The following is a 56,300-nucleotide window of genomic DNA, read 5'->3' on the forward strand; positions in this document are numbered from 1 at the left end:
GGCTCTCCTTCGTCCACATCGGCGCCCCTTCAAATCGGACCGCCACCCTTGAATCACAAATGATTCCGATGATTCAAGATGTTCCCGGACAGACACTAAGGAGGCCGCCGCCTTACTTCCGGATTACGCGGCTTTGTTCGCGCAGGACCGCATTATATCGGTCGATCTGGCCCGCGAGTCTTGACCAGCTTTGAGCAATATTTCTCAGAACCACAGCCTCTTCTTCGCACTTCGACTTTTTGGTCATGCGAAGGCATTCCGCCGCCTGATATTGGCAGTGCTGCGCGCTGTCCCTGGTCATTCCTCGCGCCGGATTCTGATTTTGGCCTAGTACCCTTGAGGGGCCGGCCATTTCCAGCAAATGTTGTATACAGGCGGGGATATTCTCCCCTTCGTCTCTGCGCTGCTTCAACTCGGCAGCGATTTCGGTCGTGAGATTGTGCGACCATCCCTCGGCGGTGTTGAAGGCGACGATGCGCACCGGATGGTTGTACACGCCGTGCAAGAGGTCGCGGATTAGCATCTCGCGATACGTACCCTCACCATCATCGGTCTCGCGCCAGGCGCGGCCTACCCATATCCCGAAGGCGTCCAGTAGTACGAGATACATATCATGGTCTGCATCTTGCGGCACGATCGATGATGGCGAGCGGTGCGACCACGCCGCTTCGAAGCGGGCTTTCTCTGCGTTCCGATTCTCTTCAAATGTTTGGGACTGTGGACGTCGCCTCACGGCGCTCTCCTTCCAAGCTAGAGTGAGGCGGGAGCGCGTGATGGGCGATCTCATCACCGATACTGCCAGGGACCTACGCGGTGATGGCACTTAACGTCTGTCCGGATTGCAGGTTGCTATTCGATCGCGAACATTAATTAAGCGCCTAGAGAGTCCCGAGAACGTCGGCTAAGCCATGGCGCGTTCTCGGTTAATTGAAAGTAATGTCCGTTGAGGGGCACAAGCGGTACACTCAGATCGAGCGTATGATTTCTGCTTCGCGCGCAACCCGACGTCTGCGCGTTAATCAGCACACGCCCTAGTCGCGAACTTTCTGCGCGCGATAAAGGCTCGGCGTGGTGCCGACGGCCTTGCGGAAGGCGCGGTTGAAATTGGCCTGCGACGAAAATCCCGTGGCATAGGCGATATCGACCAGCGGGCGATCGCTGGTGGCGAGCAGCCGCTTCGCGAGATCGAGACGCTGACGGCTGACATATTCATGCGGCGCCGCACCTGTCGCCGCCTTGAAGCTGCGGGAGAAATGCGCAGGGCTCATGCACGCCACCGACGCCAGATCCTCGACCGTGAAAGCGCGCTCGACGGATGCATCGATGAACTCCGTCACGCGCGACAGACGTTTGGCGTCGAGCGGCCTTTGACCGGCATTGAGTTGCCGCAGCCTGACCGCCGTGGCCGAGTAGGTGTGCACCAGATGGGCGGACAACGCGCGCCCGAGGCTTTCGATCAGGAGCCGGCCGGTGGAGCTTTCCTGTTCGAGCTCCTTCAGGATCCGCTCGGCGACGTGCTCGATGAACATGTCCTGATCGATGGCCTCGTAGCGGATCGAGATGCCCGAGGGGTCGATGTCCAGGTCCCTGAGCATGGTGTCGTCGAACGGCTTGCCGGGAAGAAAGAGATGCAGGCATTCCTGCATCTGGTTCTCGACGCGGATGAAGTCTTCGCGGATACCGGCCGGGCAGAGCCACACGGTGCCCTTCCTGCCGAAGGTCCGCTGCCGCATTCCCGCGCCTTCCCGGTCGACGACCGAGTTGCCGCGCAGCAGGATCGCGATCTCGGTGTCGCGCGGCAATTGCGGCGGCAGATCGCCGGGCTCATGGCTCCATCGCTCGGCGAGGAGGTGCGACCATCGCCGGTCGTTGGACGTCTGAAGCATTCTGCCGGTAACATATTTATCGACAGAGTTGCCAAGCATACCCATCGTGTCTCTCCGTCAGATAACGCGATGTTTGGGTAAGAGGTATTGCCGGGTCCAGCAATTACCATGCCAGACATCCTGCTAGCCGTCCACGGGCCGAGAGCAGTCCGGGAAAACAACACCGCACATTTTGAAAAGCCAGGCCGCGCCCGCCGGCCGCATCCTTGGCACCATCTTGAATCGGGAAGCGGAGAGACCCATGGCCCGGACCACGGTAATTGGCGCATGCCCCCACGACTGCCCGGACACCTGCTCCATCCTGACCACTGTCGAGGATGGCAAGGCCATCGCCGTCCGCGGCAATCCCGATCATCCGTTCACGCGCGGACGGCTCTGCGTGAAGGTCAACAACTATGAGGAGCGCGTCTACAGCGACAAGCGCGTCCTCCATCCCCTGAAGCGGGTCGGCCCGAAAGGCTCCAGGCAGTTTCAACGGATCTCCTGGAATGAGGCCATCGAGACCATCGCATCGCGCTGGACATCCGTTATCGCCGAGCACGGCGCGCAGGCGATCCTGCCCTACAGCTATCTGGGCACGCAGGGCATCATCAACGGGCTGAACGTCGGAGATCCGCTCTTCAACAAGCTCGGCGCGACGGTTCTGGAGCGCACGTTCTGCGATTCCGCTTCATGCACGGCGTACATGATGACGATCGGGCACACACCGGGCGTGGATCCCGAAAGCTTCGTGCATTCGAAATACATCATCCTGTGGGCCTGCAATACGCTGAGCACGAACTCGCATCACTGGCCGTTCATCGAGCAGGCGAAGAAGGCCGGCGCCAAGCTCGTGGTCATCGATCCCGTCAAGACCCGCACGGCGCGCCTCGCCGACTGGCATATTCCGATCCGCCCCGGCACCGACGCTGCGCTCGCACTCGCGATGATCCACGTCATCATCAGGGAGAACCTGGTCGACCGCGACTACGTCGACAAGCACACCGTCGGATATGATGAGCTGGCGGAGCGGGTATCGGGCTACACCCCCGAATTCGCGTCGCAGGAAACCGGCATTCCCGTCGACGACATCGTCAAGCTGGCGAGGGAATTCGCGACCACGCCGCCGGCCGTCGTGCGCATCGGCGTCGCGGTCGAGCGGCACGCCGGCGGCGGCCAGACCGTGCGCGCGATCGCCTGCCTTCCGGGACTGATCGGCGCGTGGAAGCATGTCGGTGGCGGCCTGCTCCAGCTTCCGATCTGGGCATTCCCGGTCAGATGGGACGTGCTGATGCGTCCTGATCTGCAGCCCGAGAAGATGCGCGTGCTCAATTCCTGGCGCCTCGGAGCGGCACTGACGGGCGAGCTCGGCTTCGATCCGCCGATCAAGGCCCTGTTCGTCTACAACGCCAATCCGATGGCGATGGTGACCGAACAGGGCAAGCTCGAAAAGGGGCTCGAACGCGAAGACCTCTTCACCGTCGTCAGCGAGCACTTCCTGACCGACACCGCAAAATATGCCGACATCGTTCTGCCGGCGACCACACAGCTCGAGCAGAAGGACATCATGTTCTCCTGGGGACACCTCTATTTGTCCTACAACAATCAGGCGATCGAGCCGCTCGGCGAAGCCGTCTCCAACACCGAGCTGTTCCGCCGGCTCGCGCGCGCGATGGGCATGACGGATCCGGCCTTCTTCCGGAGCGACGACGAGATCATCGCGGCATCCCTGGACTGGAGCAGCCCGGTCCTTCAGGGCATCACGCTCGACGACGTCAAGGCCAAGGGCTATGCGCGCCTCAACATGCCGGCGCCGGCGGACTGGGCGCCGCATCGCGAGGGTAATTTTCCGACGGCGTCCGGCAAGTGCGAATTCAAGTCGACGATCGCCGGCGGCGGCAACTTCGTGGTGCCGCTGTTCCGCCAGGGCTACAATGGCGACCAGGACGGCGCGCTGGTCGATCCCCTGCCCCACTACATCCCGCCGAACGAGAACGCGCGCACGGCGCCGGCGCTCGCGACGCGCTATCCGCTCAGCCTGATCTCGCCGAAGAGCCACGCCTTCCTGAATTCGAACTACGGCAACTTGCCTGCGCAAACCGCCCAGGCCGGCGAGGAACAGGCTGTGCTTCTCAATCCGCACGACGCGGCACAGCGCGGGATCGTCGCGGGCGCGCCCATTCGCGTCTTCAACGATCGTGGCTCGTTCGAAGCCTTTGCGACCGTTTCACCTGACATCATGCCGGGCGTCGTGGTGGCGCCGTCCGGCTACTGGCAGCGCTCCAACCGCAAGGGCGCGACGGTTCACGCGCTGACGCCGCCCGCCTTCGCCGACCTCGGCCGTGCGCCGACATTCTCCGACATCCTCGTTCAGGTCAGCGGAGCCTGACGATGACATATGTGGTCACCGACAATTGCCGCGGATGTCGATACACCGAATGCGTCACCGTCTGCCCCGTGGAGTGCTTCCACGTCGACGACACCATGACCTATATCGATCCCGAGAATTGCATCGACTGCGGCGGCTGCGCGCCGGCCTGCCCGGTTGGCGCGATCGAGCCCGACTATCGCCTCGCCGCGGACAAGAAATTCTGGATCGACGTCAACCGCAAACGAGCGGCTGAAACTCCCGTGATCAGCGCGCGTCTGGCGCCTCTGCCGGGCGCCGATGAACGCCGGCAGGCGCTCGGCCGATGACGGGTTCGGGCGAACTCCGCGTCGCCGTCGTCGGCAGCGGACCGAGCGGCTTCTACACGGCGGAGGCCTTGTTGCGTTCGGGCGCGTCAGTGGCCGTCGACATGTTCGAACGGCTCCCCGTGCCGTATGGGCTGGTGCGCTTCGGCGTTGCGCCCGATCATCCGAAGCTCAAGCAGGTCACGGTAGCCTTCGACCGCATCGCCGGAATGCCCGGCTTTCGCTTCATCGGCGGCGTTGCGGTCGGAGATGACGTCACGGTCGACGAGCTGCGGCAGGCCTATGACGCCGTTGTGCTCGCGACAGGCGCCGAACTGAGCCGGACGCTCAATATCCCCGGCGAAGCACTGCCGGGCAGCCACAGCGCCGGCGATTTCGTTGCCTGGTACAACGGGCATCCCGAATTCCGCGATCTCCGGTTCGATTTTGATCATGAGACGGCGATCGTGATCGGCCATGGCAACGTCGCGCTCGACGTTGCGCGCATTCTCGCCAAGACGGCCGACGAGCTGCGCCAGACCGACATCGCGCGCCATGCGCTCGAGGCTTTGACGGACAGCCGGATTCGCACCGTCTACGTCGTCGGTCGCGGCGGGCCGGCGCAGGCCAAGTTCACCGCAAAGGAATTGCGTGACTTTCTCGAGCTGGGCGCATGCGACACTTCGGTCGAGGAGCGCGACGTTACGCGCGATGAATTCGAGCCGCGGAATTCCGACGATCCGGAAAGGATCGAAAAGCTGTCGCTGCTGCGCACGTTCTCGCAGGCGGCCACGACGAAGCCGCGGCGCTGTGTCTTTCGATTTGGTCTGTCACCCGCCGCGATCAACGGACGAGATCGCCTGGAGTCGATCTCGTTCAGGCACCGGTCGGGTGCGGTCGAGGAGATCGCATGCGGGCTCTCGTTCAGCAGCGTCGGCCGGAGGACGGCGCCCGTCGCCGGTGTTCCCTATGACACGCATCGCGGCGTGCATGCGAACATCGACGGACGCGTCGCGATCGGTCATTCCCTGGTCGAGGGCCTCTATGTCTGCGGATGGAGCAAGCGCGGACCGAACGGCACGATCGGCACCAATCGCGGCTGCGGGATTGCGACGGCTGAGGCTGTGCTGGCTGATCTTGCCGATCGGCGGCCGCGTTCGGACACGCCCGATGCATTGCTTGCGCGCCTCTCCAACCGCGTCGCGCGCATCGTGAGCTATCCGGATTGGACCGCTATCGACGCGGCCGAGAAACGCAGGGGAGCCCTGCTCGGCAAGCCCCGGGAGAAATTCGTCACAATCCCCGAGATGCTCGCCGCGATGAATGCGTGCCCCCGAACGGGCCACGCCACCGCCGCGCTGCGCTATTCCTGATCGACGAGATCGTCCTCGAGGATCGCCATCTGGAACTGGAACGAGCGATCATCATCCTCGTCGTCGACGAACAGCACGCCGATGAACTCCTCGCCGATATAGACCTCGGCGGAATCGTCCTTCTTCGGCCGCGGCACGACGCGAATCTTGGGATTGCCGAACACGCGCTTCAGATACGCGTCGAGCTTCCTCACTTCTTTGACGTCCACGGCAAGTCTCCAATCGAAATCCAACGGGGCGGGGTTTTAGGACGAGACGCGACGAACCGCCAGCACCAATTCCCGAGAATTTTGGGGACGATCGGGGCCGAAAACCGGCCCCGATTTAGATCGAACCGAGATCAAAGCCCCATGGCGTTGATCATCTGGTCCATGGTGCGCGACGGCTCGGCGCAACCGGCCTCGCCGACGATCTTGGCGGGAACGCCGGCAACGGTGACGTTGTGCGGCACGGGCTTGACCACGACCGAGCCGGCCGCGATGCGCGCGCAATGGCCGACCTCGATATTGCCGAGGATCTTGGCGCCGGCACCGATCATGACGCCGTGACGGATTTTTGGATGACGGTCCTCGTTCTCCTTGCCGGTGCCGCCGAGCGTGACGCCATGCAGGATCGAGACGTCGTCCTCGATCAGCGCAGTCTCGCCGCAGACGAAGCCGGTGGCATGGTCGAGGAAGATGCCGCGGCCGATGCGCGCGGCGGGATTGATGTCGGTCTGGAACACGGCGGAAGCGCGGCTCTGGAGATAATACGCAAAATCCTTGCGGCCCTTCAGCCAGAGCCAGTGCGCCAGGCGATGGGTCTGGATCGCGTGGAAGCCCTTGAAGTAGAGCAAGGGATCGATGAAGCGGGAGGTCGCGGGGTCGCGGTCGTAGACCGCGACGAGATCGGCGCGGAAGGCATTGCCGAGATCAGGCTCGTCGCGCAGTGCCTCGTCATAGGTCTGACGCACCAGATCGCCCGAGAGCGAGGCATGATCGAGCCGGTCGGCCAGCCGGTGCACGACCGAATCTTCCAGACGGCTGTGATGCAGCACGGTCGAATAGATGAAGGTCGCGAGCTCGGGCTCGCGGTGGACGATGTCTTCAGCCTCTGTGCGGACCCGATCCCAGATCGGATCGAGCGCGGCGAGCTTTCCTGCCGGATTGACCTGATGCATTGCCATGGCGTGCTCTCGAAATTCGCTCGTTTCGTTTGACCTATAGCACAGTCTAGCGTGCCCTGTCCTTGCAGGCTTGCCTGAGAGCGAACATCGAGTTGCCCGTCGACAGCCTTCAAGGCATTGAATCAAAAGGCTTTCTTCTGACACCCCCGTGCGACAAGGTCGGCTTAAAGTGGTCAGCGTTTTGCCAAATTCAAGCTCGGTCGCGTCAAACTATTGGTGAATTCCGTCCTAACCGTTATTGCGGACATGGTCGAAAGCCGACGGAGCCGATTTGAGCATTACCAACGACATTCTGCGCGCCCGCGCCACGGGGTCCGTCTGGCTTTGGCTCGCTGCCGTCGCCCTGCCCCTCCTTCTGATCGCGCCGGCATTCTGGAACGGCTATCCCCTGCTTCAATGGGACACCGGCGGCTACCTGGCGCGCTGGTACGAGGGCTACCTGGTCCCCAGCCGCTCGACGGTGTTCGGGCTTTATCTGCATATGGGCGAGAGCTCGAGCTTCTGGCTCAATCTCGCCGTCCAGTCGCTGGCGACGCTATGGCTGCTGCAACTGACGCTCCGCGTGCTTGGCCTGATGCAGACCTTCCGCTTCGTCGCGATCAGCCTGCTCCTGATCCTGTCCACCGCCCTGCCCTGGCTTGCCAGCATGCTGCTCACCGACATCTTCGCGGGGCTCTCGGTGCTGTCGCTGTTCATCCTGGTGATCGGCGGCTACCGGATCTCCGGCATCGAGCGAAGCTCGCTGTTCGCCTTCACCGCCTTTGCCGCAGCGACCCACAGCGCGACGCTCGGCGTCCTGTTCGGGCTTTGCGCCGCCGGCTGGTTGGTGCGGCCGCTGCTGGGCAAGCGCATTCCCCTTGCGGGGCTTGCGCACGGCAGCCTCACCATCGTCGCCGGCGGGGCGATGCTGGTCATGGCGAACCACGCGCTGTCGGGGCAATGGGCCTGGACGCCCGGCGGCTACGGCGTCGCTTTCGGCCGCATGATGCAGGACGGCATCGTGGCCCGCTATCTCAGAGATCACTGCCCGCGCGAGAGTTTCAAGCTCTGCCCCTACCGCAATGAATTGCCGGCGACCGCGGACGAGTTTTTGTGGGGCAACAGCATGTTCAACAGGCTCGGCCGCTTCGAGGGGATGAACGACGAGATGAGCTATATCGTCGTGCATTCGCTCGCCGACTATCCGGCGTGGCAGGCGGGTGCGGCACTGCGCGCCATGGGCCAGCAATTGCTGCATGTCGCGACCGGCGAAGGCACCAATGGCTGGATCCCCCACACCTACGGCATCATCGAGCGCTACATCCCTGCCCAGCTCGCACCGATGCGCGCGGCGCGGCAACAGCACTGGGATATCGATTTCGATGACGTCAACTGGCTGCACGTGCCGGTCGCGCTCGCCTCGATGCTGGCGCTCGTCGCCCTGCTCGGCCATGCGCTGGCGATCAGGCGGCTCGACGAACTGACGCTGCTCGGAGCGACCGTGACGCTGGCGCTGCTCGGCAACGCCTTCATCTGCGCCGTCATCTCCGGACCGCACGACCGCTACGGCGCGCGTATGGTGTGGCTTGCGACCTTCGTCGTGCTGACGGCGCTGGCGCGCGCCTTCGGCAGGGACGATCCGGCGGACGACGCCTCAGCCGCGGCGTGACAGGAAGTCGATCACGCCCGTCTTATAGACCTTGTCACCGACCGCGCGCATGTGATCGCGGTTCGGGATGTCCAGCACCTCCGAGCCGGGGATGATCTCGCCCAGCGCCGTGGCCGAGCCTGCGATGTCATCGGTGGAGCCGACGGCGATCAGCACGGGGACGTCGATGCGCGCCGCTTCTTCCTTCTTCATCAGCTCGCGGGTGCCGCGCAGGCAGGCGGCGAGCGCCTTGCGGTCGGAGCGCGTCTGATCGGCAAAGGCACGGAACGTGCGCCCGACGGGATCAGTGACGTCGTCGAGCGAGGGCGCCTCCAGCGCCTCGGCCACGCTCTCGCCGGGCCCCGTGCCCTCGATCAGGCCGCCGATGCCGATGCCGCCGAGAATCGCCGAGCGCAGGCGCTGCGGCTCGTTGAGCCCGAGCCAGGCAGTCATCCGCCCACCCATCGAATAGCCCATGATGTCGGCCTGCGGGATGCCGAGATGGTCCATCAGCGCGAGCACGTCGCCGGCCATTGTGGGAATGGAATATTGCGCGGGATCGTAGAGCTTTGCGCTCTCGCCATGGCCGCGATTGTCCAGCGCCAGCACGCGGCGGCCGTTCTTGCGCAATTCCGAGACCCAGGTCGGATAGACCCAGTTCACGTTCTTGCTCGAGGCAAAGCCGTGCACCAGGATGATCGGGTCGCCCTCGCCTTCGTCGAGATAGGCAATTTCGACGGCGCCGTTGTGAAAGCTCGGCATCAACTTAAGTCCGCGTCTGTTGGGGAGAGGATAATCTTAGGCGTTGGCGGCTGCGCCCGCCAGAGCTTCTGACGCTGCGAGCTGCGCCCGGCGCAACCGCCGCGCCCGCCTGCGGTCACACCAGGCCTGAGTCAGCCGCTCGGTCGTAGCCTTGATCGAGGACAGGACGCCGAACAGCGTCATCAGTGCACCGAACAGCCATAGTGCGAGATCGAACGCACCGGTTGCAAGCAGCAGCGCACCGCGGCCAAGCAGCTTCATGATCGCGCGGGTCTTGCCACCCTGGGCTTCCGCAAGCCGCGCCGCGCGCGCAACGTCCTTCGGCCCCTCGGCGACGCGCAGCGTATCGAGCGCGCCGCGCGTGCCCGCCTTTTCGGTGACGCGTGCAACGTCCTTGCCGAGCCTGACCAGGGCGCCGGCCTTCTCGACACGGAACGCGGCCTTGATGGCACTCACGGTCTCACCCGGCCGCAGCACCGAGCCGGTGGCGACCGCGTTCTGGAGCATCGGCGTATCCACCACCTCGCGCGCGGAGCGGCCGGCCCATTCGGCGAGTCCCTCGCCGAGCCGCCCGACCTTGCGGGCATCCTTCACCAGCGACAGTCCGGCGCGCGCCGGCGCCGCACCACCGACCGAGACATAGGTCGCCGCCGTCACCGCAAGACCGGCAGCGGCGAGCCCGAGCACGAGGCGGTCGGTCTCCTCGCCCATGGCCAGATGCTTGCCCTCGCGCACGACGTCCCTGACATCGCCGATTACGAAGAGGTCGCCGGCAACCGTCCCGGACAGGCTCGCGACGTCGTCGGCATTGCCGGTGACGAGGCCGGTGGCAAAACGCTTGGCGAAATGCGCGGTGGAATTCTCCTCCTTCACGGCGTCGCTGACCCGGCTCAGGAGGTCGTCAGGCAGCGCGATGCTGCGATCGCGCGCGAGCTCGACGAAGCTGTTGGCAAGATCGGCATCATGCGCGGCGAGCGCCGCTTCGATATTCTGCTGAACGAGCGCAGGGTTCTTGCCCAGGACCGAATCCAGCTTGAGCTCCGACAGCGCGGCCGGATCGTCCCTCGCTGCGAGAACTGCGCCCGCCTCGCGCGCATGCGGCACCACCTGCGCGAGCACGAGGCTGCATGCCACAAGGCCGGTTAGCGCGGTGCTGATTCGCAACCACTTCATGCTCAAAACCTGGACACTCGCCTGGGGATTCGCCTGCCGCAGGGATTTCTCCGTGCCCTCAGACATAGTATGCCAGAATTGCGACACAACGGCCCCGACGAAAGAAGGGCTTCTCTCTCGCGACAAGATTGTGTCGAATTTAGATGAGCAAATGAGCATGGGGCAGTTGCGGACCTTTTAGTTCCACCGGACTAGCAATCATCTGCACCCCCCAGTATGGTCCGCGGCGTTCAAAAGATGCCGCGTCAGTGTTGATTGTGTCTGCCGCCATTGCCACTCCAGGATGAGTTCCGATGTCCGACCATGTCGTCCCGCACTTCCACAACGATGCCGGTGTCCCCGTCATCGAAATCGGCTCGCAGGAGTTCATGTGCGTCGGCGCCAACCCTCCGTTCGACCATCCTCACGTCTTCCTTGATCTCGGCAACGACAACGAGATCATCTGTCCCTATTGCTCGACGCTGTACCGCTTCGCGGCCGACCTGAAGGCCGGCGAGGCGCGCCCGCCCGAATGCGTGCTGAAGGACAAGGTGGCCTGACCGACGGCATCCGCTAAGGGGTGGCCGTCTCCCGAACGATCATTGTTGCCGGTGCCGGAATCGGAGGATTGACGGCCGCACTTGCGCTTGCCGCCAAGGGCTTTCGCGTCGTCGTGCTCGAGAAGGCCGAGCGGCTCGAGGACGTCGGCGCCGGCCTGCAATTGTCGCCCAATGCGAGCCGCATCCTGGTCGAGCTCGGGCTGAAGGACCGCTTGGGCTCGCGCGCGGTGACGCCGGAGGCGGTCAGCATCATGAGCACGCGCGCCGGCGGCGAGCTGATGCGCCTGCCGCTCGGCGCAGCGGCCACTGAGCGCGCCGGCGCACCCTATTGGGTGGTGCACCGGGCCGATCTGCAGGCAGCGCTCGCCGCAGCGGTCGCGGACCATCCCGACGTCGATTTGCGGCTGGGTGGGACGTTCGAGGACGTCGCCGCGCACGCCAAGGGACTCTCCGTCGTCTATCGCAGCGGCACGTTGCGCCGGAGCGAAGTGGCAAGCGCGCTGATCGGTGCCGACGGCGTCTGGTCGACAGTACGCCAGCATCTGTTTCCGGACGTGCAGCCGCGCTTCTCCGGCCTGATCGCCTGGCGCGGAACGTTCGAGGCGACGCAACTGCCGAAGGAATATACGTCGCGGCGCGTGCAGCTCTGGATGGGGCCGAACGCCCACCTCGTCGCCTATCCGATCGCGAGCGGGCGCCAGATCAACGTGGTGGCGGTCGTGCCCGGCACCTGGAACAGGCCGGGCTGGAGCACGCCGGGCGATCTTTCCGAGGTGATGGACGCCTTCCCTGCGGCGCGCTGGCCGGGCCCGGCGCGGATGATGCTCACCGCGGTCGACAGCTGGCGCAAATGGGCGCTGTTCACGCTGCCCGACGGCGTCGGCTGGAGCAAGGGCGCGATCGCGCTCGCCGGCGATGCCGTGCACGCGATGCTGCCTTTCGCCGCGCAGGGCGCAGGAATGGCGATCGAGGACGCCGCCGTGCTCGCCGAGCACTTGAGTGGCAACGCCACCGAGAGCGCCGCCAGCATCGCGGCGGCGCTGGCGCGCTATGGACGAGCGCGCGAGGCGCGCGTCAGGCGCGTGCAGCGGACCGCGCGGCAGCAGGGCCGCATCTATCACCTTGCAGGCCCCTTCGCGCTGGCGCGCGATCTTGCGATCCGCGCGCTCGGGCCGGAGCGCATGCTGGCGCGGCAGGACTGGATCTATCGCTGGCGCGCGTGAGGCGCGACGCTGACTTCAGTGAACGGCGGTGCCGGATTTCGTGCCGGGTGCGGGCTTGGCCGCAGGCTTGGCGGCGGTCGGGGGCACAGGCGGCGCTGGCGGGGGCGTCGGCTCCATGTCGCTGTCGCGGCACTTGTTGCGCCGCCAGGCCTCTTCCACGAGCTTCTGCTGGCCCCGCGCGCTGATATAGTCATTGCGGTAGGCCAATTCGGCGACCACGGTCCCTCCGACCCCGGTTTGCGCTTTCGCCATCATCCGCTCGAGCTCGTCGATGCGATTGACGAGGCCCTTGCGCTCCGGCGCGAGCTGCTTGCAGTCCCAGAGCTCGTAACGGCCCGGATCGACGAAGGCCGGGCTGATGGTGTCGCTCACGGAGGCGCAGCCGGCGAGCGCAGCGCCCAGCCCGAGCAGCGCGACCAGCGCAAGCGCGGGACCGCGACGGTTGAGAATCGAAACAAACATGCCGGATTGGTAGTCCCCGTGGATTGAGATTGCCTAAAGCAGCGAGAGATGTCCGGATTGAGGCTTTGCCTCATATCCCGGATTGAGGCTTGGCCTCATATCCCGGATTGAGGCTTTGCCTTGTGCGGCCGGCTCGCTTAAGGAAGGGCACCCTTCGCCCCGTCCGGCCCCAAGCCAGGCGGCCAGCAAGGGCGGTTTAAGTGTTTGATCCCGTTGGATCAAGCGGGCATGGCGGAATTGGTAGACGCAAGGGACTTAAAATCCCTCGGTGCGCAAGCGCTGTGCCGGTTCGACCCCGGCTGCCCGCACCATCCCGCGACGAGGCACGTACCCACGCCCCCGCGGCACAACACACCCGAGCTTTGTGTAGTTCCTCTCAAGCCCGCAGGTCGCTGTGCGCAGGTCGTGCAAAGAAACCCACCTTGGCCGCGTTTCTGCCAATGAAAAGCGCGATAGGTTTTGCAAGTGCTCCTCGTCCCGGTAACCCGTTTGTCATTCCCCCGGAAAGTAGTGGAGTGAAGTGGAGTAATGTCAGGTGCAGGGTGTTGTTGTCCTTTTGATCCTTCTGGCAATGTCCTATGCGGCCGGATACTTCACGCGCGACCATATCTCGCGCAAGCGGCACGAACGGGCACGCAGGTGGAAGGGCTACATGGAACCGGAATTGCCGCGGCCGGCGAACGCGAATGAAATCGCAAATCATAAAGGAGCTGTTGCCGCCGAGCGTGGCGACCTCGGGCAAATGCTCGAGCGCTGGGAGAGCAGAGCAAGAGCGCGCAAATTCCGCGCCTCTTCCTGAGGCGAGCCCTCCTCCCCTCTCCCATCGCATCACCAAAATCCCTGTCTCCAGCTCCACTCCGCCTACCACCCATCCCAAAACGCGGCTTGTGCATCGCAACAGTCCCGCTATCTAAACCTCTGCAAATGCAGAGGTAGCTTCGTGTCCGACGTCAATGCCGACAGTTGGGTGTCCTCGGGACACCGTCCGATGGGGTTTCCGGAATTCGTTGTCGTGATCGCCGCCATCATGGCGCTCAATCCGCTGGCGATGGACATGATGCTGCCGGCGCTGCCCAATATCGGGGCGGCGTTTCACATTCCCGTCGCCAATCACCTTCAGCTCGTGTTGTCGACGTTCCTGATCGGGTTCGGCGCTGGGCAGTTCGTGATGGGGCCGCTGTCGGACCGGTTCGGGCGGCGACCGGTGCTGCTCGGCGGCATGACCGTCTATGCGATCGCGAGCGTGCTCGCGGTCGCGGCGCCCTCGTTCGAGACGTTGCTGCTGGCGCGCGCTCTGCAAGGGCTCGGCACCTCGGCGACGCGCGTGATCGCGACCTCGATCGTGCGCGACTGCTATGTCGGCCGGCGCATGGCGAGCGTGATGTCACTCGCGATGATGGTGTTCATCGCGGTGCCCGTGATCGCGCCGTCGTTTGGACAAGCAGTGCTGCTGGTGACGCAATGGCGCGGCATCTTCATCGCGCTGATGCTGTATGGACTTCTTGCGCTGGCCTGGACCGTGCTGCGGCTGCCTGAAACGTTACCTGAGAGCGAGCGCAAGTCGCTCGCCCCGCGCGACGTGCTCGACGCCTTCCGCCAGACCCTGACCAACCGGCAGACCATCGGCTACGCGGTCGCCGCAGGCTTCGTCATGGGCTCGCTGTTCGCCTTCGTGTTCTGCGCGCAGCAGGTGTTCACCGGCATCTACCATCTCGGCCATTATTTTCCGCTCGCCTTCGCGGCGATCGCGGCCGGCACCGCAATTGCGGGCTTTGCCAATGCGCGCCTGGTCGGACGCCTCGGCATGCGTGTGATCTCGCACGGCGCGCTGGTCGGCTATGCCCTCGTCGCCGGCCTGATGCTGCTCACCGCGAGCCTGCACATGCTGCCGCTGTGGCTGTTCATGGTGCTCTCGGCACTGATGATGTTCTCGTTCGGCATGATGATCGCCAACTTCACCGCGCTCGCGATGGAGCCGCAGGGCCACATCGCCGGCACCGCGTCCTCGCTCTACGGCTCGATCACGACGCTGTTCGGCATCGTCGTCGGCATGACGATCGGCCAGAGCTTTGACGGCACGTTGCTGCCGTTCTCGACCGGCTTCTTCCTGTGCACGCTGGCCGCGCTCGCGGTCGTCGCCGTGGTGGAGAAGGGCCGGCTTTTCCAGCCGCATCACCGCGCGGGCGCCTGAAACGCCTCAGTGCGGCGCGCGCTTGCTCGCGCTGAAATCATCCGCGTCGCTCGCGGGCGGCTTGCTCTCGTCATCATGCGGCGGCACGAGCAGTGCGACCAGCTTGCGCGTCACGCCGCCCCGGCCGAGCAGCTCGGCCTGAAGGTTGAATTCGCGCCTGACGAAATCCCCGGTACGCGCCGAAGTCTGCTCCATCCAGCCGAGGCAATCGGGCTGGTCGTGGAAGCAGAGCGCCGCCCAGCCGCGCTCCAGCGTGCTCTTGCGCGGCAAGCCCCATGTATATTGATAGGCGAACGACCGCGCATAATGCGGATGGTCGGGGCTGTAGAAGGCGGTGGCGAAGGCCAGCGCATCGTCGCCGCTGACGGCCGAGAGTGGCACGCCGGTGAGGTCGCGCCACTGCCGCGTGAGCTCGGCAGCCGCCTTTGAATAGAACTCCCGGCCCTCTTCGTAGCCGTGCGTGTTGCGCCAGGCGGCATGGATGGGGGCCACCACCACGAGCGCGACGACGCTGACGCCCGCAACCAGCACCGTAGCATTGACGGCATAGAAGCGCTCGATCGGATAGCGCGTGCCGCACACGATCAGCACGACGAACAGGAACAGGCCCTGCAATGCCCACAGCGACGGCAGGTCCGTGCCCACGGCGAGCGAGGTCAGCATCGGCAAGAGCAATGTGCCGAACGCGACGTAGAACAGTAGCTTCAATCCAGGATCCATCGCGCCGAAGTCGGCCGGCAAGCGTTTCAGCCGGTTACCCGCGATCATCACCCAGGTGACGGCCGCCGCGCTCATCGCCGCAACGAGCCCGAGCGCAAACGACTTCACCTCGCCCAATGCCGTAACGAGGTCGGCATTGGCATGCGCCAGAGCATAGGAAAAAGTCGGGGCACCCGTGGTCGCGAGCCAGTGCAGATGCGGCGACAAAGCCAGAAGACCCGTGACGGCGGAGATCCAGGGCGAGGCCGAGGTGAAATAGGCCCGGCGCGCCGGATGCATCACGGCGGCCAGCACGAAGCTCGCGACCAAAAATACCGAATAGTATTTCCCGACCATCGCCAGCGCCGTCGCAAGACCCACGGCAATGGCCCAGCGCGCCGCGCGCGTCTCGAAGGCGCGCAAGAAGCAGAAGGTCGCGAGCGGCCAGATCGCCAGCAGCACGCTGTTGGCGTTGAAGCGCTGGGCATGGAATTGATAGGCCGGCGTCAGCATCAACAGCAGCAGCACCAGAAGGCGCTTGTGCCCGCTCACGAAGCGGCGCGAGATCAGGTCGACGAACCATAGCGCCAGCGCCGCGTTGGCCATCGCCATCAACTGCATCGACCAGTCGCTCAACGGGAAGATCACGGTCCAGGTGGCCGCCACCCAGCCCATCAACGGCGGATGTTTTGGATAACCCCAGGCAAAATTCCGCCCCAGCGTCCAGGCCTCGAGCGTGTCCGGATGCAGGCCGGCGCCGAGATAGGCGATCACGAGATAGAGCGTCCAGACCGCGGTGAAGGCCATGAGCAGCAGCGGTACGGCCCAGCCAGTCTCCACGCCGTCGAGCCAACGCAGGAAGGGACGGCGCCACCGCGCAGGCGCACGGTCCGAGCGTTCGGCCATCGCCTGGAATGCAAAATCTATCGGCACGTCATCCAAATTGACGAAGAGGAAAAGGAGCGGCGCCATCTATTTCAGCCCTCGAAACAAATGGCAACAATGGGAATGTGGAAGAGCCTTAATTGGTGAACGGCTGCGGCGCGACGCCGGACCGCGATACGAAAATGGCCGGGGCGACTGCCCCGGCCATCGTCGATGTCGTCTGCCTTCAAGAGTGGCGTGTCGCCTATTCGGACTTGTCGATGTTCCAGAAGATTGGCGTCGCCGGGCCATCCAGTACGCCGGTGAGCGATTTGCGCCAGCCGCTCGGCAGGAGGTACTGGCCGAGCGGGATGTAGATCACCTGCTCGTAGGCTTCCTTCTGAATGTCGGCGGCGATCTTCTTCTGCTCGTCGAGCGAGGCCGCACGAACGAACGCATCCTTGAGCTGCTCGATCTTGGCGTCCTCCGCCCAGCCGAACCAGCCGCCCTTCTTGCCCTGCCCCCCGATCGAGAGATTGGCAATCGGGTTGGAGACGTCAGCCGCGACCCAGTTGGTGAAGAACATGTTCCACCCGCCCTCCTTCGGCGGCTTCTGGCTGGCGCGACGGCTCACCACCGTCTGCCAGTCTGTCGCCTGGAAATCGACCTTGAAGCCGGCATCGCGCAGCAACTGCGCCGCGACGATCGGCTGCGCCTTCAGCGTGGTGACGTCGCCAGGCCCCATGATCACGACCGGCGTGCCGTCATAGCCGGACTCGGCGAGCAGCTTCTTGGCTTCCACCATGCCATTGCCCTTCACCAGGGTTTCGGCACCGGCGTCGGTCGCCAGCGGCGTGTCGCACACGAAGAAAGCGCCGCAGATCTTCTGATATTTGGGGTTGCCGACGAGCGCGTCGAGCACGTCCTTCTGGTTCATCGCCAGCAACGCCGCACGGCGCACTTTCACGTTGTCGAACGGCGGATAAAGGAAATTCATCCGCCCGAGCGTCTGGAAACCGAACTTGTTCGAGACCTCGATCGTGAGCTCCTTGTTCGCCTCCAGCACCGGCAGCAAGTCGTAAGGCAGATTTTCCATGAAATCGATGTCGCCCGATTGCAGCGCGTTCACCGCGGTCTGCGAGTCCGGCATCGTGACCCACTCGACGCGGTCGACCTTCACGACCTTGCCGCCGGCGGTCCAGCTCGACGGCTCCTTGCGCGGCACGTAGTCGTTGTTCTTCTCGTAGACCGCCTTCACGCCCGGCTGGAATTCGGCCTGCACGAACTTGAAGGGACCAGAGCCGATCTGCTCGGGGATCTGCTTGTCCGGCGGCGTCTCGGCGAGGCGCTTGGGCATCATGAAGGCGACGCGCGAGGACGGCTTGCCGATGGAGTCGAGGACGAGGCCGTACGGCTCCTTCAGCTTCAGCGTGATGGTCTTGGCGTCGGTCGCCTCGATGCTCGCGGTGAAGTCCATCAGCTTCTGGCCCATGCCGTCGACCTTGGCCCAGCGCTGGAGCGAGGCGACGCAGTCTTCGGCCGTCACGGGCGTACCGTCATGCCACTTCAAGCCGTCGCGCAGCGTGAAGGTGTAGGTGAGCTTGTCGTCGGAGATCTTCCAGTCCGCCATCTGCGGCTGGATCTTGAAATTCGAATCGGTCGCGATCAACGTGTCGTAAACCATATAGCCATGGTCGCGCGTGATGTAGGCCGTGGTGAAGATGGGATCGATGATCCTGAGGTCGGAGTGCATCACCGCCGTGATGGTCTTGCCGGCGGCAAAGACCGGCGAGGCCAGTGCCGTGAGCGCGACAGCCGACAGCGCGAGTTTGGAGACGATCGCGCCGTGTCCCCGGCGCAAGAAGTGGAACATCGAAGTCTCTCCTGACGTGAAACTGGTCAAAGGCAGGTTATTGGTTGAGCATTCGGATCGTTCTTTGGGCGAACCAACCTCATGCAATGCCTTTATCTTTTCGAGACTTACAGAGAGCATCGAAAGCGTCAATCCGCTTTCGATGCATGCCCATGCCGGCGCGCGCACGGGCTCCGCGCTTACATATTTCGCTCTACAACGCATCCCGCCTATCGTGTCCTGACTGCCATGCAGCGCGGACCTCGTGCGTTCCAAGCCTGAAGAGACCGTCCATGAATCCAGCCAATCTTCCCTTTGATTCCGAGGTCATGCTGCAAGGCCTGCGCGCCTGGGTCGAATGCGAAAGCCCGACCTGGGACGCGGTTGCCGTGAACCGCATGCTCGACCTCGCCGCGCGCGACATGGCGATCATGGGTGCGACCATCGAACGCATCGCCGGCCGGCAAGGCTTTAGCGGCGTCGTGCGCGCACGCTTTCCGCATCCGAAGCAAGGCGAGCCCGGCATCCTGATCGCCGGACACATGGACACCGTGCATCCGGTCGGGACCATCGAGAAGCTGCAATGGCGGCGCGAAGGCAACAAATGCTACGGCCCTGGCATCTTCGACATGAAGGGCGGCAACTACCTCTCGCTCGAGGCGATCAGGCAGTTGGCCCGCGCGTCCTTCGTCACGCCGCTGCCGATCACAGTGCTGTTCACGCCGGACGAGGAAGTCGGCACGCCGTCGACCCGCGACATCATCGAGGCGGAGGCCGCGCGCAACAAATACGTGCTGGTGCCCGAGCCCGGCCGGCCCGACAACGGCGTCGTCACCGGGCGCTACGCGATCGCGCGCTTCAATCTCGAGGCAACGGGGCGGCCGAGCCATGCCGGCGCGACGCTCTCCTCGGGCCGTTCGGCGATACGGGAAATGGCGCGGCAGATCCTCGCGATCGACGCGATGACCACCGAGGATTGCACCTTCTCGGTCGGCATCGTGCATGGCGGACAATGGGTCAATTGCGTTGCCACCACCTGCACCGGCGAGGCGCTCTCCATGGCCAAGCGCCAGGCCGACCTCGACCGCGGCGTCGAGAAGATGCTGGCGTTGTCGGGCACAACCAATGATGTGAGTTTCAGGGTGACGCGCGGCGTCACGCGGCCGGTCTGGGAACCTGATGCCGGCACCTTGGCGCTCTACGAGAAGGCGCGCGGGATTGCCCGCGAGCTCGGCGCCGAGCTGCCGCATGCCAGCGCCGGCGGCGGCTCCGACGGCAACTTCACCGGGGCGATGGGTATCCCGACCCTCGATGGCCTGGGCGTGCGCGGTGCCAACGCCCACACGCTCGACGAGCACATCGAGGTCGACAGCCTCGCCGAGCGCGGCCGATTGATGGCAGGGCTGCTTGCGACGCTGGAGTAACCATGCCCGTCATTCCGGGGCGGCTCGAAGAGCCGAACCCGGAATGACAGCGTGAGATGGTCTGCGGGGCAAAAAACGTCTTGGCTGCATCGCAAAAACGGTGACCCCAATGGCACGGGAGTTGCTGGAACGTTAGGCTGGTGGCAAGCTTCCAACGGGCGCCTCGCCAGTTTGACTCTAATCTGACGGATCCAATTTGCTCGGATATCTCGTTCGCCGCATCCTCGCCGCAGTTCCCGTGATGGGCGTGGTCGCGCTATTCGTCTTCCTCCTGCTCCGGCTCACCCCAGGCGATCCCGCCGCGATCCTCGCCGGCGACAACGCGACGCCCGAACGGCTGGAGCGCATTCGCGCCTCGCTCGGCCTCAACGAGCCGCTCATCGTGCAGTTCATCACCTGGATCAACAAGCTCCTGCACGGCGATCTCGGGACGTCGCTGATCTCGAACCTGCCGGTGTTGAAGATGATCGGCCAGCGCGTCGAGCCGTCGATCTCGATCGCGCTCTCCACCATCATCCTCGCCGTCGTCGTCGCCGTGCCGCTCGGCGTGATCGCGGCGTGGAAGCACGGCACCTGGATCGACCGCTTCGTGATGGGCCTCTCGGTGCTCGGCTTCTCCGTGCCGGTGTTCGTGGTCGGCTACGTCCTGATCGAGATTTTCGCCATCGACCTGCGCTGGGTGCCGGTGCAGGGCTTCAAGAGCATCACGGCCGGTTTCGGACCGTTCTTCGAGCGCATCATCCTTCCGACCTGCGCGCTCTCCTTCATCTATATCGCGCTGATCGCGCGCATGACGCGGGCGGCGATGCTCGACGTGCTCGGCGAAGACTACGTGCGCACGGCGCGCGCCAAGGGCATCGGCGAGGTCGCGGTGATGATGCGGCATGCGCTGCGCAATGCTGCCGTTCCCGTGATCACCGTGATCGGCACCGGCTTTGCGCTTTTGATCTCCGGCGTCGTCGTCACCGAAAGCGTGTTCAACATTCCCGGCATCGGCCGCCTCACGGTGGATGCGGTGCTGGCGCGCGACTATCCGGTGATCCAGGCCATGATCCTCCTGACGTCGCTGATCTACGTCGTCGTCAATCTCCTGATCGACCTCGCCTACACGCTGCTTGATCCGCGGATCCGGTACTGAGTCAGGGATAAACAAGGTCAAGCATGTCGATCGACAGCCTCCCCGAATCGTCCATTCCGATCACGAGGCCGCTGCGGCCAAGGTTCGGATTCCTCACCTCGACGCCGATCATCGCCGCCGCAACCATCTGCCTCGCGCTGATCGCGCTGATCACGATCCTCGCGCCGCTGATCGCGCCGCATGATCCGGTCCTGCTCGCGCCGTCGCAACGACTGAAGCCCGCCTCCGCGCAATTCCTGCTCGGCACCGACGCCTTCGGCCGCGACCTGCTCTCGCGCGTGATCTATGGCGGCCGCGTCTCGCTGCTGATCGGCATCGGCTCGGCGGCTCTGTCGATCGCCATTGGACTGGCCATCGGTCTCGTCTCCGGCTTCTTCAGGCTGCTCGACTCGGTCATGATGCGCGTCATGGACGGCCTGATGGCGATGCCGAGCATCCTGCTCGCGATCGCCGTCGTGTCGCTGTCGGGCGCCAGCATCTGGACCGTGCTGGTCGCGATCACGATTCCGGAGATTCCACGCGTGGCGCGCCTCGTGCGCTCCGTCGTCCTGTCCGCGCGCGAAGAGCCCTATGTGGAAGCGGCGATCTCGGTCGGCTCGTCACTGCCGAAGATCATGTGGCGCCACCTGATGCCGAACACGATCGCGCCGCTGATCGTGCAAGGCACCTATGTCTGCGCCTCCGCCATCCTGACCGAGGCCATCCTCTCCTTCCTCGGCGCCGGCATCTCGCCGGAGACGCCGACCTGGGGCAACATCATGGCCGAGGGCCGCCAATTCTTCCAGATCAAGCCGTCGCTGATCTTCTGGCCGGGCTTACTGCTCTCGCTCGCGATCCTCAGCATCAATCTGATCGGCGACGCCGCCCGCGACGCACTCGACCCCCGCATGAAGCAGCGGGAGGGCAAGTGATTGTCTCAAGTGATTGTCTCACCGGCCCTGCCCCTTGTTCCGTCATTGCGAGCGAAGCCAAGCAATCCAGACCGCCTCCGCGGAAAGACTCTGGATTGCTTCGTCGCGGAGCCTGTCATCCGGCCCGCCAGAGGCCGGACCGGGTGGCTCCTCGCAATGACGACGGAGTGATTTGATGACCAACAACGTCCTCGATATCAACAACCTCACCGTCTCCATCGGCAAGACGCCGAACGGACCGAAGATCATCGATGGCATCTCCATCCAGGTTCGCGAGCGCGAGACGCTGTGCCTCGTCGGCGAGAGCGGATCCGGCAAGTCGGTGACCTCGCTCACCGTGATGGGCCTGTTGCAGAAGGGCTCGCTGCGGCCGACCGGCGGCAGCGTCAAGCTCGTCGGCGAGGAACTCCTCACTGCGACCGACCGCCGGCTGCGGCAGTTGCGCGCCACGCAAATGGCGATGATCTTCCAGGAGCCGATGACCGCGCTCAATCCGGTCGTCCCGGTCGGCCGCCAGATCGACGAGGTCCTGCGCGCCCACACCGATCTCGACGCCAAAGCCCGGCGCAAGCGCATCCTCGAGATGATGGAGCAGGTGCGGCTGCCGCAGGTCGAGCGCATCTTTGCCTCCTACCCGCACCGCCTCTCCGGCGGCCAGCGCCAGCGCATCATGATCGCGATGGCACTGGTGCTGGAGCCGAAACTGCTGATCGCCGACGAGCCGACCACCGCGCTCGACGTCACCACGCAGAAACAGATCCTCACCCTGATCCGCGACCTCCAACGCGATCACGGCACCGCCGTGCTGTTCATCACCCATGACATGGGCGTGGTGGCCGAGATCGCCGACCGCGTCGCGGTGATGCGGCAGGGCCGCCTGGTCGAGACCGGCACGCTCGATAACGTGCTGCGCAATCCGACCATGGAGTACACCCGCAACCTGCTCTCCTCGGTACCGAGCCTCGTGCCGCGCCCGGCGCGCCCCGAGACCAAGGAACCAATCGTGCTGGAGGCCAACGACCTCGGCAAAGTCTATCGCGAGCGCACCTTCTTCGGCCAAGGCCGCGAGGTGGTCGCCGCCGACAAGGTCACCCTTACCTTGCGCAAGGGTCGCACGCTCGGCATCGTCGGCGAAAGCGGCTCGGGCAAGTCGACGGTGGCGCGCTGCATCGTCCGCCTGATCGACCCGACCTCGGGCGGCGTACGCCTCGCGGGCCGCGAAATCTCCGACCTGTCGCGACGCCTGCTGCAGCCGCATCGCCAGAAAATCCAGATCGTGTTCCAGGATCCCTACCGCTCGCTCAATCCGCGCGTCAGCGTCGGCGAGAGCATCGCAGAAGGTCCGATCAACTACGGCGTCTCGCGCGCCGATGCGCTGAAGCGGGCACGCGAGCTCCTGGAGCTGGTCGGCCTGCCGGCGGACGCGGTGTCGCGCTACCCGCACCAGTTCTCGGGCGGCCAGCGCCAGCGCATCGCCATTGCGCGCGCGCTCGCGCTCGATCCCGACGTGCTCGTCGCGGATGAAGCGGTCTCAGCGCTCGACGTCTCCGTGCAGGCGCAGGTGCTGGAACTGCTCGACGAGATCCAGAAGCGGCTCGGCATCGCGATCCTGTTCATCACCCACGATTTGCGCGTCGCCGCACAAATCTGCGACGAGGTCGTGGTGATGCAGCACGGCCGCGTCGTCGAACAGGGCCCGGCAGCCGAAGTGCTGACGCATCCGAAGGAAGCCTACACCAAGTCCCTGCTCGACGCGGCGCCGGGCCGCGGCTGGGATTTCGCCAATTTCCGGCCGGTGGAAAGCGCGGCGGCAACGGCTTAGGTTTCTCCGCGCGCGATGGTGAGAGGTCTCGTGTCTCCCCAACGTCGTCCTGGCGAAAGCCAGGACGACACCGCGGATGTGGTCGGTTGCTTCGCTCACAGCGAACTCCACCATTCCCAAAATAGCTTGACGCCATGCGCGGCGCGATGGCGTCCGTTGCTTGCTCTTGCCGCAAAGGCGCGTAACGTCGTGCATCATTTGACCCAACTGGATCAAGGAACAGATGCCCACCATCGACCGCATCGACGGCTACGCCGACGAACTCACCGCCATCCGCCGCGACCTGCACGCCCATCCCGAGATCGGCTTCGAGGAGGTCCGCACTTCCGGCATCGTGGCCGACAAGCTGAAGAGCTGGGGCATCGAGGTGCATCGCGGGTTAGGCGGCACCGGCGTGATCGGCGTCATCAAGGGCAAGGGCACCAGCGCAAAGCGCATTGGCTTGCGCGCCGACATGGACGCGCTGCCGATGGAAGAAAACACCAATCTGAAATGGCGCTCGACCATTCCCGGCCGCTTCCACGGCTGCGGCCATGACGGCCACACCACCATGCTGCTCGGCACCGCGCGCTATCTCGCCGAGACGAAGAACTTCGACGGCACGGTGCATCTGATCTTCCAGCCGGCCGAGGAAGGCCTCGGCGGCGCCCGCGCGATGATCAAGGACGGGCTGTTCGAAAAGTTTCCCTGCGACGAACTCTACGGCCTGCACAACGCGCCGGATCTCAATCTCGGCGAGATCGCGATCCTGCCCGGTCCCGCGATGGCCGGCGCCGACTTCTTCGACCTCCGCATCAACGGCTATGGCGCGCATGGCGCGATGCCGGAGCGCTCCAAGGACGCCGTGGTGATCGCAACCACGCTGGCGCAGGCGATCCAGACCATCGTCAGCCGCAACGTCGAGCCGCTCCAGGCCGCCGTCGTGTCGATCACCCAGATCCATGCCGGCTCCGCCTACAACGTCATCCCCGGCGAAGCGCATCTCTGCGGCACCGTTCGCGCCTTCGCGGACGACGTGCGCGCGCTGATCCGCGAGCGCATGCGTACCATCTGCGCCGGCGTCGCCAGCGCCTTCCAGGTCGAGATCGAGGCCGACATCCGCGACGCCTTCGGCGTGCTGGTGAACCAGGTCGAGCAGTCCAAGGTGGTCGAGGAGGTCGCGCGCACCGTCGTCGATCCCGCCAAGGTGATCACCCGCACCCAGCCAAAGATGGGCAGCGAGGATTTTGCCGACATGCTGCAAACCATTCCCGGCGCCTATTTCTGGGTTGGCCATGACGGCTCGGTGCCCGTGCACAATCCCGGCTATGTGCTCGACGACAAGATCTTGCCGATCGGCGCGAGCATGTTCGCCCGCATCATCGAGCAGCGCATGCCGGTCGGTGGCCATGCATAAGCCGCGCGCCGACGAGAAGGTCACCTCCCTGCACGATCTGTCCGCGGTCGATCTGATCGCGGGCTACAAGGCCAGGCAGTTCTCGCCGAGCGAGGTGCTGGAAGACGTGCTGGCGCATGTCGCAGCGTGGGAGCCGCATCTCAAGGCGCTTTACGCCTTCGATCCCGACGGCGCGCGCGAGGTCGCGAAGACCTCGACCGCGCGCTGGTCCGGCGGCGAGGCGTCCGGTCCGCTCGATGGCGTGCCGGTGACGGTCAAGGACAACATCGCGACCAGGGGCGTGCCGGTGCCGCTCGGCGCGGCGAGCGTGAAGCTCGTGCCGGCGGCGAAGGATGCGCCGCCCGCCGCGCGCCTGCGCGAAGCCGGCGCGATCATCTTCGCCAAGACCACCATGCCCGATTACGGCATGCTGTCGTCGGGTCTTTCCAGCTTCCATGCGCTCGCCCGCAATCCCTGGGACCTCTCGAAAAATCCGGGCGGCTCGAGCGCCGGTGCCGGCGCGGCGGCTGCGGCCGGATACGGTCCCCTGCATCTCGGCACCGATATCGGCGGCTCGGTGCGGCTGCCGGCGGGCTGGTGCGGCCTCGTCGGGTTGAAGCCGAGCTTTGGCCGCGTGCCGATCGATCCGACCTATATCGGCCGCGTCGCAGGGCCAATGACCCGCACCGTCGACGATTGCGCGCTGATGATGAGCGTGATCGCCAAGCCCGACCGCCGCGACGGCATGAGCCTGCCGGCCGACACCATCAACTGGAAGGCGCTGGAAAGATCGCCGCGAAAACTGCGCATCGGGCTGATGCTCGATCCCGGCGTCGGCCTGCCCCTGGAAAAGCCGGTGCGCGAGATCGCGGTGAAAGCCGCGAAGGCCTTCGAATCCGCCGGCGCCGTCGTCACCGAGGTCGACGGCATTTTGACGCGCGAGATGCTCGACGGTCTCGACAATTTCTGGCGCGCGCGGATGTGGGACGATCTCGCGAAGCTCTCGGCCGAGGAACAGGCGAAAGTGCTGCCCTACATCTTCAAATGGGGCGAGTCCGGCGCAAAGCTCTCCGGCGTCGAGGTGATCAGAGGATTCAACCAGACCATGGCGATCCGCGCCGCCGCGGCAAAGCTGTTCTGCGAGCTCGACTACGTGATCTCGCCGACCGCACCGAACGTGAATTTCCCGGCAGAGCTCGCCTCGCCCACCAACGATCCCATGAAGCCGTTCGAGCACATCTGCTATACCGTGCCGTGGAATATGTCGGAGAACCCGGCGATCTCCATCAACGGCGGCTTCGACGCCAAGGGCTTTCCGATCGGCGTCCAGATCGTCGGCCGCCGCTTCGACGATATCGGCGTGCTCGGCATGGCCAAGGCGTTCGAGGGACTTCGCGGTGCGCAGCGGCCCTGGCCATCGCCGCCGAAGAAATAACCACCTCTGTCATTCCGGGGCGTCGCAAAGCGGCGAGCCCGGAATCCATTCATTCGCGACTCCTGCCTGTGGTTATGGATTCTCAGATGCGCAATTGCGCATCATAGCTCGCGCTTCGCGCGCCCCGGAATGACGTGGTACAGATGACAACAAAGAAACAAGGGAAGGAAACCACCATGGCGTATGAGACGATCAAATACGAGATCGCCGACGAGATCCTCACCATCACACTGAACCGGCCAGACAAGCTCAACGCCTTCAACGCCAAGATGCAAGCGGAGCTGATCGAGGCGTTCGACGCCGCAGACAAGGACGACAATGTCCGCGCCATCATCGTCACCGGTGCGGGCCGCGCCTTTTGCGCCGGCGCCGATCTCTCCTCCGGCGCCGACACCTTTGACCGGGACGCAAAGCGCGGGCCGGTGAAGCGGCTAGCGAGCGGCCAGGTCGATTACAGCGATCCGCAGGTGCGCGATGGCGGCGGCCAGGTGACGCTGCGCATCTTCAAGAGCCTGAAGCCGGTGATCGCCGCCGTGAACGGGCCGGCGGTCGGCATCGGCGTCACCATGCAGCTCGCGATGGACATCCGCATTGCCTCGGAAGCGGCGCGCTTCGGCTTCGTGTTCTCCCAGCGCGGCATCGTGCCGGAGGCGGCGTCGAGCTGGTTCCTGCCGCGCCTCGTCGGCATCTCGCAGGCGCTGGAATGGTGCTACACCGGCCGCGTCTTCCCGGCGCAGGAGGCGCTCGCCGGGCGGCTGGTCAGCAAGGTGGTGCCGCCCGATGATCTCCTGCCGACCGCGCGCGCTCTCGCCAAGGAGATCGCAGCCAAGACCGCGCCGGTGTCGGTCGCGCTGATCCGGCAGATGATGTGGCGCATGATGGGCGCCGACGATCCGATGGAAGCCCACAAGGTCGACAGCCGCGGCATCTACGCCCGCGGCCGGTCGGACGACGTCAAGGAGGGCGTGACGTCGTTCCTGGAGAAGCGTCCCGCCCAGTTCAAGAACAAGGTGTCGAGCGACATGCCGGACTATTTTCCGTGGTGGACGGAGCGCGAGTACAAGTGAAATTGGAGCCGACGGTGCCGCAAGACGGCGTCGTCCTCCTGCACGGGATCAGCCGGACGGCGCGCTCGTTTCACAAGATGGAACTTGCGATCGGGCGCGCCGGCTACGCAATCCTCAACCTCGACTATGCGAGCCGTCGCAAGCCGCTTCAAGAGCTCGCGGAAGACATTCACCCCGCAATCGATTCGTTTTCCGGCTCGGTCGGCGGCTCCGTGCATTTCGTCTGTCATTCCATGGGCGGCCTTCTGGCGCGCGTCTATCTGGCGCGGCACCGGACGCGAAATCTCGGGCGCGTCGTGATGCTGGGAACGCCCAATGGCGGCAGCGAGATCGCCGATCGCCTGATGCGCTATCTCCCGTATCGCACCTTCTTCGGTCCGGCCGGACAGCAGCTCGGCACGCATCGCGACGCCGCGACCGCGGAGCTCCTGCCGCCAATAGATTATCCCGTCGGCATCATCGCCGGCGACCGCTCGATCTATCCGGTGGCCGGCGCCCTGCTGCCGCGCCCCCATGATGGGCGTGTTTCGGTCGCGAACACCGTCGTCGACGGCATGGCCGACCACATGGTGGTGCACGCGACGCATCCGTGGCTCATGCGACATGACGAGGCGATCGCCGCGACCATCACCTTCTTGCGGGATGGACGATTTGCGATAGGCTCGTGATCGTAGGGTGGGCTAGCTAGCCGAAGGCGTAACCTACCCTTTGCTTTCCGCGCGTCGAAAGAAGTGGTGGGTTACGCTTCGCTAACCCACACTACGGCACCTCAATCCATCACCAGCGCCACCCGCCCGATCGCCTTGCGATCGATCAAAAGTCGCATCGCCTTCGCATAGTCCTCCAGTGGCAGGCGATGCGAGACGTTGGGGCGAAGCTTGCCCTCCTCCGCCCATGCGAGCAGCGCTTTCAGGCGCACCTCGCCCAGCGCCGGATTCTTGCGTACCGCTTCGCCGGCGCGCACGCCCAGCACGCTCGCACCCTTGATCAGCAGCAGATTGGTCTTCGCCGAGCCGATGCCGCCGGTGAAACCGATCACCAGGAGCCGCGCGCCCCAGGCGATGCATCGCATCGAGTTCTCGAAGACCTCGCCGCCGACCGGATCGAACACCACGTCGGCGCCGCGGCCGTCGGTGATGCGCTTGACGGCATCGCGAAACGGCTCGCGCGCATAGAGCACGAGGTGATCGGCGCCCCTTCCCTTTGCGATCGCGAGCTTCTCGTCGGATGACGCGCAGGCAATCACCATCGCGCCCAGCATCTTGCCCAGCTCGACCGCCGCGAGCCCCACACCGCCGCCGGCGCCGTGCACCAGCAGGACCTCGCCCACCTCAACCCGTCCGCGATCGATCAGCGCGTGATAGGCGGTGCCGTGGCCGGCGAGGAAGGTTGCGGCTTCCGCATAATCGAAGGTCGAGGGCATCGGCGTGAGCTGCGAGCTGGCGACCACCGCCTCGTCGGCATACGCGCCGTAGCGCATCTTCACGATGACCTTGTCGCCGACCGCAACGCCGCGCGCCGCCGCATCGACCTCGGTCACGTCGCCCGCGGCCTCCACGCCGGGCGTGAACGGCAGCTCGGGCTTGAGCTGATATTCGCCGGCTGCCATCAGAATATCCGGAAAGTTGAGGCCCGCGGCGCGGACCGCAACCCGCACCTCACCTTCCCCGAGCGGCCGCGACGGGATGGTCTCGAGCTGCAAGCTTTCGGGCGGACCAAGCTCGCGGCAAACGACAGCCCGCACCATCAGGCCGCACTCGCCTTGCGGCGAAGCAGCGCCTCGCGGATCAGAGGCAGCCGGTCATTGCCGAAATACATGTCGGTCTTGTCGAGAAAGATGGTCGGCGAGCCGAAGCCACCACGCGCGACGACCTCTTCCGTATTGGCCTTGAGCTGATCCTTGATCGCGTGCTCGGAAATGCCGGCGAGGAACTTTTGCGCGTCGACGCCAACGGTCTTGCAGATGTCCGCGAGCACGGCGTCCTGCGAGATATCCCTGTCGGCGCCCCAATAGGCCTCGAACACCGCGGTCGCGAACGGCACCATGTCTTTGCCAAGCCAGATGCAACCGCGCATTGCCTTCACGCTGTTCACCGGGAACACCGTCGGCGGCATCTTGATGGACAAGCCGGCCGAGCGCGCCCAGTCGTTGAGGTCTTTCAGCATGTAGCGCGCCTTCAGCGGCACCGGCTTCTCACGCTGTGCGTAGACGCTCGGATTGACACTGTTGAAGATGCCGCCGACCAGGATCGGCCGCCAGGAAACCTCGATGCCGAGCTCCCGCGCGACCGGCTGGATGTTGTGGAAGGCGAGATAGGTCCAGGGGCTGGAGCAGTCGAAGAAGAATTCGATCATGGCGTTTCCTTGCTTATGTTTTTCTTTGCTCTCGCCCGTCATTGCGAGGAGCCACCCGGTCCCGCCTTCGGCGGTATTCTTCCGAAATACCCTTATTATCTCCGGCACAACGACTTTTGTTGTTCTGTACCTCGACGTTAAGACATGGCAGGAAGGTGCGCAATCACAACCCGCCGGGAGGACGCCATGCTGTTTCCAACCACGATTGCCGGCTCCTTGCCGAAACCGGAATGGCTCGCCGAGCCGAACATGCTCTGGGCGCCCTGGAAGTCGAAGGGCGATGAGCTCTTGTGCGCCAAGCGCGATGCGACGCTGATCTGGCTGAAGATCCAGGAAGACGCCGGGATCGACATCGTCACCGAGGGCGAGCAGGCGCGGCAGCATTTCGTGCACGGGTTTCTCGAGAAGATCGAAGGCATCGACTTCGCGCACAAGGTCGAGATGGGAATCCGGAAAGATCGCTACAAGGCGATGGTGCCGCAGGTGGTCGCTCCGTTGCAGCTCAGGGAACGCGTGCATGCCTTTGAGGCGCGCGTCGCGCGGACGCACACCAAGAAGAATCTGAAATTCACGCTGCCCGGCCCGATGACCATCATCGACACCATCGCCGATCGCTACTATGGCGACCGCGTGAAGATGGCCTTTGCCTTCGCCGAGCTCTTGAACGCGGAAGCCAAGGCGTTGCAGGCCGACGGCGTCGACCTCATCCAGTTCGACGAGCCCGCCTTCAACGTCTACATGGACGAGGTCAACGATTGGGGCATTAAGGCGCTGGAGCGCGCCGCCGAGGGCCTGACCTGCGCCACCGCCGTGCACATCTGCTACGGCTACGGCATCAAGGCCAACACCGACTGGAAGGAGACGCTCGGCGCGCAGTGGCGGCAGTACGAGCAGATCTTTCCGGCGATCGATGCGAGCTCGATCCAGCAGGTCGCGATCGAATGCCGCAATTCCAAGGTCCCCCTCGATCTGCTGTCTCTGCTCAAGAGCAAGATCGTGCAGGCCGGCGTGATCGATGTCGCCAGCGACACCGTCGAGACGGCGGATGACGTCGTTCAGGTGATCGACGCGGTGTCGAAATTCGTGCCCAAGAGCAACATCATCGCCACCACCAATTGCGGCATGGCGCCGATGCGGCGGGAGATCGCGGAGGCCAAGCTGATGGCGCTCGGCGCCGGCGCAGCGCTGGCACGCGAGAGGCTGGGGTGATGCAGCTCGCCTACAGCATCGTGCTGCTGGCAGCGATCGCGATGCCGGCACACGCCGAAGACCGTTCCGTGCTCGTCAATTGCAGGGCAATGGTGGAGCGCGCATCGAAGGATGCGGGCGCAGCAAGCGAGGCGGAGCTGGCCCGCTGCCGCCAGGTGATCCGCGAATGGGCCCTGCGCGATGCGCGGATGATCGTGGACGAACAGGGGCGGCCGCTACGCTAAAGCGAGGCCGTCGGATGCAGCACGGGCTCATAGCCAGCGTGCAGCGTGCGCAGCGTCGACGGCGGCGTCAGCACCGTTGCGTCGCCGGGCTGATGCTCGACCACGGTATACCCCCCCGGTGACCACAGCAGCGCCCTGCCCTGCGTCACCAGATAGCTTTCCTCGCCCTGCTGCACCATCGCGCCCTCGGGAAGCTGGCCGAGGGGCATCAGCAGCGCGTGCAGCCGCTTCTTCCCGTGATCGAGCCGCTCGTGGTGAAGCACCGTGTCGATGTCGTGCATGCGGACATCATGCACGCGATTGCCCTTCTCCCATGCGGCCCGGAAGCGATTGGCATCGTCGCGGCGGCAATAGAAGCAGGGGCGGTGTCCGGCGGCGAGCGCAGTGGCCTCGTCCAGGAAGAACAGCTCGGTCCAGCTCTGCGTTGCCATCACCTCGCGGCGGCGGCCGCGGAATTCGCAGGTGCAGGTCAGCCAGGCCGGCGTCGACCAGCGCTTTCTCAGGAGCGTTTTCGTTGCGGGATCGTGGATGATGCCGCGGTTGCCGGTGAACATCCCGCGATGCGGGGTGGCGATGATCTCGCCTAGCGGCGTGACGCGGTTTTGCAGCGGCACTATTTTGGTGGCGCCGCGGTGACGCGCATTTTCCACAGGTTCCAGACACGGTCGAGAACCTGCAGATTGATCGCATCGGCCTTGGCGCCCTCCGCTGCCGTCAGATAATTCACCTCGCCGCCGAGCGCGATCGCCTGCGACTGCAGCCGGGCATTGACGTCGGTGTAGTAGGCGCGAAAGACCGCAACCTTCACCGACGACCCGACGGTGGCATCGCCATGACCGCGCATCAGCACCACCGACTTGTCGGCGAGCGCGAGCGCCAGCCCCTTGCCGATGACCGCATTGCTGACCAGCATGTTGGTCTCGCCAAAGTCTTTGCGGATGTCCCAGACCGGAGCACCCGCGGCGAGGAACGCCGCGTTATGGAAGACCGGCCGCAAGCCGACCTGGGTAATCGTGAACGGGATCACACCGGGCGAGTGCGTATGCACGACCGCCATGACATCGGGCCGGGCCCTGTAGATCTCGCTGTGAATGAAGCGCTCCAGGAAGACGCTGCGCCCCTTGGCATCGACGGCATTGCCGTCGAGATCGATTTCCATGATGTCGTCGGCGGTGACGAGCGCCGGCGCCAGCGAGCGCGACATCAGGAAGTGATCGGGATTCCTGGGATCACGGGCGCTGACATGGCCGAACGCATCGAGCACGCCGAGCTCGGCGAGAACGCGGCTGCCGACCACGATGTCCTCGATCACGGCAGGGTCGAGAGCCGAGGCCTGGCGATCCTGGCATCGGACCTCAGCCGCAAGCAGCGTCACCGCGAACGCGACAACGAAGCCGAACCATGCCAACCGCGACAGTCCAGCCATGGCCGATCAGCCCGCTTGCTTACGCCGCGCCGTCGCGGAGCGGCGGCTGGAACGACAGCGCAGTGTCCCAGGGGAAGAAGATCCAGGTGTCCTGCGAGACTTCCGTAATGAAGGTGTCGACCAGTGGACGGCCCTTGGGCTTGGCGTAGACGGTGGCGAAATGCGCCTCGGGGAGCATCTCGCGGACGAGCTTGCCGGTCTTGCCGGTGTCGACGAGGTCGTCGACGATCAGGAGGCCCTTGCCGGTGCCGCCGCCGAGCTTCATCGCCGCTTCGGAAATGCCCTTGAGCACCTGGAGGTCGCCCTGCTTGGTGTGGTCGTAGCTGGCGATGCAAACCGTATCGATGATGCGCACCCCGAGTTCGCGCGCCACGATCGCAGCCGGCACCAGGCCGCCGCGGGTGATCGCGATGACCGCGTGGAACGGACCGACCTCGTTGAGGCGCCAGGTCAGCGCCCGGCAGTCCCGGTGAAACTGGTCCCACGAAACCGGAAAGGCCTTGCCGGCCCGCTCCTGCGCACTCAGTTCCGGTGCCTCACCCATCGTCGTCTCCATTCGTCGCAATCGTCTTCTGCTAGCGGGTGACGTTCAATCCCGCCAGCATTTCCTTCACCGCCGCCATCGCTGCCGCCAGCTTTTCCGGGTCGCGCGAGCGCACCACAAGGTTGGTGTTCGGCTTCTGCTCCTCGTCCATGAAGGGATAGCTGCCGATGATGGTGTCGGGATGGGCGCCGGCGATCGCCCGCAAGGGGCCACCGATGTCGCCCTCCCGCGCATTGGCGCGGACCGATTCGGAGAGCATACGGACGCCGGATTTCAGCTTGGGCGAGACGATGTCCATCATCGCCTGCATGATCGACGGCACGCCCGCCATCACGATGACATTGCCGATCTTGAAGCCGGGGGCGAGAATGGTCGCGCTCTGGATCAGCTCGGCGCCGTCGGGGATGCGGGCCATGCGCAGGCGGGCCTCGTTGAGGTCCTGCTCGCTCCAGCGCTCGCGGAAGCGGGCGACCACCTCGGGGTGATGGTCGATGCCGACGCCGAACGCCTTTGCCACGCTGTCGGCGGTGATGTCGTCATGGGTCGGGCCGATGCCGCCGGTGGTGAAGACATAGGTGTAGCGATGCCGCAGTGCATCCAATGCCGCGATGATGTCGGGCTCGTCGTCGGAGACGACCCGGACCTCCTTCAGGTCGATGCCGATATTGGTCAGATATTCGGCGATGAAGCCGATATTCTTGTCCTTGGTCCGGCCGGACAGGATCTCATCCCCAATGACCAGAATCCCCGCCGTGACGATCTCGCTCATAAACCTGTCCCTCACCTGTAGCGCCGACTTTGCCGAGGTAACGCGTTGAAGTCACGCGGTTTTGCTGCTGAAATAAGCAGTCCTCCGCCATTTTTTCAGGCAAGTCTCCGGCCGTCCCCGGTAAATGCCCACAGTCCATGCTTATCGCGCTGGCCCGGCCCTTGCTACCACCGGGGTAAGTCATGCACTCTCGCAAGCATGGCCACGGAGTACAGTCGGGATCTATGGCAGTCGCGTTTGACGAAATGAACATTCCCGGCGGGGACCTGCGCCCCGCCTATCAGGAGCTAGCACGCTGGCTCGAGGAGACGCCTCCCGAGGCGCTCGAATATCGCCGTCAGGAAGCGGAGCTGCTGTTCCGCCGGATCGGCATCACCTTCGCCGTCTATGGGGATTCCGAGTCCACCGAGCGGCTGATTCCGTTCGACGTGATCCCCAGGATCATGTCGGGCAAGGAATGGGCGCTCCTGGAGAAGGGCCTCAAGCAGCGCGTGCGGGCGCTGAACATGTTCCTGCGCGACATCTATCATGGCCGCGACATCCTGCGCGCCGAGGTCGTGCCCGACGACCTGATCTTCCACAACCCGGTGTTCCGGCCCGAGATGAACGGCCAGCAGGTGCCGCACGACGTCTATGTGCACATCGCCGGCATCGACATCGTCCGGGTCGACGCCAACGACTTCATCGTGCTGGAGGACAATGCGCGCACGCCGTCCGGCGTGTCCTACATGCTGGAAAACCGCGAGATTATGATGCGGCTGTTTCCGGACCTGTTCGCCCGCCACAGGGTGGCGCCGGTCGAGCGCTATCCGGACGAGCTGCTTGCGGCCTTGCGCTCCGTCGCGCCGCTCAGTGCCTCGGCCGAGCCGACGGTCGCCCTGCTCACGCCCGGCGTCTACAACTCGGCTTACTACGAGCACTCGTTCCTCGCCGACAAGCTCGGCATCGAGCTGGTCGAGGGGCGCGACCTCATCGTCAAGAACAACGAAGTGTTCATGCGCACGACGGAGGGGTTGAAACGGGTCGACGTGATCTATCGCCGCGTCGACGACGACTTCCTCGATCCCCTCACCTTCCGCCCCGACTCCGTGCTCGGTGTGCCCGGGTTGATGTCGGCCTATGCGGCCGGCAACATCACGCTCGCCAACGCCGTCGGCACCGGTATCGCCGACGACAAGGCGATCTACTCCTACATGCCGGACATCGTGAAATTCTACCTCGGTGAGGAGCCGATCCTGAAGAACGTGCCGACCTGGCGCTGCCGCGAGCCGAAGGACCTCGCCTATGTGCTGGACAATCTCAGCGAGCTCGTCGTCAAGGAGGTGCACGGCTCCGGCGGCTACGGCATGCTGATCGGACCAGCGGCGACGAAGGCCACCATCGAGGCCTTCCGCGAAAAGCTCAAGCGCGAGCCCGAAGGTTTCATCGCACAGCCGACGCTGGCGCTGTCGACCTGCCCCACCTGCACCGCAAGCGGCCTCGCGCCGCGCCACGTGGACTTGCGGCCCTTCGTGCTGACGGGCAGCAAGCGCACCACCATCGTGCCGGGCGGGCTGACCCGCGTGGCGCTGAAGGAAGGCTCTCTGGTCGTGAATTCGAGCCAGGGCGGCGGCACCAAGGACACCTGGATACTGGACGAGTAGAGAGAATGCTGTCGCGTACCGCCGAAAACCTCTACTGGCTCGCCCGTTATGTCGAGCGCGCCGAATACCTTGCGCGCACCATCGATGCGACGCTGCGCGTCACCGCCCTGCCGGCGACCTATGTCGGCAAGACCAACGAATGGGACTCGGCGCTGCTCACCGCCGGCGTCGCCGCAAGCTTCTATCAGAACTATGAGGAAGCCAACGAGCACAACGTCGTCGACTATCTCTCGTTCTCGGCGACCAACCCGTCCTCGATCAGGAACTGCATCGAGGCGGCGCGGCTGAACTCGCGCTCGGTCCGCACCGCCCTGACCAGCGAGATGTGGGACACCATCAATTCGGCCTGGATCGAGTTGCAGGCCCTCTGGAGCAAGGGCACCTCGACGCGGGAGGAGCTCGCAAAATTCCTGCGCTTCGTGCAGGAGACCTCGCTACGCTTCGACGGTTCGGCCTACCGGACCATGCTGCGCAACGATGCCTATTGGTTCTCGCGCCTGGGCCTGCATCTGGAACGCGCCGACAACACCGCGCGCATTCTCGACGTGAAGTACCACGTGCTGCTGCCGGAGGAGGAACATGTCGGCGGCCCGCTCGACTTCTATCAGTGGAGCTCGATCCTGCGTTCGGTGTCGGCGCTCACTGCCTATCACTGGGTCTATCGCGAAACGCTGAAACCCTGGCTGATCGCGGATCTGCTCATCCTCAACGACACGCTGCCGCGGTCGCTGGCGAGCTGCTACGGCAATCTCGTGCGCAACCTAGACCAGATCGGCGTCGCCTATGGCCGCCAGGGCCCGGCCCAGCGCCACGCCCGCGGCATCCGCAACCGGCTGGAACACTCCAACATGAACGACATTTTCCAGCATGGCGTGCATGAATTCATTCAGGAATTCATCGCGGACAATTCCAGGCTGGGCGAAATCGTCACAAAGCAGTATTTGATCTGATACACGCTGTCATTCCGGGGCGCGCGAAGCGCGAACCCGGAATCTCGCGCCACAACCTCTAGATTTCGGGTTCGCGACTTCGTCGCGCCCGGAATGACGACGCAAACCACTGGTCCACCATGCGCCTGCGAATCCAGCACACCACGACCTATCGCTACGAGCCGGCGGCAACGAGCGTGATCCAGATCCTGCGCATGACGCCCGGCAGCCATGACGGGCAATATGTGGCGGAATGGCAGATCGACGTCTCCACCGACACCAAGCTCGACATGCACGAGGACGCCTTCGGCAACGTCACCCACGTGCTGTCCTGCGGACCGGTCGCCGACATCAAGATATCGGCCGAAGGGCTGATCGAGACACATGACACCGGTGGCGTGCTGCGCGGCGCCGACGAGCGCTTTCCGTCGGGGCTGTTCCTGCGCTCGACCGAGCTCACCACGGTCAATCCGGCGATGGCGAGCTTTGCGCGCCAATTGCGCAGCGAGGCCGAGAGCGACACGCTCGGCTTCCTGCATGCGCTGATGTCCGAGGTCAGCGAGCACATGACGTTCGACGAGGACCCGACCAACAGCGGCACCTCGGCGGTCGAGGCGTTCACACTCAAGCGTGGCGTCTGCCAGGACTACGCGCACATCTTCATCGCCTGCGCCCGCACCGCCGGGGTGCCGGCGCGCTTCGTCTCCGGCCATTTCCTGCGCTCGGACGGCACCGTCCATCAGGACGCCGGCCATGCCTGGGCAGAAGCCTTCGTGCCGGATCTCGGCTGGGTCGGCTTCGATCCCGCCAACTGCATCTGCTCGACCGATGCCCATGTCCGTGTCGCGATCGGGCTCGACTATCTCGGCGCCGCGCCGGTGCGCGGCACCCGCTATGGTGGCGGCGCGGAGACGCTCAGCGTCACGGTCAAGGTCGAGCAGGCCGGACGATCGGGGCAGTGGCAGAGCCAGTCGCAGGGGTGAAACCCGTCAAAGCAGTCTGGATTGCTTCGTCGCTTTGCTCCTTGCAATGACGGAGCCTAATACTCGCAATTCCTGTAGTCCGACGTCTCGCAGGCCTGCATCATCTCTTTCGCGCGCGCGATGTCTTGCGCCGTCATCGTCGCCGAGACCGTCTTCAGCTCCGCCTTGGCGGTGGCATCGCCGCGGGAGGCCGCGAGGCTCAGCCACATGAAGGCGTGCGCCGAGTTCTTCGCCACACCCTGCCCGCGGTGATACATCGCACCGAGCATGCCTTGCGCCTTCGCGTTGCCGGCCTTCGCCATGCCGCGGAACACCTGGATCGCCGGCACATAGTCGCCGCGGTTATAGGCGGCCATGCCGTCTTCCCATGGGCCGGCCATGGCCGCAGAGTTCGTCATGCCCAGCACAGCCGCGATCAGGCTGCCGATCACCAGCTTTCTCATCTCCCCCCTCCCTCGTCCCTCGCTTGCGTTCTAGCGGGTTGATACGGCACGCGCCAAGGAAAGGTTTCACCGGGCCCGCCGCCGGGGAAATGGGGTTGGAGGGCCACGCGAAATTGGCTACTAGTCTTGCGCAACTTGTTCGCGTTCGGGGACTGGAAATGACCTATTGCTGCGGAATCCTGGTTCGGGAAGGCCTGGTCATGATCGCCGACACCCGGACCAATGCGGGTCTGGACAACGTCTCGACCTTCCGCAAGCTGCACATCTTCTCCAAACCCGGCGAGCGCATCATGGCGATTGCGAGCGCCGGCAATCTTGCGATCAGCCAGTCGGTGCTGTCGACGCTCACCGAGGGCCTCGAGGACCCCGACACGGGCGACATCGAGACGCTGATGAACTCGCCGACCATGTTCCAGGCGGCGCAGCGCATCGGCCGCGCCATCCGCGCCGTGCATTCCACCGAGGCGGCGGCACTGAAGGCCGAGGACATCAATTTCGACGTGTCGTTCCTGTTCGGCGGCCAGATCAAGGGCTCGCGGATGCGGCTGTTCATGGTCTATCCGGCCGGCAACTTCATCGAATGCACCACCGACACGCCTTACCTTCAGATCGGCGAGCACAAATACGGCAAGCCGGTGCTCGACCGCGCCATGCATTACGACATCGAGCTCTATGAGGCGCTGAAGACCAGCCTGATCTCGATGGACTCGACGATGCGCTCCAATCTCGGCGTGGGCCTGCCGATCGACGTGCTGGTGGTGCGGACCGACGCGTGCGATGCCGACCTCAACCATCGCATCGAGGCCGGCGAGCCCTATTTCCACGACCTGCGCTCGCGCTGGTCGGCGGCCTTACGCGCCGCGCATCAGAACATTCCGCGGCCGCCCTACAAGAACGACAAAGAACCCAAAACCTGACACAGAAGAAAAGGCAGGAAACGATGAGTGAAGCGAAAAAGATCGCAGTGGTGACCGGCGCTGGCACCGGTGTCGGACGCGCAGCCGCACTGGCGCTGATGGACGCCGGCTTCACCGTAGTGCTGGCCGGCCGCCGGCTCGACAAGCTCGAGGAGACCGCAAAGCTTGGACCTGCCGGCAAGAGCCTCTGCGTCTCCGCCGACATGACCAACCCCGGGTCGATCGCCGCGCTGTTCGCGAAAGTCTCTGAGACCTATGGGCGTCTCGATGTGCTCTTCAACAATGCCGGCATGGGTGCGCCTCCGGTGAACTTCGAGGATCTCAGCCTCGAGCAGTGGCAGGCGGTGGTGAACACCAACCTCACAGGCCCGTTCCTCTGCACCCAGCACGCCTTCCGCATCATGAAGGACCAGAGCCCGCGCGGCGGCCGCATCATCAACAACGGCTCGATCTCCGCGCACGCGCCGCGGCCGTTCTCGGCCGCCTACACCTCGACCAAGCACGCGATCACGGGCCTCACCAGGGCGAGCAACCTCGACGGCCGCGCCTATGACATCGCCGTCGGCCAGGTCGACATCGGCAATGCCGCGACCCCGATGACCGACCGTATGGTCGCCGGCCCCGGCGTGATGCAACCGGATGGCACGATGAAGCACGAGCCGCGCATGGACGCGAAAGCGGTCGGCGATGCCGTCGCCTACATGGCCGGCCTGCCGCTCGACGCCAACGTGCTGTTCATGACCGTCATGGCGACCAAGATGCCGTTCGTGGGACGCGGCTAACTCTCTCCTCTCGCTCTCCCCGCTTGCGGGGAGAGCGTCGCCCCTGCGCTCAAAAAAAACGAAAAACAACCCCATGCAAAGGAGGCGCAGCGGCGGGCAGCGGTATTAATCTACTCCAGCCGCTCCACCCTCCGCAGGCTCGGGAACAGCTTCATCCATAACAGCGCCACCGCGATGGTGCCGATGCCGCCGAGCACGGCCGCCGGCATCGCGCCGAACAGCGCGGCGGTGAGCCCGCTCTCGAACTGGCCGAGCTGGTTCGAGGCGTTGATGAAGAGGAAATTGACCGCGCCGACGCGGCCGCGCATCTCGTCGGGCGTTGCGAGCTGCACCAGCGAGAAACGGATCACGACGCTGATCGTATCGGCCGCGCCCAACACCGCGAGCGCGAGCACCGACAGCCACATCCACTGCGACAGCGCGAACACCACGGTGGCGGCGCCGAACACGATCACCGCCTGAAACATCCTGATGCCCACATGGCGCGAGATGGCGTGTCGCGCCAGCACCATGGTCATCAAGAGCGCGCCGACCGCAGGCGCGGCGCGCAGGATGCCGAGACCCAGAGGGCCGGCCTGGAGGACATCGCGGGCATAGATCGGCAACAGCGCGGTGACGCCGCCGAACAGCACCGCGAACAGATCCAGCGAGATGGTGCCGAGGATCGCCGGATTGGCGCGGATGAAGCGCACGCCGGCAAAGATGTCGTCATCCGCCGCATCCTTGGGCGTGGCCTGCGGGCCGGGCTGGATGAAGCCGGTCAGGATCATGCCGAGAATCCAGAACAGCACCATCACGGCATAGGCGAAATGCGGCGCGACCGCATAGGCAAAGCCGCCGAGCGCCGGCCCGGTGATGGTCGCAACCTGCCCGGCGCCGCTCGCGACCGCGGTCGCGCGCTGGAGCGAGCCCTGCGGCGCGACCAACGGCAGCAGCGCCGCGGTGGTCGGGCTTTCGAAGGCGCCGGCGATGCCGAGCGCGAAGGTCGCGACGAAGATCTGCACCTCGCCGATCGCGCCGAGATAGGTGCTCGCGGCGAGATAGAGCGCGGTCGCGGCTTCCGCGAGCTGGCAGAGCTGGACGACGCGCTTGCGCTCAAAGCGGTCGGCGGCGTGGCCGGCGACGAACACCAGAAGCGCCGTGGGGAGGAACTGCACCAGCCCGACCATGCCCAGCGCGAAGGCCGAACCCGTGAGATCGTAGATCTGCCAGCCGATCGCGACCGCCGCGATCTGGCTGGAAAAGCGCGACAGGCTGCGCGAGAGCAGGAAGAACAGGAATGGCTTGAATTTGAGGAGTTCGCCGGCGCTGACCGGCGGGTTCGCGGACATTGGCTGCTCTTGAGCGAGGCCCGAAGGCGCCCCGCGCATCTGGTGTTGACGTTGACGCGTGACTGAGGCCGGAGGTCTTGTCAACAAGCGGGCGGCCTCCGCCCGCCCCGGCATTGCCTTTGCAACGGCCCGGCTGCCATAATCATTGCGGGATTGGGGACATCATGCTGCGACTGCAATCGGCACTCGGCATTTTCGCATTGCTGTTGATCGCCTGGGCGCTGGCGGAGAACCGTCGCGCGGTCTCGCTGCGCCAGGCGGGAATCGGCCTCGTCGTCACCTTCCTCACCGCGATCGTCCTGCTCAAGCTGCCGTTCGTCGCGCATGCCTTCGGCGTCATCAACGACGCGGTCGGCGCGATCTCGGCGGCCTCGCGCGCCGGCACGTCGTTCGTGTTCGGCTATGTCGGCGGCGGCCCCCTGCCGTTCGACCTCAAGGCACCCGGCGCCGACTTCATACTCGCCTTCCAGGCGCTGCCGATCGTGCTCGTGATGAGCGTGCTGACGACGCTGCTGTTCTATTGGCGCGTGCTGCCGCCGATCGTGCGTGGCATGGCGTGGCTGCTCGAGCGCACGTTAGGGGTCGGCGGCGCGGTCGGGCTGTCGACCGCGGCGAACATCTTTCTCGGCATGGTGGAAGCGCCGCTGTTCGTGCGGCCCTATCTGGCGCAGATGACGCGCAGCGAATTGTTTCTGGTGATGACCGGCGGCATGGCCGGCATCGCCGGCACCGTGCTGGTGCTCTATGCGACGCTGCTTGCGCCGCTGATCCCCGACGCAGCAGCGCATTTCGTCATCGCCTCCGTGCTCGGCGCGCCGGGGGCGATCCTGATCAGCCTGATCATGGTGCCGGAGACCGGCGAGCGGCTCACCGGCGGTTCGCTGGAAGACCCCGACATGCACGCCTCCGGCACGATGGATGCGATCGTCAAGGGTACCTCCGCAGGGCTCGAGCTGTTGCTCAACATCGTCGCCATGCTGCTCGTGCTGGTGGCGCTGGTCTATCTCGTCAATGCCGTGCTCGGGCTGTTGCCGAACATCGGCGGCGCTGCGATCTCGCTGCAACGATTGCTGGGGCTCGTGATGGCGCCGGTGTGCTGGCTGATGGGGCTGCCGTGGGATCAGGCCGTCACGGCGGGCAGCCTGATGGGCACCAAGACCGTGCTCAACGAGCTGATCGCCTATGTCGATCTGTCGAAACTTGCCCCCGACGCGCTTGACGCGCGCTCGCGCCTGATCATGCTCTATGCGATGTGCGGCTTCGCCAATTTCGCGAGCCTCGGCATCATGATCGGCGGCCTCGGCGTGATGGCGCCTGAGCGGCGCGAGGAGATCAACGCGCTCGGGCTGAAATCAATCGTGTCGGGCACGCTGACGACGTGTTTGATGGGCGCGATCGTGGGGGTGTTGAATTAGACTCCCTCCACCTGTCATTCCGGGGCTCGCGCTGCGCGCGCCCCGGAATGACAGTGGAGAAGGCGTGTGGCGCCGCAGAATGATGGCGCGATTGCTTACGCCTTGATCTCCACCGTCTTGAACTCGGCCGGCAGGATGATCTCCAGCAATTCGACGTCGTCGGAATAGTCGAGGATCATGTGCTTGATCTTCGGCGGCTGAGTCCAGGCGCTGCCCACTTTCATCAGCGTCTCGCCCTGGCCGTCCATGTAGGTCTTCACCCAGCCCTTGAGCACATAGACCATCTGGAATTCGACGTCGTGATAGTGGAGCTTCGACACCTCGGCCGGATTGCACGGCGGCAGCAGGCGGATGACATGGGCTTGTGCGAGACCACTCGTTGCCGCAGCGATGCCGAGATCGCGATACTGCGCGTAGGCACGCAGGCCGTCGGCTTTGAAATCCTCTTCGCGATGATGGCTGACGGCGATGCTCTGCTTGGGCCGGGTGCGTGTTTTGGCAGGAGTCTTGACAGCAGTCTTGGCAGGAATCTTGGCAGGAATCTTGGCACGCGTCGTGCGAGCTTTCGCCTTCACTGCCTTGCGGGCTGAAGACCGCGTGGCAACCTTGTTGCCGTGCCACTTTTTCTTCACCGCAGATTGCGCCGCGTTGCGCGATGTCACCTTCCGCTTGGGCATGATGTGCCTCCCGTTCTTGTTCTGGAGAGGAAGGCTAGCACAGAATTGGAAATCGTAGGGTGGGTTAGCCGAAGGCCTAACCCACCGCTTTGATTTCCGCATGTCGAGCAAGGTGGTGGGTTACGCTTCGCTAATCCACCCTACGAAGCGCGCAAGCCTCAGTGCAACCTGAACACGCCGTCGACCGCGCGAAGCTCGGCGGGCTTGATCAACTTGGAGTGCGCCACCGTCACCGAATAGAGCGGACCGTCGAGCTTCTCCTCCCAGAAGGCAAGGAAATCCGTCAGCGCCGGGAATTTCGGAAACAGATCGTAGTTCTGCCAGATGTAGGTCTGAAGCAGCGAGGGATGATCCGGCATCCGATAAAGGATCTGCGCCGTCGTCAGCCCGTAACCCAGCAACTGTTTCCGGAAGTCGTCGGAAACACCCCCAACCCGCAAGCCCATGCCAGCCTCCTTTGCAGGAGCGCATATTCAAGGGGTGGCTTACTCGGACTGCCTAAAGAGCCACCCGGTCGAGATGCGCTCACATGAGAGAAATGTGACGCACACTGCCACCCCATCTCAAGCCCAAAAGTTTAACAAGTTGTTGAAATTCAATGCTTTAGCAGCAGTTCGGGGCGGCTGCTAATAGCCGGGCGAGGCCGGGTTAACGATGGTAAATGATTTTGGCAGACAGGGCTTCTGAGTGCTGATTTTTCTGCTAGAAGCCCTTGCTCCCGTAAAAAACCTGTCCTATCTCAGCTCGGCCCGCGCTAGCACTCGCGGGTATCGATTGCTAACAACCCAAAAATCTCCATCTCGTGCAAATGCTTAGGAGGACTGCATGAAATTCCGTCCGCTTCACGACCGCGTCGTGGTCAAGCGCATCGACGCAGAAGAGAAGACCGCTGGCGGCATCATCATTCCGGATACGGCCAAGGAAAAGCCCTCCCAGGGCGAAGTGATCGCCGTTGGCCCCGGCGGCCGCGACGAGAGCGGCAAGCTGATCCCGATCGACGTCCAGGTCGGCGACCGCGTGCTGTTCGGCAAGTGGTCGGGCACCGAGGTCAAGATCGACGGCCAGGACCTGTTGATCATGAAGGAAAGCGACATCATGGGCGTGCTCGAAGCTCCCGCTTCGAAGAAGAAGGCCGCCTAAGTCAACCGCTCGCACCGCTCACCCCTGAGGAGCGCCTGCCGGGCGCCTCGCCAAGGGTGAGATGAGACCAAGACAACTCAGGGAAACCAATATGTCAGCCAAAGAAGTGAAATTCGGCGTCGACGCTCGTGACCGCATGCTGCGCGGCGTCGAGATCCTCTCCAACGCCGTGAAGGTCACGCTCGGTCCGAAGGGCCGCAACGTCGTCCTCGACAAGTCGTTCGGCGCTCCCCGCATCACCAAGGACGGCGTCACTGTCGCCAAGGAGATCGAGCTCGACGACAAGTTCGAGAACATGGGCGCCCAGATGGTGCGCGAAGTCGCCTCCAAGTCCGCTGATGCGGCCGGCGACGGCACCACCACCGCGACCGTGCTCGCGGCCGCGATCGTCCGTGAAGGCGCCAAGGCGGTTGCCGCCGGCATGAACCCGATGGACCTCAAGCGCGGTATCGACCTCGCCGTCGACGCCGTCGTCGCGGACCTCGTCAAGAACTCCAAGAAGGTCACCTCGAACGAGGAGATCGCCCAGGTCGGCACCATCTCGGCCAATGGCGACGCCGAGATCGGCAAGTTCCTCTCGGACGCCATGAAGAAGGTCGGCAACGAGGGTGTCATCACCGTCGAGGAAGCCAAGTCGCTCGAAACCGAGCTCGACGTCGTCGAGGGTATGCAGTTCGACCGCGGCTACATCTCGCCCTACTTCGTCACCAACGCCGACAAGATGCGCGTCGAGATGGACGACGCCTACATCCTCATCAACGAGAAGAAGCTCTCCTCGCTGAACGAGCTGCTTCCGCTGCTCGAGGCCGTGGTGCAGACCGGCAAGCCGCTGGTCATCGTCGCCGAGGACGTCGAAGGTGAAGCGCTCGCGACCCTCGTCGTGAACCGTCTGCGCGGCGGCCTGAAGGTCGCGGCCGTGAAGGCTCCGGGCTTCGGCGATCGCCGCAAGGCCATGCTCCAGGACATCGCGATCCTGACCGGCGGCCAGGCGATCTCGGAAGATCTCGGCATCAAGCTCGAGAACGTCAACCTCTCGATGCTCGGCCGCGCCAAGAAGGTGATGATCGACAAGGAGAACACCACGATCGTCAACGGCGCCGGCAAGAAGGCCGACATCGAGGCGCGCGTGGCGCAGATCAAGGCGCAGATCGAGGAGACCACCTCGGACTACGATCGTGAGAAGCTGCAGGAGCGTCTCGCCAAGCTCGCGGGCGGCGTCGCGGTGATCCGCGTCGGCGGCGCGACCGAGGTCGAGGTGAAGGAGCGCAAGGATCGCGTTGATGACGCGATGCACGCGACCCGCGCGGCCGTCGAGGAAGGCATCGTTCCGGGTGGCGGCGTCGCCCTGCTCCGTGCTTCCGAGCAGCTCAAGGGCATCCGCACCAAGAACGACGACCAGAAGACCGGCGTCGAGATCGTGCGCAAGGCGCTGTCCTGGCCGGCTCGCCAGATCGCGATCAACGCCGGTGAAGACGGCTCGGTGATCGTCGGCAAGATCCTCGAGAAGGATCAGTACGCCTACGGCTTCGACTCGCAGACCGGCGAGTACGGCAACCTCGTCACCAAGGGCATCATCGACCCGACCAAGGTCGTGCGCACCGCGATCCAGAACGCCTCCTCCGTGGCGGCGCTGCTCATCACCACCGAGGCCATGGTCGCCGAGCTGCCGAAGAAGGCCGCTGCCGGCCCCGCCATGCCCCCGGGCGGCGGCATGGGCGGCATGGACTTCTGATCCGACGAAGTCGTCCCGGACGCAGTGCAGCGCGAAGCGGTGCACCGCAGATCCGGGACCTCGCTCAACAAATGCGAAACCCCGGCAGCGATGCCGGGGTTTTTGTTTGAGGACCAGCTCTCTCCCCTCGTCATTCCGGGGCGCGCAAAGCGCGAGCCCGGAATGACGATCGGAAAGATCCAGCGCCCCCTCACCTCACCGCCTTCCAGAACCGCTCCATGCGCGGGTCGCCGTCCTCGGTCATCGACCAGAAGATGCGGCTGACGCGGCCGACGAGATGGTCCATCGGGACGTAGCCGATCGAGGTCATCACGCGGCTGTCGGTCGAGTTGTCCCTGTTGTCGCCGAGCACGAAGACGTGGCCGGCCGGCACGGTATAGACGAGCGTGTTGTCGTAATAGCCGTTGTCGATGCAGTCATAGGTCTCGTAGCTGACGCCGTTCGGCAGCGCCTCGCGCCAGCGCTTCACTCTCGCGCCGGGATCGAGGCCGCAGACGGCGGCGTTGAGGGAATCCTTCAGCCGCTCGCGCGCGACCGGGCGGTCGTTGATGACGAGTTCGCCCTGCTGCATCTGGATGCGGTCGCCGGGCAGCCCCACCACGCGCTTGATGTAGTCGACGCTCGCATCCTTCCCTGCGCGAAACACCACGATGTCGCCCCGAGCGGGATCGGATGCAAGGATGCGTCCCGAGAACAAGGGCAGCGCATAGGGAAAGGAGTAGCGGTCATAGCCATAGGCATATTTGCTGGCGAGGACGTAATCGCCGACGATCAGCGTCGGCGTCATCGAGCCGGAGGGGATGCTGAACGGCTGGAACAGGAGGAAGCGAAACACAAACGGCGGCGACCACAGGACCGGGATCAGCAGGATCAGGATCAGAACCGCCTTCCACTCACTGGATCGCGGCTTCGGCCGAACGGATTCTTGAAGAGTGGTCATTCCCCCGCCTTGCCCAAGACTTGCCCAAGAACTGTCTTGCCATCGAGATTACCGTGCACCGTGACGTGTGCAATGCTCGCCACAACTTTGTCGGCGCGCGCCCGGGCTGCGTTCAATGCGCTCTGCCGACACCAATCTCAGGCGACTGTGATCGGCTTCACAGAGGCGGCATTGATGTCGGCTCCGCATGCGCTAAGCTGACCGAATATTTTGACACTTCTCCGGAGGGCATTCATGGGTGCTCTTTGCAGGATCTACCTCGTCCTTCTCGCCTGCTGGCTTGGCCTCGGGCTTGGCCTTGGTCCGGCGTGGGCGGAAACGCGGGTCGCGCTGGTGATCGGCAACGGCGCGTACGTCAACACGGCGCAGCTCACCAATCCGTCGCACGATGCGGAAGACGTTGCGACCGCGCTCACCCGCAGCGGTTTCGAGGTCATCAAAGGCATCGACCTGCGCCAGGCCGACATGCAGGATCTGTCCATCCGCTTTGCGCGTGCCGCAGGCAGGGCCGACGTCGCCATGTTCTACTACAGCGGACATGCGATGCAGTACAACGGCGTCAACTATCTGATGCCGGTCGACGCCGTGCTCACCGACGAAGCCGATCTCAAGCGCTTCGTGCGCGTCGATGACATCTTGAACGATCTGCAACAGGCCAAGAATTTGCGCATCCTCGTGCTCGATTCCTGCCGCGACAATCCGCTGGCCGAGACCTTGAAGCGTTCCGCCGGCCTGTCCCGTGGCGCCTCGATCGGGCGCGGGCTCTCGAAAGTCGAAGCGCCGCTCGGCACGATCGTGTCGTTCTCGACCCAATCAGGACAAACGGCCGCCGATGGGAGCGGCCGCAACAGCCCCTATACGAGTGCGTTCCTCAAGCATATCGAGCAGCAGAGCGAGATCGGTGATGTCTTTCGCGACATCAGCAGCGATGTCTACGAAACCAGCGGCAAGACGCAGCTCCCGGAGCTCTCGCTGTCGATCATCGGAAAGTTCTATCTGAACGGACCGGTATCGGTGACGGTTGCTCCAGCAGCTTCCGCACCGTCGCAACAGCACGATCCCTGCGATAGCGCCGAAGCGCATTGGAAGGCTGCCGATTCCGTCGGCAGCATTGACGCCTATCAGGACCACCTCACGCGCTTCCCCAACTGCGCATTCGCAGGCCTCGCCAAGGCCCGGCTCGAAAGCCTCAAGCAGAAAACGGCGCTCGCTCCCACGGCCGAGCCGCGACCCGGCGGAAGCAAGGAGTTCGACGGCAAGTGGGACGTGACCGTGAGCTGCACGAATGCCGGCAAGGCGCTCGGCTACAGCCGGACCCTGTCTGCAACGATCGCAAGCGGCGTGTTCCACGCCCAGGACCTCGAGCAGGGCAAGCCGAACTGGCTGACGATCGACGGGCAGATTCCGGCGGATGGCAAGACGACGCTGAGCGCCCGCGGCACGACGGGGCCAAGCGCGTATACCGTCAATGACGCCGCGCCCGGCTCGGCCTACGCCTATACGATCGACGCGCAATTCGAACGCAGCCGCGGCACCGGCAAGCGCAACGAGTTGCGGCCATGCAGCTTCACGTTCGTCAAGCGATAGCGAGCAGCTCGCCGATGTCACCGGACAAACGAAAGGCCGCCCGTGGGCGGCCTTTCTTGACGTCACGCGGTCTCAGGCGCCTTCAGGCGCACCAGACGGGTAAGCAGGGCATCGAGGCCCTCGCCGTCACCGGCGTGGAGGTCGATGCGGCCGACCTTCTCGACCAGCCGCTCCAGCGACTCCAGCTCCTTGAGCCGCAGCAGCAGGGGGTTCTCCTCCATCAGGCGGGCGGTGTTCAGAAGCGAGCGCGTCGCCGCGGTCTCTTCCTGCCGGCGGATCAGGTTCGCCTTCGCGACCCGCTCCGCCTCCACCACCTTGTTCACCAGCTCCCGGATCTCGCCGGGCAGGATCACATCCTTGACGCCGAGCTCGGTGACCTCGACGCCTGATACCGCGACGCGTGCGCGCACATAGTCGCGCAGCTCCGCATCCAGCGCCACCTTCGCAGACAGCACCTCGTCCAGCGTGCGGCCGGCCACCGCCTCGCGGATCGCGAACTGCACCAGGCGGTACAGCCACGCATCCACGTCGGGCACGGTCGCGACCGTGCGCTCGGGATCGATCACCCGGCGGAACGCCGTCAGCGTCACCCGCAGCGCGATGCGATCCTTGGTCAGCATCTCCTGCGCGGTGATCTCGACCGCCTGGGGCCGCAGGTCGAGGCGCTTCACCTCGATCTTGCGGCCGACGGTCCAGAAGGCGTGCCGGCCGGGCGCGAGCCGCTCCACGAGCCGGCCCTCGACATAGAGCAGGCCCGCCTCGTGGTTCTCGACCACCGTCTCGCTCACGACGGCCGAGCGGTTGCGCTCGATCATGGTCAGGTGCCGCGTGTCGACACGGGGATCGCGCGACACATCGATGCGCTCGACATCGATGCGGGTTGCGAGCTTCCAGTAGACGCGCACCTGCCAGGGCGTCATCAGATGCACGGGCCGGCCATCGAGGCTGACGATGGCGATCTCGTCCGCCTTGGTCTCGACCGCCTCGAACAGCTCGGCGGCAAGATCAGGCCGCGCGGCCTTCAGCACCGCGTAGCGATCCGCGGGGAATTCGGCACGCACGACGTCGAACAGCTCGGCCTTGAGCTCGTGCAAGGGATCGAACAGCCGATGCTGGCCGGGCGCGAGCACGCGCGCGAGCTGCCCGTTGCGCGTCAGCAACGCCCGCTCGCCATCCTTGACCGTCACGTTCAGCATCAGCAAATGCCAGGTCTTTTCAGAAGTCATGGCACGCCTCCTTCGTTTGCGCCCGGCCGGATGCCGGACGACAGGTTTTGTGTGCAAAGGACGTGAGGACGCGGACGACGCTTCCCGAGAAATCGGCGGGCCGCGGTTTGAGCTTGCGCGATGACGGGCGCACGCGCGCGATCACGCGACAGAAGTCGCGCGGTCGAGCGGAGCTGCCCGGCATCAACGCAAGCGGTATCCACCGCGGCGCGAAGCCGGTCTCACAGTGTCTTTAGTTCGGACGGAAAGCCTTGCGGCAAAACGGCCGGACTGCGACTGAAGCGCGCGTCCGGTCCTCGTCAGAGGTGTCAGTTTTTCAGGCTGACCCGTAGCGCTGGAGCGGGATTCGAACCCGCGTCACGATGATTAAACGTCATCTGCTCTACCACTGAGCTATCCTTTGGTTGGTACAAGAAATCGGAATCGAACCGATGCCTTCGGATTTTACCCCGACGCTCTCCATGAGCTACATCCTGCGTCTTCGTTCGGCGGAACACGAAACCGGAAACCGGCCCGCGCCAGCCGGGATCTCGGAGAGCCCGGACACATGGCCTAGCGAAGGAGCGCGCTAATAGACGAAGCATGCTCGGGTTGCAAGAGGGTGGCGCAAGCTTTTTTCGTCGCGCCCCTGGCGCTGTGACGCGATGAGCACAACGCGACATCGCATCACTCTCGCGACATGTCCTGGAAACACGCCCTCACCCAGTCGATCGTCACGCGCGTTGCGGCGTCGCGCTTGAGGTGGTTTTGCACGAGCAGCCAGGCGTCACGCCGCTTCGGCAGCAGTGTGGCGCGCAGGCGGCGATCGCCGAGCAGATCGGCGCAACTGTACTCCGGCAACACGCCGGCGGCCTGATGTGCGCGGATCAGGTTACGGATGACGCGAACGTTGTCGGTGACGCAGCGCGCGCGGGCTTTCTTGGTGCGCAGGAATTGCATCTCGGGAATGGCACCGAGTTCGTCCGGATAGGCGCACAGCACCGGCTCGCCCTCGGTCGTAACAGGCTCGAAATAATAGATGCGGATGTCGCCGAGCCTGGAGATCGCGAAGTCGCCCTTGTCGGGCTTGCGCAGGCGGATGGCGAGATCGGCCTCCCAGCGCGAGAACTTGACGTTCTCGCTCGAGGTGAGGAATTGCAGTGTCAGGCCGGGATTGGCGCGCAGGAAGCCGCTCGCGCGCGGCGACAGCACCTCCTCGGCAACCGTGTTGGTGGAGGCGATGCGCACGCGTCCCACCGGACCTTCCAGGCTCTCGCTGAGGCGGCCGATCTCGGCGGCATGTGCGGCCATTGCCTCGACATGCGCCAGCACCGCCTCGCAACTCCGCGTCGGCCTGCGAACGCCGTCGGCGGCCTCGAACAGACGCAAACCAAGCGCACGCTCGATGCGCGACAACCTGCGCCCGACCGTCGTCTCGTCGATGCGTAGCCGCGCGCTGGCGCCCGCGTAGGTGCCCTCGTCCCTGACGGCAGCGATGATGCGCAGATCGTCCCAGTTCATCGCTCGAGGTTATACCGGGCCGGGAGCAGCCTGCAATATCGCAGCCACCCGCTGCAATATCCCTGCATATCGGCAGGCATTCCCGGAGCTATGTTTGTCGCGCCTTTTGCCCCGGAGATTTCCAGACCATGACGACCGCAAAGACGCTGCTGCAGCTCGCCGGTGCCGATCTCAACCCACCGCGGCTCGGCGACGCCGCTCTGGTGCTGATCGACATCCAGAACGAATATCTCGCAGGTCCTCTCGCTTTGCCCGACGCCCGGCCCGCGATCGCGCGGGCGGCTGTGCTCCTGGCGCGGGCACGCGAGAGCGGAGCCGCGATCATCCATATCGCCCATCGCGGCAAGGCCGGCAGCCTGTTCGATCGCGGCACTGAGCGCGGCGCCATCGTCGCCGAGCTAAGCCCCCGTGCCGGAGAGCTGGTGATCGAGAAGGAGTTGCCGAATGCGTTTGCCGGCACCGATCTGCAAGCGCGCCTTGTCGCAACCGACAGGAAGAACATCGTACTGGCCGGCTTCATGACGCATATGTGCGTCAGCTCCACGGCGCGCGCCGCGCTCGACCTCGGCTTTCGCACGACGATCGACGCCGACGCCTGCGCCACGCGCGACCTGCCCGACGGCCTTGGCGGCACGCTGGACGCCCGGACCATCCACGAGGTTGCACTCGCCGAGCTATCCGACCGCTTCGCGATCATCGCGCGCGGCGATGCGCTGAAATAACGGAGCAACGCGATGCTGCAACTCTATTTCTCGCCGATGGCCTGCTCGCTTGCGAGCCGCATCGCACTGATGGAAGCAGACCTCGATGCGCGCTATCATCTGGTGCATCTCTTGACCAAGAAGGTCGTGGGCGACGACAGCGATTTTCGCGGCATTTCGTCGAAGGGCGCGGTGCCGGTCCTGGTGCTGGAAAACGGCGAGCGGCTGACGGAATGCGCGGCGGTGCTGCAATACATCGCCGACCTGAAGCCCGAGCTCGGCCTTGCGCCGCGGCCCGGCGATCCGGATCGCTATCGCCTGCAGGAGTGGCTCAGCTTCATCGGCGCCGAGATCCACAAGGCCTTCCTGTTTCCGACCTTCTGGTACAAGGACGACGGCTCGCTTGCGAAGCCACGCGCAAGAATCGAACAGACACTGTCGGTGCCATCAGCGCATCTCGCCGACCGCGAATTCCTCGTCGGTAACAGCTTCACCGTTGCGGATGCGCATCTCACCTGGGTCTTGCTGCTGCTCCGCCCCGCGGGCGTCGACATCGCGCAATGGCCGTCGCTGGTCAGCTATCTCGCCCGCATGCAATCGCGGCCCGCCGTCCGGGACGCGATTGCGACGGAAACGGCGCTGCGCAAGACGCTCGCAGCTTGAGCGCGCCTTACTCGACTCGCGCCAGCACGGCGAGCTTGCGGATGCCCTTGTTACGGTAGGCGTCGAGGAAGGCGGAGTAGTCGCGGAACGACACGCAGCCGTTGGAATCGCCGTTCGGTCCGAGCATGAAGGTGTGCGCGAGCAGGCCGTCGCGGCCATAGATCGCGCTCTCGCCGCCGATCGGCGTCAGCCGCAGCGCGGGCACGCCGTGGAACAGCGCCTCGCGCGGCTTGAGCATATAGATGTGCGGCGGCGTCACGCCGCGCATGCGGACGCGCTGGGAGCTCGGGTCGTCGAGATTGGAGCCGAGCCCGGAATGCGCCTCGAGCCTGGTGCCGTCGGGCAGATAGACCATCTTCGCGGTGATGTCGTAGACCGCGGTGTCGCGATCATAGGGCGGCGAACCGCCGAGCATCGGGTTCTGCTCCTTCGGCGCGATGCTCGCGGTCACGCTGGCATCGGCTGAAGCGTAAGCCAGCAGGCCGCCTGAGGGCTCGCGCTTGCCCCAGAGCTTCTCGACCATCGACTGCCGCGGCCCGGTGATCGCCATCACCGCCGCCTTCGCGCGATCGGCGAAAGACTTCGTGGGCTTGGCCTCAGGCACGCGCGCGGTCTCGGCCGGCTCGGCCGAGGCAACCTGCACCGGCGCATCCGCGCCGCGCCTGGCCTTCGCGGCGTCTGCGATCTTGGCGGGGCCTTGCGCCTTCGGCGCTTCCGCAACCTTCGAAGGCGCGGCGGGCTTCGCAGCGTCCTTGGCGTCCGCAACCTTGGTCGCGGGAATCTGAGGCGCCGCGCTCGCCGCGTTCGAGTCCACACTCTGCGGAGCTGCGGCGGCAAAACGCTCGTTGAACATTTCGCGGGTCATCGGCGTGACCACCTGCCCGCGATCGGGCAGCATCGCGAAGACTTCCTTCACCGCCTCGCCGGCCTCGCGCAGCGCGACCTTCGGTGCGCGCTTGATCACGGGCTCGTCGTAGCCGGTGGTGCCGACGGTCGGATAGACGCTCGCGCCGAGGATGTTGTTATGAACGGTCCAGCCGGCGCCCAGCACCAGGCAACCGATCGCGGCGGCGCCGACGATGGTCTGGGTGGTCACTTTCCGGGAAGACTTCCGAGAAGATTTTTTGGACTTCCGTGCCGCGTTACTCTGCGCAGCGATACTCGTACTCATTCGCCTTGCGTCCAGGACGGTGTCACTCAGTCCCCCTTCGAAGTGCCGCTGCTGGTCACGGTCCGAGAGCTGCATCTCGCAGAGGGTCGGAGCGTCATTAAGGCGACTTTTAGTTAAATGCGGATTAAGTTCGGGCCGATGTGAGGCAACGCGTTAACGCTGTCCCATTTCGGGAAAAATCGCGTAAAATTACGGACTTAGCCAAAACTGTTAACCATGTTTGACGGCGCCTCCAGCCGAGCCTCATGACGCATCCAACCACGGCCTTTTCGTGATCTTCGACGCAGCCGGATCATAACGACGAAGGGTTGCGCGAGGCTGGTGGACTCCGCTTCCGATGCGACACGAAAGCGCCGGCACATATCGATCACATCGCGCGCCGAACCTCACGCACGGCGGGCTGACCGAGAGTTGATCGCGCCTCATCTGGAAAAGAGCCCCGCGAGAAAATAGGTGCCGTCTCGGCACTTTTCGGCAGCCTCCGCGTGTGATACGGTACCGTATCAGCATCGCCTTGAAATGTGCCGAGCACGCCAATGGAGGCTGGCATGAGAAGGGTCGCACACGCCGGATTTTGGACTCTGGCGTCGTCGTTTGTGTTGATCGGACAGGCCGTCGCGCAGCCTGCCAGCGCGGGTTGCGCGTCATCGCCGTCGGCCGCCGGAACGCAGACCGCCAACACGCAGACTTGGCGCTGCGACAACGGCATCACGATCGTTGCGGAAAATGGCGCCAGATTTGAACTTAAGGACGCCAACCGCGACGGACATATCGACTCGATCGAGTTGAGCAGCAAGGCGCTGCTGGTCGAGGTTCCCAAGAAGCCCGGCGGCAATCCCTTCAAGGTGCTGACGCCGCAGGCGATCGCCGCAGTGCGCGGCACGAGATGGGCCGTCGATGCCGCCGACGGCAGCAAGACGTCCGTGTTCGTCGCCGAAGGACGTGTCGGCGTCAGCCGCAGGGCCCGCGGACGGGCCGTCCTGCTCGGACCGGGCGAAGGCGTCGACGTCGAGGCGACCGGCATGGCTGAGGTCAAGCGCTGGGGCCAGCCGCGCATCGACGCCTTGATGGCAAGGCTCGGACAGTAAAGGCTAACGACGGGTATGAGTAGCCGACGCGTTCAGATCCTGGTTGCGCTCGTCCTCACCGCGCTGTGGGGCGCCGCCATTTACGTTGCTCACGCGAACGGCCATCTGCGGTTTCTCGATCGTCTCGAGGCGACGCTGACGGACTTGCGAACGCTGGCGCGCGGCGTTCAGCCTCCGCCCGATCTCGTCACCATCATTGCGATCGACGACACCGTCGTGAAGCGCGGCGGCCGCTATCCGCTTCCCCGCGCCGACCTCGCGCGCGTCGTCGATGCCGTGGCGCAGTTCAAGCCGAAGGTGATCGCCGTCGACCTCCTGCTGGTCGATCGTGGCGCCAGACTCGGCGATGCCATGCTGGCGCGTTCGCTCGCCGCCGGCCCGACGATCCTTGCCGCCGCGGCGATCTTTCCAGCCGCCAGCGATACCGTGGCGACGAGCAGCGAAGGGCCGCTCGCCGCCCTGCCCCAGGCCGAGCGCTTCCTGCTGCCGCTGCCGGCCTTCGCGGAACACGCCGAGGTCGGCATCGTCAACGTTGCGACGGGACAGTCCGGCTCCCCGCTTTCGGTCCCGATGCTGTTCCGGACGGGCGACAAGGTCGAACTGTCGTTTCCGCTGCGGGTGGCGAGCCAGGCGCTGGGCCTGCCGCTGACGATTGCGCCCGATCACCTCATGCTCGGCGAGCGCACGGTCCCGACCGACACCGACTTTTCACTACCGATCACCTATTACGGCCCGCGCCGCACGATCCGCACGTTGAGCGCGCAGAACGTGTTCGACGGCACGCTCGACCGCGGGGCCATCGAGAACCGGATCGTCGTGATCGGCGCTTCGGTCGCAGGCGGCGGCGATTTCTTCCCGACGCCGTTCGATACCCTGATGCCCGGCGTCGAGGTCGTCTCGACCGCGATCACGCATCTCGTCGCCGGCGACGGCATGGTGCGCGACCGCAAGGTTCATATCGCCGACGCATTCGCCGCGATCCTGCTGCCAATGATCCTGGTGGGCCTGCTTGCCTGGCGGCGAAGCGCGATCGGCCTCATTGCGGCGGCGATGGTGGTGATGGCGTGGGCCGCACTCAACCTGTTCGCGTTCACGCACGGCATCTGGCTCAACGCCGCAACCACGCTCGCGGCCGCAGTGCCGCCGGTTGCGATCTTTGCCGGCGTGCAATTGTGGGCGGGAGGTCGCAGGACGCAGTACCTGACGGCAAGGAGCAGATCGCTGGCGCAATTCCAGGCGCCTGCCGTGCAGGAGTGGCTGGCGCG

54 protein-coding genes and 3 tRNA genes (1 of these 57 running past the window's edge) are annotated in these 56,300 nt (G+C 64.8%); 32 read left to right on the plus strand and 25 right to left on the minus strand.

Annotation, left to right across the window (positions count from 1 at the left end; all coding sequences use genetic code 11):
* Positions 1-112 precede the first annotated feature (112 nt).
* Both QQL28_RS32870 and QQL28_RS32875 read right to left on the minus strand, forming a co-directional pair.
* Positions 113-733, minus strand: a complete 621-nt coding sequence (locus tag QQL28_RS32870; protein WP_284272214.1) for a hypothetical protein — start codon at positions 731-733, stop codon at positions 113-115.
* Between the two features lie 298 nt (positions 734-1,031).
* Positions 1,032-1,886 carry a helix-turn-helix domain-containing protein gene (locus tag QQL28_RS32875; RefSeq protein ID WP_284272215.1) on the minus strand — a complete coding sequence of 285 codons (855 nt, stop codon included), beginning with the start codon at positions 1,884-1,886 and terminating at the stop codon, positions 1,032-1,034.
* 241 nt (positions 1,887-2,127) lie between these two features.
* Here QQL28_RS32875 and QQL28_RS32880 point away from each other — a divergent pair, with 241 nt between their 5' ends.
* The 3 genes from QQL28_RS32880 to QQL28_RS32890 are packed head-to-tail and all read left to right on the plus strand — an operon-like array spanning position 2,128 to position 5,911.
* The gene (locus tag QQL28_RS32880) at positions 2,128-4,254 is read left to right on the plus strand and encodes a molybdopterin-containing oxidoreductase family protein (protein ID WP_284272216.1); all 2,127 of its coding nucleotides are present in this window, start codon (positions 2,128-2,130) and stop codon (positions 4,252-4,254) included.
* A 2-nt stretch (positions 4,255-4,256) separates the two neighbouring features.
* Positions 4,257-4,562, plus strand: coding sequence for a ferredoxin family protein (locus tag QQL28_RS32885; protein ID WP_284272217.1), 306 nt, complete (start codon positions 4,257-4,259; stop codon positions 4,560-4,562).
* Positions 4,559-5,911 (plus strand): FAD-dependent oxidoreductase, encoded by a 1,353-nt coding sequence (locus tag QQL28_RS32890; protein ID WP_284272218.1) that lies wholly within the window; start codon positions 4,559-4,561, stop codon positions 5,909-5,911. Before QQL28_RS32885 ends, QQL28_RS32890 begins: the two co-directional genes overlap by 4 nt.
* On the opposite strand, the gene QQL28_RS32895 is transcribed toward QQL28_RS32890, so the two are convergent.
* Together QQL28_RS32895 and cysE are read right to left on the minus strand one after the other, a co-directional pair.
* On the minus strand, positions 5,902-6,120 hold the full coding sequence (locus tag QQL28_RS32895) for a DUF3126 family protein (protein WP_007602550.1): 219 nt from the start codon (positions 6,118-6,120) through the stop codon (positions 5,902-5,904). The genes QQL28_RS32890 and QQL28_RS32895 overlap by 10 nt on opposite strands.
* 131 nt (positions 6,121-6,251) lie before the next feature.
* Positions 6,252-7,076, minus strand: a complete 825-nt coding sequence (gene cysE, locus QQL28_RS32900; protein ID WP_284272273.1) for a serine O-acetyltransferase — start codon at positions 7,074-7,076, stop codon at positions 6,252-6,254.
* 271 nt (positions 7,077-7,347) lie between these two features.
* On the opposite strand from cysE, the gene QQL28_RS32905 reads away from it, so the two are divergent.
* Entirely contained in the window at positions 7,348-8,724 is a 1,377-nt protein-coding gene (locus QQL28_RS32905; RefSeq protein WP_284272274.1) for a hypothetical protein, read from the plus strand.
* Here QQL28_RS32905 and QQL28_RS32910 read toward each other — a convergent pair.
* Entirely contained in the window at positions 8,710-9,465 is a 756-nt protein-coding gene (locus QQL28_RS32910; RefSeq protein WP_284272275.1) for an alpha/beta fold hydrolase, read from the minus strand. The two genes, QQL28_RS32905 and QQL28_RS32910, sit on opposite strands and share 15 nt — an antisense overlap.
* Positions 9,466-9,501: 36 nt before the next feature.
* Positions 9,502-10,638 (minus strand): hypothetical protein, encoded by a 1,137-nt coding sequence (locus QQL28_RS32915; RefSeq protein WP_284272276.1) that lies wholly within the window; start codon positions 10,636-10,638, stop codon positions 9,502-9,504.
* Between the two features lie 293 nt (positions 10,639-10,931).
* On the opposite strand from QQL28_RS32915, the gene QQL28_RS32920 reads away from it, so the two are divergent.
* Together QQL28_RS32920 and QQL28_RS32925 are read left to right on the plus strand one after the other, a co-directional pair.
* On the plus strand, positions 10,932-11,177 hold the full coding sequence (locus tag QQL28_RS32920; RefSeq protein ID WP_007602543.1) for a zinc-finger domain-containing protein: 246 nt from the start codon (positions 10,932-10,934) through the stop codon (positions 11,175-11,177).
* A gap of 20 nt (positions 11,178-11,197) precedes the next feature.
* Positions 11,198-12,400, plus strand: coding sequence for an FAD-dependent monooxygenase (locus QQL28_RS32925; RefSeq protein WP_284272277.1), 1,203 nt, complete (start codon positions 11,198-11,200; stop codon positions 12,398-12,400).
* Between the two features lie 15 nt (positions 12,401-12,415).
* Here the strand turns inward: QQL28_RS32925 and QQL28_RS32930 are convergent, their stop codons facing one another.
* Positions 12,416-12,862, minus strand: coding sequence for a twin-arginine translocation pathway signal (locus tag QQL28_RS32930; protein WP_284272278.1), 447 nt, complete (start codon positions 12,860-12,862; stop codon positions 12,416-12,418).
* Between the two features lie 222 nt (positions 12,863-13,084).
* Here QQL28_RS32930 and QQL28_RS32935 point away from each other — a divergent pair.
* From QQL28_RS32935 to QQL28_RS32945, 3 genes are all read left to right on the plus strand, one after another.
* Positions 13,085-13,173, plus strand: a tRNA-Leu gene (locus QQL28_RS32935).
* Between the two features lie 224 nt (positions 13,174-13,397).
* Positions 13,398-13,661 (plus strand): hypothetical protein, encoded by a 264-nt coding sequence (locus tag QQL28_RS32940; protein WP_284272279.1) that lies wholly within the window; start codon positions 13,398-13,400, stop codon positions 13,659-13,661.
* Between the two features lie 141 nt (positions 13,662-13,802).
* Positions 13,803-15,053, plus strand: coding sequence for a multidrug effflux MFS transporter (locus tag QQL28_RS32945; RefSeq protein WP_284272280.1), 1,251 nt, complete (start codon positions 13,803-13,805; stop codon positions 15,051-15,053).
* Positions 15,054-15,059: 6 nt separating this feature from the next.
* On the opposite strand, the gene QQL28_RS32950 is transcribed toward QQL28_RS32945, so the two are convergent.
* Complete coding sequence (locus QQL28_RS32950; RefSeq protein ID WP_284272281.1) at positions 15,060-16,724, minus strand: glycosyltransferase family 39 protein; 1,665 nt, start codon at positions 16,722-16,724, stop codon at positions 15,060-15,062.
* Positions 16,725-16,881: 157 nt separating this feature from the next.
* Positions 16,882-18,489 (minus strand): ABC transporter substrate-binding protein, encoded by a 1,608-nt coding sequence (locus tag QQL28_RS32955; protein ID WP_284272282.1) that lies wholly within the window; start codon positions 18,487-18,489, stop codon positions 16,882-16,884.
* Positions 18,490-18,761: 272 nt separating this feature from the next.
* Between QQL28_RS32955 and QQL28_RS32960 the strand changes: the two genes are divergently transcribed.
* The 8 genes from QQL28_RS32960 (at position 18,762) to QQL28_RS32995 (ending at position 28,308) form a co-directional block, all read left to right on the plus strand.
* Positions 18,762-19,892, plus strand: a complete 1,131-nt coding sequence (locus QQL28_RS32960; protein ID WP_284272283.1) for a M20/M25/M40 family metallo-hydrolase — start codon at positions 18,762-18,764, stop codon at positions 19,890-19,892.
* 196 nt (positions 19,893-20,088) lie between these two features.
* Complete coding sequence (locus tag QQL28_RS32965) at positions 20,089-21,030, plus strand: ABC transporter permease (protein WP_284272284.1); 942 nt, start codon at positions 20,089-20,091, stop codon at positions 21,028-21,030.
* A gap of 23 nt (positions 21,031-21,053) precedes the next feature.
* The gene (locus QQL28_RS32970) at positions 21,054-21,941 is read left to right on the plus strand and encodes an ABC transporter permease (RefSeq protein ID WP_284272285.1); all 888 of its coding nucleotides are present in this window, start codon (positions 21,054-21,056) and stop codon (positions 21,939-21,941) included.
* 175 nt (positions 21,942-22,116) lie between these two features.
* Positions 22,117-23,763, plus strand: a complete 1,647-nt coding sequence (locus tag QQL28_RS32975; protein ID WP_284272286.1) for an ABC transporter ATP-binding protein — start codon at positions 22,117-22,119, stop codon at positions 23,761-23,763.
* Between the two features lie 223 nt (positions 23,764-23,986).
* A complete protein-coding gene (locus QQL28_RS32980; protein WP_284272287.1) occupies positions 23,987-25,159 on the plus strand; it encodes a M20 aminoacylase family protein in 1,173 nt (390 codons plus the stop codon).
* A complete protein-coding gene (locus tag QQL28_RS32985) occupies positions 25,152-26,573 on the plus strand; it encodes an amidase (RefSeq protein ID WP_284272289.1) in 1,422 nt (473 codons plus the stop codon). The genes QQL28_RS32980 and QQL28_RS32985 overlap by 8 nt, the downstream gene beginning before the upstream one ends.
* Before the next feature lie 176 nt (positions 26,574-26,749).
* On the plus strand, positions 26,750-27,640 hold the full coding sequence (locus tag QQL28_RS32990; RefSeq protein WP_284272290.1) for a crotonase/enoyl-CoA hydratase family protein: 891 nt from the start codon (positions 26,750-26,752) through the stop codon (positions 27,638-27,640).
* Positions 27,637-28,308, plus strand: a complete 672-nt coding sequence (locus QQL28_RS32995) for an alpha/beta fold hydrolase (RefSeq protein WP_284272292.1) — start codon at positions 27,637-27,639, stop codon at positions 28,306-28,308. The genes QQL28_RS32990 and QQL28_RS32995 overlap by 4 nt, the downstream gene beginning before the upstream one ends.
* A gap of 101 nt (positions 28,309-28,409) precedes the next feature.
* On the opposite strand, the gene QQL28_RS33000 is transcribed toward QQL28_RS32995, so the two are convergent.
* A complete protein-coding gene (locus QQL28_RS33000; protein WP_284272294.1) occupies positions 28,410-29,387 on the minus strand; it encodes an NADPH:quinone oxidoreductase family protein in 978 nt (325 codons plus the stop codon).
* Positions 29,387-29,995, minus strand: coding sequence for a 2-hydroxychromene-2-carboxylate isomerase (locus tag QQL28_RS33005; RefSeq protein WP_284272296.1), 609 nt, complete (start codon positions 29,993-29,995; stop codon positions 29,387-29,389). Before QQL28_RS33005 ends, QQL28_RS33000 begins: the two co-directional genes overlap by 1 nt.
* Before the next feature lie 186 nt (positions 29,996-30,181).
* On the opposite strand from QQL28_RS33005, the gene QQL28_RS33010 reads away from it, so the two are divergent.
* Complete coding sequence (locus QQL28_RS33010) at positions 30,182-31,204, plus strand: methionine synthase (protein WP_284272298.1); 1,023 nt, start codon at positions 30,182-30,184, stop codon at positions 31,202-31,204.
* Complete coding sequence (locus QQL28_RS33015; RefSeq protein WP_284272300.1) at positions 31,204-31,428, plus strand: hypothetical protein; 225 nt, start codon at positions 31,204-31,206, stop codon at positions 31,426-31,428. Before QQL28_RS33010 ends, QQL28_RS33015 begins: the two co-directional genes overlap by 1 nt.
* Here the strand turns inward: QQL28_RS33015 and QQL28_RS33020 are convergent.
* The 4 genes from QQL28_RS33020 to QQL28_RS33035 are packed head-to-tail and all read right to left on the minus strand — an operon-like array spanning position 31,425 to position 34,167.
* A complete protein-coding gene (locus QQL28_RS33020; protein WP_284272301.1) occupies positions 31,425-32,042 on the minus strand; it encodes a hypothetical protein in 618 nt (205 codons plus the stop codon). The two genes, QQL28_RS33015 and QQL28_RS33020, sit on opposite strands and share 4 nt — an antisense overlap.
* Positions 32,042-32,854, minus strand: a complete 813-nt coding sequence (locus QQL28_RS33025; RefSeq protein WP_284272304.1) for a class II aldolase/adducin family protein — start codon at positions 32,852-32,854, stop codon at positions 32,042-32,044. Before QQL28_RS33025 ends, QQL28_RS33020 begins: the two co-directional genes overlap by 1 nt.
* 19 nt (positions 32,855-32,873) lie before the next feature.
* Positions 32,874-33,398 carry a xanthine phosphoribosyltransferase gene (gpt, locus tag QQL28_RS33030; RefSeq protein WP_284272305.1) on the minus strand — a complete coding sequence of 175 codons (525 nt, stop codon included), beginning with the start codon at positions 33,396-33,398 and terminating at the stop codon, positions 32,874-32,876.
* Between the two features lie 31 nt (positions 33,399-33,429).
* Positions 33,430-34,167: a competence/damage-inducible protein A gene (locus QQL28_RS33035; RefSeq protein WP_284272306.1), complete on the minus strand. Its 738-nt coding sequence runs from the start codon at positions 34,165-34,167 to the stop codon at positions 33,430-33,432.
* Positions 34,168-34,391: 224 nt separating this feature from the next.
* On the opposite strand from QQL28_RS33035, the gene QQL28_RS33040 reads away from it, so the two are divergent.
* From QQL28_RS33040 to QQL28_RS33050, 3 genes are all read left to right on the plus strand, one after another.
* Entirely contained in the window at positions 34,392-35,810 is a 1,419-nt protein-coding gene (locus QQL28_RS33040; protein WP_027526408.1) for a circularly permuted type 2 ATP-grasp protein, read from the plus strand.
* Positions 35,811-35,815: 5 nt separating this feature from the next.
* Positions 35,816-36,760, plus strand: coding sequence for an alpha-E domain-containing protein (locus tag QQL28_RS33045; protein WP_284272309.1), 945 nt, complete (start codon positions 35,816-35,818; stop codon positions 36,758-36,760).
* Positions 36,761-36,879: 119 nt separating this feature from the next.
* Entirely contained in the window at positions 36,880-37,722 is an 843-nt protein-coding gene (locus QQL28_RS33050) for a transglutaminase family protein (RefSeq protein ID WP_284272311.1), read from the plus strand.
* Between the two features lie 56 nt (positions 37,723-37,778).
* On the opposite strand, the gene QQL28_RS33055 is transcribed toward QQL28_RS33050, so the two are convergent.
* Positions 37,779-38,165 carry an SEL1-like repeat protein gene (locus QQL28_RS33055; RefSeq protein WP_284272313.1) on the minus strand — a complete coding sequence of 129 codons (387 nt, stop codon included), beginning with the start codon at positions 38,163-38,165 and terminating at the stop codon, positions 37,779-37,781.
* 158 nt (positions 38,166-38,323) lie between these two features.
* Here QQL28_RS33055 and QQL28_RS33060 point away from each other — a divergent pair, with 158 nt between their 5' ends.
* Complete coding sequence (locus QQL28_RS33060) at positions 38,324-39,082, plus strand: proteasome-type protease (RefSeq protein WP_284272315.1); 759 nt, start codon at positions 38,324-38,326, stop codon at positions 39,080-39,082.
* Positions 39,083-39,105: 23 nt separating this feature from the next.
* Complete coding sequence (locus QQL28_RS33065) at positions 39,106-39,864, plus strand: SDR family oxidoreductase (protein ID WP_284272317.1); 759 nt, start codon at positions 39,106-39,108, stop codon at positions 39,862-39,864.
* A gap of 110 nt (positions 39,865-39,974) precedes the next feature.
* Here QQL28_RS33065 and QQL28_RS33070 read toward each other — a convergent pair whose 3' ends face one another.
* Positions 39,975-41,195, minus strand: a complete 1,221-nt coding sequence (locus tag QQL28_RS33070; RefSeq protein WP_284272319.1) for an MFS transporter — start codon at positions 41,193-41,195, stop codon at positions 39,975-39,977.
* Positions 41,196-41,359: 164 nt separating this feature from the next.
* On the opposite strand from QQL28_RS33070, the gene QQL28_RS33075 reads away from it, so the two are divergent.
* Positions 41,360-42,610, plus strand: coding sequence for a NupC/NupG family nucleoside CNT transporter (locus tag QQL28_RS33075; protein ID WP_284272321.1), 1,251 nt, complete (start codon positions 41,360-41,362; stop codon positions 42,608-42,610).
* A 95-nt stretch (positions 42,611-42,705) separates the two neighbouring features.
* On the opposite strand, the gene QQL28_RS33080 is transcribed toward QQL28_RS33075, so the two are convergent.
* Both QQL28_RS33080 and QQL28_RS33085 read right to left on the minus strand, forming a co-directional pair.
* Positions 42,706-43,287, minus strand: coding sequence for a cupin domain-containing protein (locus QQL28_RS33080; protein ID WP_284272323.1), 582 nt, complete (start codon positions 43,285-43,287; stop codon positions 42,706-42,708).
* 158 nt (positions 43,288-43,445) lie between these two features.
* Complete coding sequence (locus tag QQL28_RS33085; protein ID WP_254105240.1) at positions 43,446-43,733, minus strand: usg protein; 288 nt, start codon at positions 43,731-43,733, stop codon at positions 43,446-43,448.
* 379 nt (positions 43,734-44,112) lie between these two features.
* Between QQL28_RS33085 and groES the strand changes: the two genes are divergently transcribed.
* The gene (groES, locus tag QQL28_RS33090; protein ID WP_212407848.1) at positions 44,113-44,427 is read left to right on the plus strand and encodes a co-chaperone GroES; all 315 of its coding nucleotides are present in this window, start codon (positions 44,113-44,115) and stop codon (positions 44,425-44,427) included.
* A gap of 91 nt (positions 44,428-44,518) precedes the next feature.
* Positions 44,519-46,159: a chaperonin GroEL gene (gene groL / locus QQL28_RS33095; RefSeq protein WP_284272332.1), complete on the plus strand. Its 1,641-nt coding sequence runs from the start codon at positions 44,519-44,521 to the stop codon at positions 46,157-46,159.
* 190 nt (positions 46,160-46,349) lie between these two features.
* On the opposite strand, the gene lepB is transcribed toward groL, so the two are convergent.
* The gene (lepB, locus tag QQL28_RS33100; protein WP_284272333.1) at positions 46,350-47,099 is read right to left on the minus strand and encodes a signal peptidase I; all 750 of its coding nucleotides are present in this window, start codon (positions 47,097-47,099) and stop codon (positions 46,350-46,352) included.
* 234 nt (positions 47,100-47,333) lie between these two features.
* Here lepB and QQL28_RS33105 point away from each other — a divergent pair, with 234 nt between their 5' ends.
* Positions 47,334-48,686: a caspase family protein gene (locus QQL28_RS33105; protein ID WP_284272335.1), complete on the plus strand. Its 1,353-nt coding sequence runs from the start codon at positions 47,334-47,336 to the stop codon at positions 48,684-48,686.
* 62 nt (positions 48,687-48,748) lie between these two features.
* Here the strand turns inward: QQL28_RS33105 and QQL28_RS33110 are convergent, their stop codons facing one another.
* From QQL28_RS33110 to QQL28_RS33125, 4 genes are all read right to left on the minus strand, one after another.
* On the minus strand, positions 48,749-49,912 hold the full coding sequence (locus QQL28_RS33110) for a slipin family protein (protein ID WP_284272337.1): 1,164 nt from the start codon (positions 49,910-49,912) through the stop codon (positions 48,749-48,751).
* Between the two features lie 332 nt (positions 49,913-50,244).
* Positions 50,245-50,310: transfer RNA gene (locus QQL28_RS33115), tRNA-Lys, on the minus strand.
* A gap of 7 nt (positions 50,311-50,317) precedes the next feature.
* Positions 50,318-50,389, minus strand: a tRNA-Leu gene (locus QQL28_RS33120).
* A 189-nt stretch (positions 50,390-50,578) separates the two neighbouring features.
* Entirely contained in the window at positions 50,579-51,412 is an 834-nt protein-coding gene (locus tag QQL28_RS33125) for a LysR family transcriptional regulator (RefSeq protein ID WP_284272338.1), read from the minus strand.
* A gap of 128 nt (positions 51,413-51,540) precedes the next feature.
* Here QQL28_RS33125 and QQL28_RS33130 point away from each other — a divergent pair, with 128 nt between their 5' ends.
* Both QQL28_RS33130 and QQL28_RS33135 read left to right on the plus strand, forming a co-directional pair.
* Entirely contained in the window at positions 51,541-52,134 is a 594-nt protein-coding gene (locus tag QQL28_RS33130; protein ID WP_284272339.1) for a cysteine hydrolase family protein, read from the plus strand.
* A 12-nt stretch (positions 52,135-52,146) separates the two neighbouring features.
* Positions 52,147-52,776 (plus strand): glutathione binding-like protein, encoded by a 630-nt coding sequence (locus QQL28_RS33135; protein ID WP_284272340.1) that lies wholly within the window; start codon positions 52,147-52,149, stop codon positions 52,774-52,776.
* 7 nt (positions 52,777-52,783) lie between these two features.
* Here QQL28_RS33135 and QQL28_RS33140 read toward each other — a convergent pair whose 3' ends face one another.
* Positions 52,784-53,872, minus strand: coding sequence for a DUF2778 domain-containing protein (locus QQL28_RS33140; RefSeq protein ID WP_284272341.1), 1,089 nt, complete (start codon positions 53,870-53,872; stop codon positions 52,784-52,786).
* A 623-nt stretch (positions 53,873-54,495) separates the two neighbouring features.
* Between QQL28_RS33140 and QQL28_RS33145 the strand changes: the two genes are divergently transcribed.
* A complete protein-coding gene (locus QQL28_RS33145; protein ID WP_284272343.1) occupies positions 54,496-55,035 on the plus strand; it encodes a FecR domain-containing protein in 540 nt (179 codons plus the stop codon).
* A gap of 15 nt (positions 55,036-55,050) precedes the next feature.
* A protein-coding gene (locus QQL28_RS33150; protein WP_284272345.1) for a CHASE2 domain-containing protein crosses the window boundary here: on the plus strand, positions 55,051-56,300 show its 5' portion. The gene runs 640 nt beyond the window's last position; 1,250 of the gene's 1,890 nt are visible here — the first part of the coding sequence; the start codon lies at positions 55,051-55,053; the stop codon falls past the right edge of the window.

The organism is Bradyrhizobium iriomotense (assembly GCF_030160715.1).
GTDB lineage: Bacteria > Pseudomonadota > Alphaproteobacteria > Rhizobiales > Xanthobacteraceae > Bradyrhizobium > Bradyrhizobium iriomotense.

Coding starts and splice junctions, on each gene's coding strand:
- QQL28_RS33075 (WP_284272321.1), top strand. CDS start 41,360: ATGCTGCGACTGCAATCGGCACTCGGCATTTTCGCATTGCTGTTGATC.
- QQL28_RS33010 (WP_284272298.1), top strand. CDS start 30,182: ATGCTGTTTCCAACCACGATTGCCGGCTCCTTGCCGAAACCGGAATGG.
- QQL28_RS33005 (WP_284272296.1), bottom strand. CDS start 29,995: ATGATCGAATTCTTCTTCGACTGCTCCAGCCCCTGGACCTATCTCGCC.
- lepB (WP_284272333.1), bottom strand. CDS start 47,099: ATGACCACTCTTCAAGAATCCGTTCGGCCGAAGCCGCGATCCAGTGAG.
- QQL28_RS33040 (WP_027526408.1), top strand. CDS start 34,392: ATGGCAGTCGCGTTTGACGAAATGAACATTCCCGGCGGGGACCTGCGC.
- QQL28_RS32890 (WP_284272218.1), top strand. CDS start 4,559: ATGACGGGTTCGGGCGAACTCCGCGTCGCCGTCGTCGGCAGCGGACCG.
- QQL28_RS32960 (WP_284272283.1), top strand. CDS start 18,762: ATGAATCCAGCCAATCTTCCCTTTGATTCCGAGGTCATGCTGCAAGGC.
- QQL28_RS33055 (WP_284272313.1), bottom strand. CDS start 38,165: ATGAGAAAGCTGGTGATCGGCAGCCTGATCGCGGCTGTGCTGGGCATG.
- QQL28_RS32970 (WP_284272285.1), top strand. CDS start 21,054: ATGTCGATCGACAGCCTCCCCGAATCGTCCATTCCGATCACGAGGCCG.
- QQL28_RS32955 (WP_284272282.1), bottom strand. CDS start 18,489: ATGTTCCACTTCTTGCGCCGGGGACACGGCGCGATCGTCTCCAAACTC.
- gpt (WP_284272305.1), bottom strand. CDS start 33,398: ATGGGTGAGGCACCGGAACTGAGTGCGCAGGAGCGGGCCGGCAAGGCC.
- QQL28_RS33080 (WP_284272323.1), bottom strand. CDS start 43,287: ATGCCCAAGCGGAAGGTGACATCGCGCAACGCGGCGCAATCTGCGGTG.
- QQL28_RS32885 (WP_284272217.1), top strand. CDS start 4,257: ATGACATATGTGGTCACCGACAATTGCCGCGGATGTCGATACACCGAA.
- QQL28_RS33135 (WP_284272340.1), top strand. CDS start 52,147: ATGCTGCAACTCTATTTCTCGCCGATGGCCTGCTCGCTTGCGAGCCGC.
- QQL28_RS33025 (WP_284272304.1), bottom strand. CDS start 32,854: ATGGCTGGACTGTCGCGGTTGGCATGGTTCGGCTTCGTTGTCGCGTTC.
- QQL28_RS32915 (WP_284272276.1), bottom strand. CDS start 10,638: ATGAAGTGGTTGCGAATCAGCACCGCGCTAACCGGCCTTGTGGCATGC.
- QQL28_RS33065 (WP_284272317.1), top strand. CDS start 39,106: ATGAGTGAAGCGAAAAAGATCGCAGTGGTGACCGGCGCTGGCACCGGT.
- QQL28_RS33050 (WP_284272311.1), top strand. CDS start 36,880: ATGCGCCTGCGAATCCAGCACACCACGACCTATCGCTACGAGCCGGCG.
- QQL28_RS33045 (WP_284272309.1), top strand. CDS start 35,816: ATGCTGTCGCGTACCGCCGAAAACCTCTACTGGCTCGCCCGTTATGTC.
- QQL28_RS33125 (WP_284272338.1), bottom strand. CDS start 51,412: ATGAACTGGGACGATCTGCGCATCATCGCTGCCGTCAGGGACGAGGGC.
- QQL28_RS32875 (WP_284272215.1), bottom strand. CDS start 1,886: ATGCTTCAGACGTCCAACGACCGGCGATGGTCGCACCTCCTCGCCGAG.
- QQL28_RS32920 (WP_007602543.1), top strand. CDS start 10,932: ATGTCCGACCATGTCGTCCCGCACTTCCACAACGATGCCGGTGTCCCC.
- QQL28_RS33105 (WP_284272335.1), top strand. CDS start 47,334: ATGGGTGCTCTTTGCAGGATCTACCTCGTCCTTCTCGCCTGCTGGCTT.
- QQL28_RS32975 (WP_284272286.1), top strand. CDS start 22,117: ATGACCAACAACGTCCTCGATATCAACAACCTCACCGTCTCCATCGGC.
- QQL28_RS33015 (WP_284272300.1), top strand. CDS start 31,204: ATGCAGCTCGCCTACAGCATCGTGCTGCTGGCAGCGATCGCGATGCCG.
- QQL28_RS33035 (WP_284272306.1), bottom strand. CDS start 34,167: ATGAGCGAGATCGTCACGGCGGGGATTCTGGTCATTGGGGATGAGATC.
- QQL28_RS33085 (WP_254105240.1), bottom strand. CDS start 43,733: ATGGGCTTGCGGGTTGGGGGTGTTTCCGACGACTTCCGGAAACAGTTG.
- QQL28_RS33070 (WP_284272319.1), bottom strand. CDS start 41,195: ATGTCCGCGAACCCGCCGGTCAGCGCCGGCGAACTCCTCAAATTCAAG.
- groES (WP_212407848.1), top strand. CDS start 44,113: ATGAAATTCCGTCCGCTTCACGACCGCGTCGTGGTCAAGCGCATCGAC.
- QQL28_RS33130 (WP_284272339.1), top strand. CDS start 51,541: ATGACGACCGCAAAGACGCTGCTGCAGCTCGCCGGTGCCGATCTCAAC.
- cysE (WP_284272273.1), bottom strand. CDS start 7,076: ATGGCAATGCATCAGGTCAATCCGGCAGGAAAGCTCGCCGCGCTCGAT.
- QQL28_RS32880 (WP_284272216.1), top strand. CDS start 2,128: ATGGCCCGGACCACGGTAATTGGCGCATGCCCCCACGACTGCCCGGAC.
- QQL28_RS33110 (WP_284272337.1), bottom strand. CDS start 49,912: ATGACTTCTGAAAAGACCTGGCATTTGCTGATGCTGAACGTGACGGTC.
- QQL28_RS32985 (WP_284272289.1), top strand. CDS start 25,152: ATGCATAAGCCGCGCGCCGACGAGAAGGTCACCTCCCTGCACGATCTG.
- QQL28_RS32990 (WP_284272290.1), top strand. CDS start 26,750: ATGGCGTATGAGACGATCAAATACGAGATCGCCGACGAGATCCTCACC.
- QQL28_RS33145 (WP_284272343.1), top strand. CDS start 54,496: ATGAGAAGGGTCGCACACGCCGGATTTTGGACTCTGGCGTCGTCGTTT.
- QQL28_RS32930 (WP_284272278.1), bottom strand. CDS start 12,862: ATGTTTGTTTCGATTCTCAACCGTCGCGGTCCCGCGCTTGCGCTGGTC.
- QQL28_RS32910 (WP_284272275.1), bottom strand. CDS start 9,465: ATGCCGAGCTTTCACAACGGCGCCGTCGAAATTGCCTATCTCGACGAA.
- groL (WP_284272332.1), top strand. CDS start 44,519: ATGTCAGCCAAAGAAGTGAAATTCGGCGTCGACGCTCGTGACCGCATG.
- QQL28_RS32950 (WP_284272281.1), bottom strand. CDS start 16,724: ATGGCGCCGCTCCTTTTCCTCTTCGTCAATTTGGATGACGTGCCGATA.
- QQL28_RS33060 (WP_284272315.1), top strand. CDS start 38,324: ATGACCTATTGCTGCGGAATCCTGGTTCGGGAAGGCCTGGTCATGATC.
- QQL28_RS32980 (WP_284272287.1), top strand. CDS start 23,987: ATGCCCACCATCGACCGCATCGACGGCTACGCCGACGAACTCACCGCC.
- QQL28_RS33000 (WP_284272294.1), bottom strand. CDS start 29,387: ATGGTGCGGGCTGTCGTTTGCCGCGAGCTTGGTCCGCCCGAAAGCTTG.